Origin of the sequence: Burkholderia sp. F1 (assembly GCF_050813845.1) — a bacterium.
Classification (GTDB): domain Bacteria; phylum Pseudomonadota; class Gammaproteobacteria; order Burkholderiales; family Burkholderiaceae; genus Burkholderia; species Burkholderia ubonensis.
Window position 1 is genome coordinate 453,383 of the sequence record NZ_CP172422.1, and the last position, 57,671, is coordinate 511,053.

At 65.0% G+C, this 57,671-nt stretch carries 38 protein-coding genes and 3 pseudogenes (2 of these 41 running past the window's edge); 21 read left to right on the forward strand and 20 right to left on the reverse strand.

Annotated features, from left to right (window positions below):
* A protein-coding gene (locus tag ACFIMZ_RS21100; protein ID WP_431824271.1) for a TonB-dependent siderophore receptor crosses the window boundary here: on the reverse strand, positions 1-772 show its beginning. 1,412 nt of this gene lie to the left of the window's left edge; the window shows 772 of its 2,184 coding nt (coding positions 1-772); the start codon lies at positions 770-772; its stop codon lies beyond the left edge, outside the window.
* A 372-nt stretch (positions 773-1,144) separates the two neighbouring features.
* The gene (tssF, locus tag ACFIMZ_RS21105; RefSeq protein WP_431824272.1) at positions 1,145-3,019 is read right to left on the reverse strand and encodes a type VI secretion system baseplate subunit TssF; all 1,875 of its coding nucleotides are present in this window, start codon (positions 3,017-3,019) and stop codon (positions 1,145-1,147) included.
* 120 nt (positions 3,020-3,139) lie between these two features.
* On the opposite strand from tssF, the pseudogene ACFIMZ_RS21110 reads away from it, so the two are divergent.
* The 3 genes and pseudogenes from ACFIMZ_RS21110 to ACFIMZ_RS21120 all read left to right on the forward strand — a co-directional run.
* Positions 3,140-4,924 (forward strand): annotated as a pseudogene (locus tag ACFIMZ_RS21110) (type VI secretion system tip protein VgrG); the annotation flags it as partial.
* Positions 4,925-5,428: 504 nt separating this feature from the next.
* Positions 5,429-9,046, forward strand: a complete 3,618-nt coding sequence (locus ACFIMZ_RS21115; protein WP_431825325.1) for an RHS repeat-associated core domain-containing protein — start codon at positions 5,429-5,431, stop codon at positions 9,044-9,046.
* A 234-nt stretch (positions 9,047-9,280) separates the two neighbouring features.
* Positions 9,281-9,535, forward strand: coding sequence for a PAAR domain-containing protein (locus tag ACFIMZ_RS21120; protein WP_431824273.1), 255 nt, complete (start codon positions 9,281-9,283; stop codon positions 9,533-9,535).
* A gap of 80 nt (positions 9,536-9,615) precedes the next feature.
* Here the strand turns inward: ACFIMZ_RS21120 and ACFIMZ_RS21125 are convergent, their stop codons facing one another.
* Positions 9,616-10,338 (reverse strand): TetR/AcrR family transcriptional regulator, encoded by a 723-nt coding sequence (locus ACFIMZ_RS21125; RefSeq protein WP_431824274.1) that lies wholly within the window; start codon positions 10,336-10,338, stop codon positions 9,616-9,618.
* A 193-nt stretch (positions 10,339-10,531) separates the two neighbouring features.
* On the opposite strand from ACFIMZ_RS21125, the gene ACFIMZ_RS21130 reads away from it, so the two are divergent.
* Genes ACFIMZ_RS21130 through ACFIMZ_RS21145 form a run of 4 tightly spaced genes read left to right on the forward strand, consistent with a single transcriptional unit; the run spans position 10,532 to position 16,217 of the window.
* Positions 10,532-11,713 carry an isovaleryl-CoA dehydrogenase gene (locus ACFIMZ_RS21130; RefSeq protein WP_010096812.1) on the forward strand — a complete coding sequence of 394 codons (1,182 nt, stop codon included), beginning with the start codon at positions 10,532-10,534 and terminating at the stop codon, positions 11,711-11,713.
* A gap of 41 nt (positions 11,714-11,754) precedes the next feature.
* Positions 11,755-13,362, forward strand: coding sequence for a carboxyl transferase domain-containing protein (locus ACFIMZ_RS21135; RefSeq protein WP_431824275.1), 1,608 nt, complete (start codon positions 11,755-11,757; stop codon positions 13,360-13,362).
* A 16-nt stretch (positions 13,363-13,378) separates the two neighbouring features.
* On the forward strand, positions 13,379-14,164 hold the full coding sequence (locus ACFIMZ_RS21140; RefSeq protein WP_431824276.1) for an enoyl-CoA hydratase/isomerase family protein: 786 nt from the start codon (positions 13,379-13,381) through the stop codon (positions 14,162-14,164).
* Positions 14,165-14,213: 49 nt separating this feature from the next.
* Positions 14,214-16,217, forward strand: a complete 2,004-nt coding sequence (locus ACFIMZ_RS21145) for an acetyl/propionyl/methylcrotonyl-CoA carboxylase subunit alpha (protein ID WP_431824277.1) — start codon at positions 14,214-14,216, stop codon at positions 16,215-16,217.
* Positions 16,218-16,349: 132 nt separating this feature from the next.
* On the opposite strand, the gene ACFIMZ_RS21150 is transcribed toward ACFIMZ_RS21145, so the two are convergent.
* Positions 16,350-16,877, reverse strand: coding sequence for a hypothetical protein (locus ACFIMZ_RS21150; RefSeq protein WP_431825326.1), 528 nt, complete (start codon positions 16,875-16,877; stop codon positions 16,350-16,352).
* 332 nt (positions 16,878-17,209) lie between these two features.
* Between ACFIMZ_RS21150 and ACFIMZ_RS21155 the strand changes: the two genes are divergently transcribed.
* The 3 genes from ACFIMZ_RS21155 to ACFIMZ_RS21165 all read left to right on the forward strand — a co-directional run bounded on the left by ACFIMZ_RS21155 (position 17,210) and on the right by ACFIMZ_RS21165 (position 20,168).
* On the forward strand, positions 17,210-18,355 hold the full coding sequence (locus ACFIMZ_RS21155) for a DUF2827 domain-containing protein (RefSeq protein WP_431824278.1): 1,146 nt from the start codon (positions 17,210-17,212) through the stop codon (positions 18,353-18,355).
* Between the two features lie 545 nt (positions 18,356-18,900).
* Positions 18,901-19,701 (forward strand): EAL domain-containing protein, encoded by an 801-nt coding sequence (locus ACFIMZ_RS21160; protein WP_431824279.1) that lies wholly within the window; start codon positions 18,901-18,903, stop codon positions 19,699-19,701.
* Between the two features lie 86 nt (positions 19,702-19,787).
* Positions 19,788-20,168 carry a hypothetical protein gene (locus ACFIMZ_RS21165; protein ID WP_431824280.1) on the forward strand — a complete coding sequence of 127 codons (381 nt, stop codon included), beginning with the start codon at positions 19,788-19,790 and terminating at the stop codon, positions 20,166-20,168.
* Positions 20,169-20,187: 19 nt separating this feature from the next.
* On the opposite strand, the gene ACFIMZ_RS21170 is transcribed toward ACFIMZ_RS21165, so the two are convergent.
* The 12 genes and pseudogenes from ACFIMZ_RS21170 to ACFIMZ_RS21225 form a co-directional block, all read right to left on the reverse strand.
* Positions 20,188-21,324 carry a DUF2827 family protein gene (locus tag ACFIMZ_RS21170; protein ID WP_431824281.1) on the reverse strand — a complete coding sequence of 379 codons (1,137 nt, stop codon included), beginning with the start codon at positions 21,322-21,324 and terminating at the stop codon, positions 20,188-20,190.
* A gap of 23 nt (positions 21,325-21,347) precedes the next feature.
* The gene (locus ACFIMZ_RS21175; protein WP_431824282.1) at positions 21,348-22,502 is read right to left on the reverse strand and encodes a DUF2827 domain-containing protein; all 1,155 of its coding nucleotides are present in this window, start codon (positions 22,500-22,502) and stop codon (positions 21,348-21,350) included.
* A 14-nt stretch (positions 22,503-22,516) separates the two neighbouring features.
* Positions 22,517-23,662, reverse strand: a complete 1,146-nt coding sequence (locus ACFIMZ_RS21180; protein WP_431824283.1) for a DUF2827 domain-containing protein — start codon at positions 23,660-23,662, stop codon at positions 22,517-22,519.
* Positions 23,663-24,062: 400 nt separating this feature from the next.
* On the reverse strand, positions 24,063-24,737 hold the full coding sequence (locus ACFIMZ_RS21185; protein ID WP_431824284.1) for an OmpA family protein: 675 nt from the start codon (positions 24,735-24,737) through the stop codon (positions 24,063-24,065).
* A gap of 96 nt (positions 24,738-24,833) precedes the next feature.
* Positions 24,834-35,087, reverse strand: a complete 10,254-nt coding sequence (locus tag ACFIMZ_RS21190; RefSeq protein ID WP_431825327.1) for a YadA-like family protein — start codon at positions 35,085-35,087, stop codon at positions 24,834-24,836.
* 294 nt (positions 35,088-35,381) lie between these two features.
* A pseudogene (locus ACFIMZ_RS21195) lies at positions 35,382-35,453 on the reverse strand (ESPR domain-containing protein); the annotation flags it as partial.
* An 860-nt stretch (positions 35,454-36,313) separates the two neighbouring features.
* The gene (locus ACFIMZ_RS21200) at positions 36,314-37,213 is read right to left on the reverse strand and encodes a ferritin-like domain-containing protein (RefSeq protein ID WP_431824285.1); all 900 of its coding nucleotides are present in this window, start codon (positions 37,211-37,213) and stop codon (positions 36,314-36,316) included.
* A gap of 105 nt (positions 37,214-37,318) precedes the next feature.
* Positions 37,319-37,534 carry a transcriptional regulator gene (locus ACFIMZ_RS21205; protein ID WP_431824286.1) on the reverse strand — a complete coding sequence of 72 codons (216 nt, stop codon included), beginning with the start codon at positions 37,532-37,534 and terminating at the stop codon, positions 37,319-37,321.
* Between the two features lie 208 nt (positions 37,535-37,742).
* Positions 37,743-38,393, reverse strand: coding sequence for an NADPH-dependent FMN reductase (locus ACFIMZ_RS21210; RefSeq protein ID WP_431824287.1), 651 nt, complete (start codon positions 38,391-38,393; stop codon positions 37,743-37,745).
* 387 nt (positions 38,394-38,780) lie between these two features.
* A complete protein-coding gene (locus tag ACFIMZ_RS21215) occupies positions 38,781-39,755 on the reverse strand; it encodes an isoaspartyl peptidase/L-asparaginase family protein (RefSeq protein WP_431824288.1) in 975 nt (324 codons plus the stop codon).
* A 31-nt stretch (positions 39,756-39,786) separates the two neighbouring features.
* On the reverse strand, positions 39,787-41,346 hold the full coding sequence (locus ACFIMZ_RS21220) for a peptide MFS transporter (RefSeq protein WP_431824289.1): 1,560 nt from the start codon (positions 41,344-41,346) through the stop codon (positions 39,787-39,789).
* Between the two features lie 57 nt (positions 41,347-41,403).
* Positions 41,404-42,378, reverse strand: coding sequence for a MurR/RpiR family transcriptional regulator (locus ACFIMZ_RS21225; RefSeq protein WP_431824290.1), 975 nt, complete (start codon positions 42,376-42,378; stop codon positions 41,404-41,406).
* 295 nt (positions 42,379-42,673) lie between these two features.
* Here ACFIMZ_RS21225 and ACFIMZ_RS21230 point away from each other — a divergent pair, with 295 nt between their 5' ends.
* Together ACFIMZ_RS21230 and kdpB are read left to right on the forward strand one after the other, a co-directional pair.
* Positions 42,674-43,462 carry a GNAT family N-acetyltransferase gene (locus ACFIMZ_RS21230; protein WP_431824291.1) on the forward strand — a complete coding sequence of 263 codons (789 nt, stop codon included), beginning with the start codon at positions 42,674-42,676 and terminating at the stop codon, positions 43,460-43,462.
* 216 nt (positions 43,463-43,678) lie between these two features.
* Positions 43,679-45,736: a potassium-transporting ATPase subunit KdpB gene (kdpB, locus tag ACFIMZ_RS21235; RefSeq protein ID WP_431825328.1), complete on the forward strand. Its 2,058-nt coding sequence runs from the start codon at positions 43,679-43,681 to the stop codon at positions 45,734-45,736.
* 186 nt (positions 45,737-45,922) lie between these two features.
* Here kdpB and ACFIMZ_RS21240 read toward each other — a convergent pair whose 3' ends face one another.
* Entirely contained in the window at positions 45,923-46,555 is a 633-nt protein-coding gene (locus ACFIMZ_RS21240; RefSeq protein ID WP_431824292.1) for a lytic transglycosylase domain-containing protein, read from the reverse strand.
* Between the two features lie 267 nt (positions 46,556-46,822).
* On the opposite strand from ACFIMZ_RS21240, the pseudogene ACFIMZ_RS21245 reads away from it, so the two are divergent.
* The 8 genes and pseudogenes from ACFIMZ_RS21245 to ACFIMZ_RS21280 form a co-directional block, all read left to right on the forward strand.
* Positions 46,823-48,285 (forward strand): annotated as a pseudogene (locus ACFIMZ_RS21245) (quaternary amine ABC transporter ATP-binding protein); the annotation flags it as partial.
* Positions 48,278-49,174, forward strand: a complete 897-nt coding sequence (choW, locus tag ACFIMZ_RS21250; RefSeq protein ID WP_431824293.1) for a choline ABC transporter permease subunit — start codon at positions 48,278-48,280, stop codon at positions 49,172-49,174. The pseudogene ACFIMZ_RS21245 and the gene choW, both read left to right, overlap by 8 nt.
* A 122-nt stretch (positions 49,175-49,296) precedes the next feature.
* Complete coding sequence (locus ACFIMZ_RS21255) at positions 49,297-50,304, forward strand: GlxA family transcriptional regulator (protein ID WP_431824294.1); 1,008 nt, start codon at positions 49,297-49,299, stop codon at positions 50,302-50,304.
* 105 nt (positions 50,305-50,409) lie between these two features.
* A complete protein-coding gene (locus tag ACFIMZ_RS21260) occupies positions 50,410-51,360 on the forward strand; it encodes a choline ABC transporter substrate-binding protein (RefSeq protein ID WP_431824295.1) in 951 nt (316 codons plus the stop codon).
* 251 nt (positions 51,361-51,611) lie between these two features.
* Positions 51,612-52,418, forward strand: coding sequence for a PAAR domain-containing protein (locus tag ACFIMZ_RS21265; protein WP_431824296.1), 807 nt, complete (start codon positions 51,612-51,614; stop codon positions 52,416-52,418).
* Positions 52,415-52,963, forward strand: coding sequence for a hypothetical protein (locus tag ACFIMZ_RS21270; RefSeq protein ID WP_431824297.1), 549 nt, complete (start codon positions 52,415-52,417; stop codon positions 52,961-52,963). The genes ACFIMZ_RS21265 and ACFIMZ_RS21270 overlap by 4 nt, the downstream gene beginning before the upstream one ends.
* 403 nt (positions 52,964-53,366) lie before the next feature.
* Positions 53,367-53,753, forward strand: coding sequence for a M35 family metallo-endopeptidase (locus ACFIMZ_RS21275; protein ID WP_431824298.1), 387 nt, complete (start codon positions 53,367-53,369; stop codon positions 53,751-53,753).
* On the forward strand, positions 53,746-54,156 hold the full coding sequence (locus tag ACFIMZ_RS21280) for a hypothetical protein (RefSeq protein WP_431824299.1): 411 nt from the start codon (positions 53,746-53,748) through the stop codon (positions 54,154-54,156). Before ACFIMZ_RS21275 ends, ACFIMZ_RS21280 begins: the two co-directional genes overlap by 8 nt.
* An 80-nt stretch (positions 54,157-54,236) precedes the next feature.
* On the opposite strand, the gene ACFIMZ_RS21285 is transcribed toward ACFIMZ_RS21280, so the two are convergent.
* On the reverse strand, positions 54,237-54,662 hold the full coding sequence (locus tag ACFIMZ_RS21285; RefSeq protein ID WP_431824300.1) for a PACE efflux transporter: 426 nt from the start codon (positions 54,660-54,662) through the stop codon (positions 54,237-54,239).
* 148 nt (positions 54,663-54,810) lie between these two features.
* Between ACFIMZ_RS21285 and ACFIMZ_RS21290 the strand changes: the two genes are divergently transcribed.
* Positions 54,811-55,776 carry a LysR substrate-binding domain-containing protein gene (locus ACFIMZ_RS21290; protein ID WP_431824301.1) on the forward strand — a complete coding sequence of 322 codons (966 nt, stop codon included), beginning with the start codon at positions 54,811-54,813 and terminating at the stop codon, positions 55,774-55,776.
* Here ACFIMZ_RS21290 and ACFIMZ_RS21295 read toward each other — a convergent pair.
* The gene (locus ACFIMZ_RS21295) at positions 55,773-56,459 is read right to left on the reverse strand and encodes an aspartyl/asparaginyl beta-hydroxylase domain-containing protein (protein WP_431824302.1); all 687 of its coding nucleotides are present in this window, start codon (positions 56,457-56,459) and stop codon (positions 55,773-55,775) included. The two genes, ACFIMZ_RS21290 and ACFIMZ_RS21295, sit on opposite strands and share 4 nt — an antisense overlap.
* Positions 56,460-56,604: 145 nt before the next feature.
* On the reverse strand, positions 56,605-57,671 hold the 3' portion of the coding sequence (locus ACFIMZ_RS21300; RefSeq protein WP_431824303.1) for a c-type cytochrome. 1,012 nt of this gene lie beyond the right edge of the window; only the last 1,067 of its 2,079 coding nucleotides appear in the window; its start codon lies off the right edge, out of view — the gene reads right to left on this strand; it ends in the stop codon at positions 56,605-56,607.

Here is a 57,671-nt window from a genome sequence, read left to right on the forward strand (position 1 = left end):
CGCGGGTGCGGCCGAAGGTGCGCCAGTAGCGGCTCGTGTCGTATTCGCCGGTCAGGCGGAACGCGAGCGTGCCGCCCGCGACCTGGCCGGGCTTGCCGAGCGGGCCGGTGAGATCGAACGTCGCGCGTGCGCCGCCGTGGCTCGTGCGCGTCGCGGAGATCGAGCCGCCGAACGTGTCTTCGGGCTTGCGCGTGACGAGGTTGATCACGCCGCCCGGGTCCTGCATGCCATAAAGCAGCGACGCGGGGCCCTTCAGCACCTCGACGCGGTCGATCGTCGCGAGATAGCTGTGCAGCCCCGGCGTGCGCATGCCGTCGACGAGCACGGAGCCGTCGTTGTTCGAGCCGAAGCCGCGCTTGATGAACGCGTCGCGCGTGCCGCCGAGCGTGTTGGTCTGCGTGACGCCGCTGATGTTGCCGAGCACGTCGTCGAGCGAGCGGGCCTGCTGGTCCTGCATCACGCTGCTGCTGACGACGGCGACGGATTGCGGGATCTTCTCGAGCGGCGTGTCCTGCGCACCCGCGACGGACGTGCTGCGCGGCTGGTAGCCGATCGTCGGGTCGCCGACGGCCGACGCGTTGACGCTGATCGTCGGCAGGTCGTGGCCGACAGCCGACGCGGAGCGCGCCGTCGGCGATGCCGGCTCGGCTTCGGTGCGGTCGCCGGCGGCCGCATGCGCGTTGCTCGCGACGCAGAGGGTGATCAGGGTGTGCAGGCTCGCGCGCCATGGACGGAGCGTCTGGGCGCGGCGGGGCGTTCGGCGTGAATGCATGAATCGATGACCGATGGAGTGCTAAGGAATGCGCGGCCGGAAGCGGGGCTTCGGCGTGGACGGAGGTGGCATGGTATTGGCAATGAGAATCATTTGCAATAACGGCGGTGTGGCGGGTATAAGAGTCCGTCGCAATAGGGGGAAGTCAACGGCCAGGCATCGCGCGTCGTGTCGGGGATGTTCGACGAAACCGCGTTTCACGAGCATCGATACGCGCGACGGGCGCTGGATCCACCTGCGAACCGGAGCCACGAGATCGTGGATGACCGGCCATCGAATGCGGCCGATCGTGCAAGAGACGCGCAGTGTGTTGCCAATGTGCCGGAAGTGCGTTGGCGCGATTCCCGCCGTTCACCGGATATCCGTCGTGATTCAGATCAATGCACGTGTCCCGGGGCGAGGCGGGCAGCGAAGAAGGTTCGCGCCGGTCTGCGCGGAGCGGACGATCAACTGGATGTAGCTGTTCGCCGGCGCGTAAGGCGCGAAAAGCCTGTCGAGTACCTGTGCAAACGCACTGAGCGCGATATCGCGCAGGGTGTGTTCGTCCACGAACAGGACGATTTCGATGCCCCGCACGAACGATGGAAAATGACCGTCGATGCTCATCCATCTGACGGCAGGTTTGTGTTCCAGCCGTGAGATTGCGTCCACGTTGCGTCGTGCGATCGAAGTTGTGCGCGGCAAGTGCAATCCGAGAAATTCCTTCAGTGCGTGCAGGCCCGATTGCGTCAGATCGAGTGGTTGTGCCGTCATGGCGGCGAGCACACGCCACAAGATGTTCCGTCCGCGCGGCAGGGAGCTGGGAAGGGTCGGTCGTGTCAGCAGCGTGATCGGGCAGGCAAGTGCCGAGCCTTCGTGCACCAGGTCGCTGTCCGGCGCACCGATGGGTAACCGGGACGGCAGATCCCCGTTGGTTGCGGTGACGTCGACGTCAATTTGTGGATGATCTGGGCGGGCAATTTCTCCGTGTATGTCGATCAGCGATAACAGGAGCCCCCGACGACTCGCATGATCTTCCGGGTACGGCGTTCGCGAGGTTCTCCAGTAGACGGCCGGCGGCAGGGGCGGGCTGCCGTGACTGAAATCCGCGTACGGTTTCACTGCAAGGTCCGGATGACGTCCTGTCCCCGGCGAGAACGCCTCCTGACCGGACGGCGTTCGCTCGCCCAGGCGGACGGTGTCGATCGAGTACACGTCGAGCGAATGGGCCGTTGTCAGTGGCCGAGGGATGACGGGGTAACCCGTGGCATTGCCGGTCGTCCGGATGGGTAGCGCAGCGCGCTTGAACAAATTGATCACGGGGGTGCAGAACAATCTGAAAGCGGTAGCGTCCAGTTCGCTCAGCGCCTGTGTCGTGGCCGGTCGGTTTTGTTCGCCTCTTGTCGCGATGTGCAGCGTCAGCAACCTGGCATCGGTCGCACGCGCCGCACGCTGAATCCGCCCCAGGTCAATATCGAGGAACTGGAACTTCTCCGGGAATGCGAAGTACTCGATCAGACTTCGAAATGCGGCTGGCGCGGCGGCCGGCTCTTCCGGCAGCAGCGCATCCTTTCCGTCGAATCCGGCTGCTTTGATCGGCACCTTCGATAGTGTCGCCCACCGCCCATTTTCGTTGACCTCGACGTACGCGGCGCATGCGCGCAACAGTAACGCGTCGGTGAGCGCGGCGACCAGTGGCCGGTTGCCAGACAGGTAGATGCGTAGAGGCCCGGGCGAAATCGTTCCATCGAATGTGCCCGAAAGCGTGTCACTGCCGAAAGTGACCGAGATGATGTCGGTTGTGTCGACCGGCAACTCGGCGGACGCCGGTGCCGATGTCGCGGAGCCGACGCGTGCCGAATGAACCCGCAGCGGGCATAGCGTGACGTCATAGACGGTCCGGAACCGGCATGGTTCGGCGTTGGCGTCGAGCATCGTGCCGCGCGGTACCGCGATCGGTTCGGTCTGTTGGCCGAAGAGGGCGGCCGGGTCGAATTGGGCAATCGCACAGGCCGGAACCGTGCGCAGGTACTGCGGATATAGCGTTTCAAGCAGCGATTCGGTGAATTCGGAGTAATCGTCCTCGAGTTTTGCGTCGACACGCGCGGCAAGCAGAGCAAAGGCTTGAATGAGCCGCTCGGCATGGAGGTCGCCTCGAGCAGTCACACCGAGCCGCGCACCGATCTTGGGATGGCGCTCGGCAAATTCCGTCAGGCCACGTGAAAGCAGGCCGACCTCGTATTCATAGTGGGGCAGCAGTTCTTCCATTCACCATTCGAGCCGCGGAAATCGCCTTGTTTGTGCGCATGCGAAACGTTACAATCTGTCAAGTATATTACAAATACATAACGCAAACGCGTTTCCCTCTGCGGAGATTCCGAGGCTGCCATGCAAATGTCTGAAATCGCGAGCTTTTTTCAGCTTCAAAGCAACCGGCTTTTTACGATTCGGACGCCACTGGATGGGGCGTCCGATCTGGTGCTCGTTGATTTTGAGTGTTCGGAAGGCCTGTCCCAAAACTTCGAGATCCGTGCCCGTCTTGCATCCCGGGACCCGAACATCGAATTGAAACGGCTGATCGGACAGGCGGTAACGATTACGCTGCAATTGAGCGATGCGCTGGCGAGCTCGGAAGAGAGAGATTTCCACGGCTACGTCACGGCGTTTTCGCATCTCGACAACGACGGGGGGTTTGCGCTCTATCACGCCACGATTCAGCCGTGGCTGTGGATGCTCTCGCGCCGTCGCGATGTCAGGATCTTTCAGGAAGAGACCACGGAAGCCATTCTCTCGAGCGTCTTCAAGGAATACGGCCGCATCGCGTCATTCGAGTTTCGGCTGTCGAAGCCGACGAAGCATCGTAGTTACTGCACCCAGTACAGGGAAACCGATCTCGAGTTCGTCGAGCGCTTGATGAGGGAAGACGGCTTGTACTTCTTCTTCGAGCATGCAACAGACGGGCACACGTTGATCCTGGCAGACAATTCGGTGGCGGCAGAACCGATAGAGGGCCGCTATTCGCGATTGCAGTATTCGAAAGGCGAGGCGCTCGACGACCTGGCCGTCGTCACGTCGTTCCAGGCGAGTCGTCAGTTGGAATCCGGCAGCGTTGGACTGAAGACGTTCGACTATAAGGCACCCCATGCACGTCGTTTCGTGTCGGGAGGGACGGACGTGAATCAAGGGGAGGTGCCGGCGTATGAAATCTACGATTATCTCGGCGAATACGGTTTCCCTGACGGCGATCGCGGGGAAGAGCTCGTTCGATTCAGGACGGAGGCGCTGGCAGCGCACAGCAAGGTCTTCGTCGGGACGACGACCAGCCGGCGGTTGGCGCCTTGCAGATACTTCGAGTTGTTCGATCACTACGATTACGACAGCGCGAAGCCTGAGGATCGGCAGTTTCTGCTGACCACGGTCACGCACAGCGGGACGAACAACTATCAGGCCGGCGATGGCGCGGCGACGTATCACGGCAGCTTTACGTGCATTCGAAAGAAGATCCCATATCGTCCCGCGTTCACGATCGAGCGCCCACTCATCACCGGGCCTCAGACGGCGATCGTCGTCGGCCCGGACGGAGAGGAAATCTATACCGACAACCTTGGCCGCGTGAAGGTGCAATTCCACTGGGATCGCATCGGCAAGCGGAATCAAGGCAGTTCGTGCTGGGTTCGAGTCGGGCAGCCGTGGGCCGGGCGAGGGTTCGGGATGGTTCAGATACCGAGAATTGGCGACGAGGTGGTCGTCATTTTCCTGGATGGGGATCCGGACAGGCCGCTCATTATCTCGAGCGTCTACAACTCGGCAAATATGCCGCCTTGGGTGTTGCCGGCCAATTCGACGCAGAGCGGGATTCTCTCGCGGTCGACCAAGGGGGGCAACGTCCACACGGCCAATGCCATCCGGATCGAAGACAAGAGGGGCGAGGAGGAGATCTGGATTCATGCCGAAAAGGACCAGCGCATCGAGGTCGAGCACAACGAGTCACTGACCGTCGGCCACGATCGCAGCAAATCCGTCGGCAATGACGAGGACGACAGGATCGGGCGGAACTGGACCCTGAGTACCGGGGGCTACAAGTTCGAGACCGTGGCGCTTGCATCGGTCAACAATGTCGGCCTTGGCGCGATGCTCAATGTCGGCATGGCCTACAACGTCAATGTCGGTGGCCTGTATCTGCGCAATGTCGCGATGGAAATGGCGAGTACGGTCGGCCTGAATCGCACGGACAGAGTCGTGCAGAACTGGACGGCTGACGTCGGCCATACGTACACCGTGACGGTGCGCGGGAAAGCGGTCGGCGACGCGGTGAAGTCGGACCAACAGAATCCGATCGGGGCATCGCCGGATTTCGCTCCGCAACTGCCTGCGCCCGTATCGAGTTCGGACGCCAATCAATTGCGTCTCGCTGACAGCGGAGAAAGCAGCCTGTCCGGCGCGAAGCGGGCTCAACTCGCCGGTCCCGGCGGAACCGTCACGATCGATGAAGCGGGCATCCACCTGAAGGGCAGTGCAATCTTCCTCCAGGCGCCGACGATAAGCATGACAGACGGCGATGCCGGCAGCCTGGTGCCCGTGACCGAGGCAGACTGCGCGGAGTGCGCGCAGAAAACGACCAGTGCGAATCCGGTTGACGTGGCGACCGGGCAAAAAGTGCTGGCCCATCAGGATTTCATGCTGCCGGGGCGTCTGCCAATCAACTGGACGCGAAGCTACCGCAGCGCCGATCAGCGAACGGGTAGTCTCGGGGTCGCCTGGAAATTGCCGTATGCGACCGAGGTGCGCTCGATGGCAACGGGGTTGATCTACTTTGATGCCGATGGGCGCCAGTTGCAGTTTCCCGTTCTTGCGGCCGGTGACGAGCACTTTCATCCAATCGAGAAAATCGTCTTGTCCCAGCTCGAGGATGACGGTGCCGGGGCCGTCTACGTAGTGCGATTCACCGACGGCTACGAAGAACATTATGCGCGGCACCCGATTCTCGAAGATCGATGGCAGTTGCATCGCATTGCCACGCGCGACGGCCAGAGCCTGAAACTGGGATACACACCGCAAGGTTGGCTTTGCGAGGTCCGCAACGACCAGCATGCGGTGCGCTGCAATCTGGATGACGCGGGACGCATCGTTGCGGTGGTGAGCGTGCAGGACTCGGGCAGCACGGAACGTCGCTTGGCCGCTTACGTGTACAACGAGCACGGGGATATGGTGGAAGCGACCGATCGCTCGGATCTCACGTGGCGTTATGCCTACGAGCACCATCTGCTGACGATGTATCGCACGCCGTCGGGGGCGGTGCATGTTTCAGAGTGGGACAGTGACACGCCACAGTCCAGATGTTCGAGAACTTACGCCTATACGGAGGACTCGAACGGCCGCCAGCAAGTGACGCGCGACGTGCGCTTCTCGTATTCACCGTCATTGCGTACGACGCGCATGACGGACGGATTGGGCCACACAACCGAATACCACTATAACGGCCTATGGGCAGTTGACCGAATCGTTCATCCGGATGGCAGCGTTGAAGAGACTCACTTCGATGAGACGGGAAGTCTTGCCGGTTATACGGATGCGTTGGGGAGAAAAACGCGAATCGTCAACGATGCGCGCGGTAATCCGACTACGATTGTCGATCCCGCGGGGCAATTGACGCGACTCGTCTATGGCGCGTTGAATCAACCCGAGCAGATCATCGATCCGGCAGGTCAGATATGGCTACGCGCCTACGATGCGTCGGGGCATCTCCTGAGTGAGACCGATCCGCTCGGCAACGTGACGGCATATACCTATGAGAACGGCTTGCCGGTGACTCGCACGGATGCGCTCGGCAACGTAACGAAGCTGCAGTGGGACCCTGTCGGTCAGCTCGCGTCGCATACTGATTGCTCGGGGAACACAACCGGCTACACGTACGATCGATTCGGTCAGCTGACAGGGATTACCGACGCGCTCGGGAATGTGACCCGACTGACCCATAGCGAGGCTGCGCGGATCGCGGGCGTACAGCCCGCCGGTATGGGCTCCTGGAAAGCTCGCTACGATACGGCCGGGCGTATGGTCGCCCAGGTCGATCCGCTGGAACGCGTGACGCGCACCGAGTGGGATGCATACGACCAGTGTGTGAAGATTGTCGATCCGGCCAATGGGGAACGGCGGTTCGAATACGACGAATCCGGTCGGCTGACGAAGTTGACCAATGCGAATGGCGACGTCGCTACCTTCCTTTACGACAGCAGGTCGCGACTGATCGAGCAAGTCGGATTCGATGGTCGTCGGCAGAACTGCAAATACAACGCGGCGGGCGATCTTGTCGAACGGACGGACTACGGCCAGGACGGGCAGATCACGACAAGTATCATCCATGACGGTATCGGCCGCCCGATCGAACAGAAATCGAGCGATGGCAGTCATGCGCGCTATCGCTATGACGTGCGCGGACAGCTCACGCAAGCGCAAGCCGTTGCGTCGGGATGCTCGCCGATCCAGGTGACGTATGAATACGACGCGGCCGGTCGCTGCACGGCCGAAATACAGTCGCATCACGGCCGGGTATGGCGACTCAAGCATGACGTCGATGCGATCGGCAATCGGGTGTCGACGTACGTGCCGGACGCAGGCGCGCTTGTCTGGCAGCGCTATGGCTCGGGTCACGTCCATGGCGTCCTGCTGAATCAACAGCCGTTGGCCAGTTTCGAGCGCGATGCGTTGCACCGGGAAATTCGGCGCACGCAAGGCGCGGCGTCGCATGATTTCGCGTATGGGGACAACGGCTTGCTTGCGGCTCACCGGTGGCAGGGCCCGGGCGATTTGCCGCTGCCGCAGGAACATTCGCGTCCATGGCGGACCTGGCAATATGACCCTGCGGGTCAGTTGACAAGCCTGGATGATACGTTGCGCGGGAGGAAAGCCTACCAATACGACGCGTTGCTGCATCTGAAGAGCGTGATGTCGCCGAGCGATGCGGAGATCTTCCATTACGACCGCGCGGGAAATCTGCTGGGTGAGCCGGGCACGTCGTCGATCTCACCGGGGCATGCCAAGGGAGACCGTCTGAATGAATTCTGGTCGTCGGCATTTCCGGAGCGTCGTGCGGAATACACCTATGACGGTCACGGCAACAGAATGTCCAGAACGATGCTGCCCGCCGTTGCGCCCGGGCCGCGCGAAGGGTCGAGTAGCCCACGTAGATCGGCAAGCCTGATGCAGGCGCTGCGAGCGCTACGAGGCGAGCCGGACAGAACAGGAGTGGACGCGTCCGTGGTCTCCCCGGAGGTGACGCGCTATCGATACGACGGTAACCATCAGTTGGCTGCCGTCGAGCATGCCGACGGAGAAAGGACGGAATACGAGTATGACGCGCTGGGGCGGCGGGTGGCGAAGCACCGAAAGCAGTCGGACGGGTCGAGTCAAACGACGCTCTTCGTGTGGGACGGAGACTGGATGTTGCAGGAGATTTGCGCAGGGAGCACAAAACGCGAGGACAAGGTTGTAACGTACGTGCGGCACCCGGATCATTCGGGGCCGTTGTCGAGATTTGCGGAAGGTCGTACCTGGCATTACGTGACCGACCATCTCGGTACGCCGCAGGAGCTATACGACGATCGCAAGGAGATCGTGTGGGCGGCCGACTTGAGTGCTTACGGGCGCATGCGACGGGAGTTCGCGAGTTCGGTGGACAACCCGATTCGTTTCCCCGGCCAGTACTACGATGCGGAGTCGGGCCTGCATTACAACCGCTTCAGATACTACGACCCGGAGACGGGGCGCTATGTCAACCAGGATCCGATCGGATTCCTGGGAGGGTACAACAAGTATGCCTACGCATTGAATGTCCCTAATCAGGCATATGATCCGAAGGGGTTGTTCATTCCGTTGATTGTTCTGGCCGGACTGGGGGCGAGAGCATTGCTTGGCGGGGCAATCGAACTGGGAATGCAGAGTGGAAAACAGGTCTTGGGACAAGTGAAGGAGAACTGGGACGAAGGGCGTCCTCTCACCGACATCAATCTGGACTGTGTGAAAATCGACTGGGCCGACGTTGGCGTGTCGGCGGCGGTCGGAACGGTCGCGCCTGGTCTGTTTGGCACGGCGAAAAATATCTACAAATCCTCCAAGGCGTTGAAAGTGCTTTCCAGGCAGACCGGCAGGACTGCAAATCGTACCGCCAAGTTGCAGGCGAGAGTGAGTGCGAAGAAGTCCGCTATCGGCAAGGAGCTGGCGGTTCAGGGGGCGTGGCAGGGTGTCAAACAAGGAGGGAAATGCGTGCTTGGCGAGGAGAGAAAATGCGAAGAGTAAGCAAGACTTGGTTATATATCGTTTTTTTTGCGCCCCTGGCATTTTTCTATGAACCCGTGAAAAGATACCTTGGGGGAGGTTGGCTGTTTTTCGTATGCGCGGTCGGTTATCTATGCGTGTGTTCGCTGTTGGCAAATTATTTTGGAAAGCCCGACAGAAAATAGAAGGCAGATTGCCGGTGGCGATTTGTCGATGCCTTGCAAGAAAGGGACCGTTGTGTTGAGGAATACCTGAATGCCAGCACCAGTTGCAACCATCGGTACGGAGACCACGCATGGCGGGGTGGTGACGTCGGCTAACGCGGGCGTCGTTGTCGACGGTCGTCCGGTCGCGTGCGTCGGAGATACGGTATCGTGTCCGTTACACGGGCAAGGGGTCATCACCGACGGCGGTTTGGCGGCAGTGAGCGGGCGCCGAATCGCCCGCCACGGCAGCAGCACGAGCTGCGGTGCGACGCTCGTTGTTTCCGGGGGAGGCCCCACCGTCTGACCGATTCGCCACTGACAGGCATGAAATTGAAAGCACGCTGAAGCTCACGCACTGCCGGCTGGCCGAATGAAGGGGCGCGCTCACGCGCGCTTGCCGTTCTCCTCCAGCCTCCGCACCGCCTCCGCCACCTCGTTCCTGAACCGCACGAGCGCCGCCTGTTCCGGCGCCGGCGGCTGCACGGCCGCCCACAGCATGTCGACCAGGTGCGCGGCCGTCGTTTCCGTATCGAGCTTCCGGTGCCCGAGAATCGCGTCCCACAGCACGTGCTCCATCGGCCCGAACACCATCGAGCGCAGCAGGCTCAGCGGCATGTCGGTGCGCACCTGGCCGGCCGCCTGCCCGCGCGCGAGCACGTCCATCAGCGGCGCCGTGTAGCGCCGCTGCAGCGCGGTCAGCTCGTCGCTCAGCGCATGCTGCTTCGCGCGCCCCTCCGACAGCACGAGCGCGCACAGCCCGGTGCCGTTCACGAGCATCAGCCGCAGGTGGGTGCGCACGATGAACGCGAACTGCTGCTGCACCGGGGCATCCTGCGGCATCCCCAGCTCGAACGCCGCGATGATTTCGTCATACCAGTCGGCGATCACCCGCGCGCACAGCTCGCGCTTGCCGCGGAAGTAGCTGAACACGGTCGCCTCGGACACGCCGACGCGCTGCGCGATCTCGGCGGCGGTCGCGTGCTCGTAGCCCTTTTCGGCGAACACGTCACGTCCGGCGCGCAGGATGTCCTGCACGCGCTGCTGCGATTTTCGGCCGGCGGGCGCGCGGGGCGCGTCGGCACGTTCGGCCTTGACGGTGTCGGTCATGATGTCGGATACACGGCTGTCATCCGGCCATGATATCTGAGTGTCACTCAAAAAACTATTGACGACGTCCCCCGCGAAGCGCGAAACTACGCAAAATTTCCGCAGTATTGGCTAACGAATCGGCGCAACATCCGGTTTTGAGCAAAACTCAGAAATCGGTGCGCGCAACGCACTTTCTGGAGACGGAGGAGACATGATCAACTTGCCCGGCGTGCAATTCATGCTCGGTGAAGACATCGAGATGCTGCGCGACGCCGTCGCGAACTTCGCGGCGAAGGAAATCGCGCCGCGCGCGGCGGAAGTCGATCGCACCGACCAGTTCCCGATGGATCTGTGGAAGAAGTTCGGCGACCTGGGCGTGCTCGGGATGACCGTCTCGGAAGAATACGGCGGCGCGAACATGGGCTATACCGCGCACATGGTCGCGATGGAGGAGATCTCGCGCGCGTCCGCGTCGATCGGCCTGTCGTACGGCGCGCACTCGAACCTGTGCGTGAACCAGATCCACCGCAACGGCACCGAAGCGCAGAAACGGAAATACCTGCCGAAGCTCGTGTCCGGCGAGCACATCGGCGCGCTCGCGATGAGCGAGCCGAACGCCGGCTCCGACGTCGTCAGCATGAAGCTGCGCGCGGACAAGCGCGGCGACCGCTACGTGCTGAACGGCACGAAGATGTGGATCACCAACGGCCCCGACTGCGACACGCTCGTCGTCTACGCGAAGACCGACATCGAAGCCGGCCCGCGCGGCATCACCGCGTTCATCGTCGAGAAGGGGATGAAGGGCTTCTCGGTCGCGCAGAAGCTCGACAAGCTCGGGATGCGCGGCTCGCACACGGGCGAGCTCGTGTTCGAGGACGTCGAGGTGCCGGAAGAGAACATCCTCGGCCAGCTCAACGGCGGCGTGAAGGTGCTGATGAGCGGCCTCGACTACGAGCGCGCGGTGCTGTCGGGCGGCCCGACGGGCATCATGGCCGCGTGTCTCGACGCGGTCGTGCCGTACATCCACGACCGCAAGCAGTTCGGCCAGGCGATCGGCGAATTCCAGCTGATCCAGGGCAAGGTCGCCGACATGTACACGACGTTCCAGGCGTGCCGCGCGTACCTGTACGCGGTCGGCCGCCATCTCGACTCGGCCGGCAGCGACCACATTCGCCAGGTGCGCAAGGACTGCGCGGGCGTGATCCTCTACACGGCCGAGAAGGCGACGTGGATGGCGGGCGAGGCGATCCAGATCCTCGGCGGCAACGGCTACATCAACGAATACCCGGTCGGCCGCCTGTGGCGCGATGCGAAGCTCTACGAAATCGGCGCCGGCACGAGCGAGATCCGCCGGATGCTGATCGGCCGCGAGCTGTTCGCTGAAACGCTGTAACGCCCACGTCAAGCCCACGCCACGCGAACGGAGCCCCGTCGATGCCGATCATCGAATCCAAGCTGAACCCGCGCTCGGAGGAATTCCGCGCGAATGCCGCGGCGCTCGAGGCGGTCGTCGCCGCCCTGCGCGCGAAGATCGAACAGCTCGCGCAGGGCGGCGGCCCGGCCGCGCGCGACAAGCACCTGTCGCGCGGCAAGCTGCTGCCGCGCGACCGCATCGCGCAGCTGCTCGATCCGGGCACGCCGTTCCTCGAGCTGTCGCAGCTCGCCGCGAACGGCATGTACAACGACGACGCGCCGGGCGCGGGGATCATCACCGGCATCGGCCGGATCGCGGGCCGCGAGTGCGTGATCGTCTGCAACGACGCGACGGTCAAGGGCGGCACCTACTACCCGGTCACGGTGAAGAAGCACGTGCGCGCGCAGGAGATCGCCGCGGAAAACCGCCTGCCGTGCGTGTATCTCGTCGATTCGGGCGGCGCGAACCTGCCGAACCAGGACGACGTGTTCCCCGACCGCGACCACTTCGGCCGCATCTTCTACAACCAGGCGACGATGTCGGCGGCGGGCATCGCGCAGATCGCGGTCGTGATGGGCTCGTGCACCGCGGGCGGCGCATACGTGCCGGCGATGAGCGACGAGTCGATCATCGTGAAGAACCAGGGGACGATTTTCCTCGGCGGCCCGCCGCTCGTGAAGGCGGCCACCGGCGAGGAAGTGAGCGCCGAGGATCTCGGCGGCGGCGACGTGCACACGCGCCTGTCGGGCGTGGCCGACCATCTCGCGCAGAACGACACGCATGCGCTGTCGATCGCGCGCAACATCGTCGACCACCTCGCGCCGAAGCTCGCGTCGCCGGTGACGCTGCGCGAGCCGAGGCCGCCGCGCTACGACGCGCAGAGCCTGTACGGCGTGATCCCTGTCGACACGCGCAAGCCGTTCGACGTGCGCGAGGTGATCGCGCGCGTCGTCGACGATTCCGAATTCGACGAGTTCAAGGCGCGCTACGGCACGACGCTCGTCACGGGCTTCGCGCACATCTGGGGCCATCCGGTCGGGATCGTCGCGAACAACGGCATCCTGTTTTCCGAATCGGCGGTGAAGGGCGCGCATTTCATCGAGCTGTGCTGCCAGCGCAAGATCCCGCTCGTGTTCCTGCAGAACATCACGGGCTTCATGGTCGGCCGCAAGTACGAGAACGAAGGCATCGCGCGCCACGGCGCGAAGATGGTGACGGCCGTGTCGAACGCGAAGGTGCCGAAGTTCACGGTGATCATCGGCGGCTCGTTCGGCGCGGGCAATTACGGGATGTGCGGTCGCGCGTTCGGCCCGCGTTTCCTGTGGATGTGGCCGAACGCGCGGATCTCGGTGATGGGCGGCGAGCAGGCCGCGTCGGTGCTCGCGACCGTGCGCCGCGACGGCATCGAGGCGAAGGGCGGTTCGTGGTCCACCGATGACGAAGAGGCGTTCAAGCAGCCGATTCGCGACCAGTACGAGCGCCAGGGGCATCCGTACTACGCGAGCGCGCGGCTGTGGGACGACGGCGTGATCGACCCCGCGCAGACGCGCGACGTGCTCGGCCTCGGGCTGGCAGCGTCGATGAACGCGCCGATCGACGACACGCGTTTCGGCGTGTTCCGGATGTAACGAGCAAGGAGCGACGATGCGATACGAAACCATCAAGGTGGCCGAAGCAAACCGCGTCGCCACCGTCACGCTGGCGCGCCCCGACGTGCGCAACGCGTTCAACGAGACGATGATCGCCGAGCTGACGACCGCGTTCGAATGGCTCGACGCGCACGCCGGCGTGCGCGCGGTGGTGCTCGCGGCGGAAGGCCCCGCGTTCTGCGCGGGCGCGGACCTGAACTGGATGAAGAAGATGGCCGGCTACTCGGACGACGAGAACCGCGCCGACGCGCGCAAGCTCGCGCGGATGCTCGAGGCGATCCACCGCTGCGGCAAGCCGGTGATCGCGCGCGTGCATGGCGATGCGTATGCGGGCGGCGTCGGCCTCGTTGCCGCCGCCGACATCGCGATCGCGGCGGACGGCGCGAAGTTCTGCCTGTCCGAAGCGCGGCTCGGGCTGATCCCGGCGACGATCGCGCCGTATGTGGTGCGCGCGATGGGCGAGCGCGCGGCGCGGCGCTATTTCACGACGGCGGAAGTGTTCGACAGCGCGCGCGCGGCGGCGCTCGGCTTCGTGCACGAAGCGGTGCCGGTCGATGCGCTCGACGAGACGGTCGAAAAGCTCGCGGCGACGCTGGTCGCGAACGGGCCCGATGCGGTGTGCGCATGCAAGCGGCTCGTGGCCGACGTCGCGGGCCGTCCGCTCGACGCGGCGCTGATCGAGCAGACCGCCGAATGGATTGCGCGGACCCGCGCGGGCGCGGAAGCGCGCGAGGGCATCGCCGCGTTCCTGGAGAAGCGCACGCCGTCATGGCGGGCGTGACGGCAGCGCGAAGCGCGAACCCCATCCCTTACCGGACGACATCGAAGCCATGTTCGACAAGATTCTGATCGCCAACCGCGGCGAAATCGCCTGCCGGGTCGCCGCGACGTGCCGACGTCTCGGCATCGCGAGCGTCGCCGTCTATTCCGACGCGGACGCGCATGCGAAGCACGTCGCCGCGTGCGACGAGGCCGTGCATATCGGCGGCGCGGCGGTTGCCGACAGCTACCTGCGCATCGAGCGCATCATCGAAGCCGCGCGCGCGACCGGCGCGCAGGCGATCCATCCCGGCTACGGGTTCCTGTCCGAGAACGAGGACTTCGCGCATGCGTGCGAGAAGGCCGGCATCGTGTTCATCGGGCCGCCGGTCGACGCGATCGCCGCGATGGGTTCGAAGGCCGCCGCGAAGGCGCTGATGCATGCGGCCGCGGTGCCGCTCGTGCCCGGCTATCACGGCGACGAGCAGGACGCGGCGCTGCTGCATCGCGAGGCCGATGCGATCGGCTACCCGGTGCTGCTGAAGGCGAGCGCGGGCGGCGGCGGCAAGGGGATGCGCGTCGTCGAGCGCTCCGGCGATTTCCCGGCGGCGCTCGCGTCGTGCCAGCGCGAGGCGGCGAGCAGCTTCGGCAACGACCGCGTGCTGATCGAGAAATATCTGCAGCGCCCGCGTCACGTCGAAGTGCAGGTGTTCGGCGACAAGCACGGCAACACCGTCTACCTGTTCGACCGCGACTGCTCGGTGCAGCGCCGTCACCAGAAGGTGCTCGAGGAAGCGCCGGCGCCGGGCCTGCCGGATGAAGTGCGCCGCGCGATGGGCGAGGCGGCGGTCGCGGCCGCGCGCGCGGTCGGCTATGTCGGCGCGGGCACGGTCGAATTCATCATGACGGGCGACGCGTTCTACTTCATGGAGATGAACACGCGCCTGCAGGTCGAGCATCCGGTCACCGAGATGGTGACGGGCCTCGACCTCGTCGAATGGCAGTTGCGCGTCGCCGCCGGCGAGCCGCTGCCGCTGCGGCAGGACCAGCTTCACGTGCAGGGTCACGCGATCGAGGCGCGCCTGTATGCGGAGAACCCGGCGCGCGGCTTCCTGCCGTCGACCGGCACGCTGAAGCATCTGCGTCTGCCGGACGGCGTCGAGTTCGACATCGGCGCGCCGGTGCGCATCGACAGCGGCGTGCGCGAAGGCGATGCGATCACGCCGTTCTACGACCCGATGATCGCGAAGCTGATCGTCCACGGCGCGGACCGCGCGGAAGCGCTCGGGCGGATGGCGCGCGCGTTGCGCGAATGCGAGGTCGTCGGACTCTACACGAACGCGGCGTTCCTGCAGCGGATCGTCGCGTGCCGGCCGTTTGCCGAAGCCGATCTCGATACGGGCCTGATCGAGCGCAGTCACGACGCGCTGTTTGCGCCGCAACAGCCGCCGCGCGCGGCGCTGGCGCTTGCCTGCGCGGCATTGCGCGCGCGCGAGCGCGACGCGCTGACGGACGGCGGCTCGCCGTGGGCGGCGCTGTCGAACTGGCGGTTGAACGCGGGCTTTCGCCGCACGATCGAATGGCATGCGATCGAGCGCGACACGCGCGTGACCGTCACGGTCGACGACGACGCGGCCGGCAAGCGGCTCACGATCGGCGATGCGCCGGCGCAACCGTTCTCATGGACGCGCGGCGCGAGCCTGCTCGACTTCGACGTGACGCTCGACGGCGTGCGCAGCAGCGGCCGCGTGTATGCGGACGGCGACACGTTCCACGTGTTCACGCAGGGCGCGGCCGAAGCGTTCGAATGGCGGAACCTGCTCGCGCACGCGGGCGATGCCGAGCATGGCGGCGGCCGCCTGACCGCGCCGATGCCGGGCAAGGTCATCGCGGTGCTGGTCGAGGCCGGCCAGGCAGTCGAAGCGGGCACGCCGCTGATCGTGATGGAAGCGATGAAGATGGAGCACACGATCGGCGCGCCGAGCGCGGGCGTGGTCGCCGAAGTGCTGTACGGCGTCGGCGACCAGGTCGCCGATGGCGCGCAGCTCCTCGTGATGAGCGAGGACGCTTCATGACGAGCATGAGCGTGGAGAAGACAGCGTAGTCGGGATGCCTGATCGTCCAGGGATTCGGTATTTCGATGGATGGGCCAGGCGGCGCAGAGCCGATCTCGTCGTCGCCTGGCGGTAACCGGACGGAAAGCTGGCCTAATGCCGGCGCATTCCGCCGAACCCGTGCATGCCGCCGGATCCATGCATGCCGTCGAATCCCCTCACACCACCGAAGCCGCCATGCATGCCGCCGCCGGGGAACGTGCCGTGATGAAAGCCCGCTCCGATCGGCGCGCCGAAATGGCCGTGATTGATCGGATGGAAATGATTGAAGTGGTGAAAGTGATGAAACCGATGAAACCGGTCGACAAAGACCAGGCTTGCGCCCGCGCCGATGAATAACGGGGGGCCCCACCACCAGGGGTCGGGATAGGGGTAGGCCGCGACCGGATACCACAGCACGCTGCCATCCGGGCTTTGCACGATCTGCCAGGTGCCGTCGCTTTGCAGGCACGCGCGTCCGACGATCTGCTGCATTGTCCCGTCGATCTCCGCCTGCCCGACCACGGCACGGCAATTCGTGCCGTCGGCCAGCACGGGTGACTCGTCATATGGTTGCGCGAGCGCCGGCGCAGCAAGGCCGACGCAGGCGAGCAACGCCCCGAAACGAAGCAGGTTGTCCATGATGTAGGGCCGCATGAATCTCCCGACGTTTTCGACGTCGCGTCATCGGCGTCACCCAGCACATCGGTGTGCTTGCGCAAATTCACGCCGCCGAACTGGCTGTGACAGCGGCCCGCTCGGGGCGTGGTTGCCCAATCGGTAAACGTTGGCGCACGCCCGCTTATTCCAACGCCAAGGCATTGCGACGAGGGGGCGGGATGGCGCGCTCGCTAACGATAAGTGACAGTCTGGCGGCCCGCGATCCGCTAGACTGTCGCGGCGCGCGGGCCGCTTGACGCGAGCGGCGCAGCGCGCGCTACACTGCGACAACCCATCATTCCTCTTCGCTGACGATGACGTCACCTGTTGACCTGAACGGCCTGCGCATCGGCATCACGATTGGCCTGCGCGCCCCCGACGAAAGCCTGTGGATCAACGGCATCAAGCAGAACGCGCTGTTTCTCGCGAAGCTGTTGATGGCGTCGCCGCGCGGCTACCGCGTGACGCTCGTCAACACCACCGACGTGCCGCTGACCGATGCGCTGCCGTGGGATCGCGCGGCGTACGACACGCGCGCGTTCGCGGACGCGAAGGATACGCTCGACGTGCTGATCGAGCTCGGCGGGCAGATCGACGCCGCGCAGACCGCATACCTGAAGGCGCGCGGCGCGAAGATCGTCAGCTATTGCTGCGGCGTCGAGTACATCAACGCGATGGAGTCGATGCTGTTCGGCCGCCGGCTGTGGGATTCCCTCTTCATCAACCGCGGCTTCGACGAGGTGTGGGCGATCCCGCAGATCGCGCCGTCGTCGCTGCCGTTCCTGCAGTCGCTGCGCCGCTGCCCGGGGCGCGTCGTGCCGTTCGTCTGGGATCCGATGTTCCTGGCCGAGCGCGCCAGCACGCTGCCCGGGCACGGCGAATACCGGCCGAGCGGCACGCCCGCGAAGCGGCTCACGGTGATGGAGCCGAACCACAACGTCGTGAAGTTCTGCGTATATCCGCTGCTGATCATCGACGAGGCGTTTCGCCGCGAGCCGGACGCGATCGCGTTCACGCACGTGACGAACGCGGACCGTCTCGCGCGCGAGAGCCAGGAGTTCGTGATGCTGATGAACCATCTGGAGGTCGTGCGGGCCGGCAAGGCAAGCTTCGTCGGCCGCTTCGACACGCCGGTGTTCCTGTCCGAGCTGACCGACATCGTCGTGTCGCATCAGTGGGAGAACCCGCTCAACTACTTCTACTTCGACGTGTGCTGGCAGGGCTATCCGCTCGTGCACAACGCGAGCCTCGCGCCCGATCTCGGCTACTACTATCCGGACAACGACGTGCGGCAGGGCGCTGACGCGCTGCTGCGCGCGCTGCGCACGCACGACGACGACTGGGAAGGGTATGCGTTGCGCCAGCGCGAGATCCTGCGGCGCTATACGTCCGCGAACCCGGCGCTCGTCGCCGAGTACGACGCGCTGCTCGCACAGTTGATCGGCGCGACGGCGGCGTAGCAGCGTCGCGGGAGACGAAAAAAAACCACCGAAGGCGGGGGCTTCGGCGGTTTGCAAGGCACAAAGATGACGGATCCGGGGTTGGTCCGTCGGAATTGATTTTAATGTTAACTATCTTGTAAGACTGTTAAAGACAGTCATTTATAATTGCCGGTGTGTGATAGTTGATAATCCGTAAAATCAGCCTTCATTGAAAATCATAATGAACGAATGGTTGATGGTCCGGGCCTGGCGATCGAGCGGGGTCGCGCCTGGACAGCCGGGCGGCGCGCGTGATTTTCATTCTTATTTTCATATGAATAAAGCGCGGTCCGACAGGCGGAATAATAAGGTATCCATGCTTTCATTCATGTAATTTCAATATCGTTAACAGTATTCGATTTTGCTTGAATCTAGAATGGCTTCCGGTTGTTTCAACGAAGGCCGGATTTGCGATTCGGTCGATTTTCGTTGGCAAGGTGCGGGAGGGTTTTTTTTTCGTTCTCCGGCGTTTATTGTGAGGAATGGGCCGGTTCGCGCGGCTCGACGCTTTCCGGAGCGCCGGAATGAATGCGGTCGACGCTTGCCTTGAGGCGCAGATGCAAATGAATCATGACGACGCCGGCCAGCTGTTCGATCCGACCGCCGCACATCCGGACCCCGTCGCGGTATGCCGCTTCATCGAGCGCCGGCTCGCGTTTGCGCGCGAGCCCGTCTGCAGGACCGACCTGTCGGGCGGCGTGCTCTACCGCGAATGCCTCGCGCGCCTCGTAAGCGGCGAGCGCGATCTGCTGCGGCCCGTTGCGTTCCTGCCGCGTCTCGTGTCGATGGGGCTGATGCGCTGGTTCGACCAGCTCGTGGTGAGCCGGACGATCGACAGCCTGCGCGCCGATGCGAAAGCCGTCTACGGCTGCAACGTGTCGGCGTCGAGCGCGACGGAAGACGCGCAGTGGCAGACGATCTTCGATCGGCTTCACGTCGAGCCGGCGGTCGCGCAGCGGCTCGTGCTCGAGATCACGGAAACCGCGCCGCTGGACCCGGTATCCGGCCGTTCATTCGTCCAGCGGGTGCGGCAGACCGGATGCCGGATCGCGATCGACGATTTCGGCGCGGGCTTCAGCGCGCAGAACCATCTCGTGGTCGGCCGTCCGGACATCGTGAAGCTCGACCGCTCGATGCTGGCGATGATCCGGGACAACGCGGTCGGCCGGTATCAGGTGCGCCGGCTGGTGGCGCTGACGCACGAGAACGCCGGGCACGTCGTCGTGGAAGGCGTGGAGACCGAGCTGGACCGGCAGATGGCGATCGACGCCGGCGTCCGATGGGCGCAGGGCGATCATTTTTCCCGGCGTTCGGATGCCACGTGACGAGACCCGTTCGGCGCCATGAAGCCGGGTGGTCTGACGTAGTCTTGAGAGGTGGGGCGGTCGTGGAAGCACACAGCAGGATGGCGATGAGTCGCGAGCCGGCGGCGATCCGGGAGGTGGCGGCCATTCTCGTTCGCCTGGGCGCCGGATCGGCCGACCGGCAGGTCGACCTGATCCGCTACTTCGACGGCCTGGAGGCGGTCGCGCGCCGCATCGCGGCGGCGCGCCTTCCGGACCCGGCCAGCCGCGAACTGGCAGCCCGCTATTACTGCGCGGGGATTCTGACGAGCGTGTACGGGCGCGAATCGGCCATTGCGCACGGCATAGCCGGCAGTCTCGAGCAACAGGTGAACGGCGGCGCCCGGTACGGCCGCGCGTCGCGGCGCATCTTCGCGTTGCTGATGCGCGCGGGGCGCAAGCAGGGGCAGGCGTTCATGGACGCGTGCGGGCATCTCGTTCGCGGGTAGCGCGTCCCGCGTTCCCGCGTCAGCCGATCGCGCGGTCGCCGAACAACTGCAGGATCCGCTCCGAATGCGCGCGGACGTTGCGCTCCGCGAGCGCATCGACGCCGGCCAGATACTGCCGGGCCGCCCGCGCGTACTCGTCGAGCCGCGCATCGTGGGTCTGCGCGGCGGTGGCGATCGCCCGCGCCGCGTCGAAGACGTCGAAGTCCGCGTAGTAGTAGCCGACGTCGCGCAGGAACGGCGAGTTGTGGACCAGCGGGTAGTTGCCGTACAGCGCGTCGTAGAGCAGGTAGTTCAGGCCGTTTTCCCAGTGGTGCGACACGACGATGTCGGTGTGATGCGCGGCCCACGCGACGAACGGCGCGCGCACGTCCGCCGTCGCCTTGCCGTCGCGCACCATCTCGAGTCCGAGCGCGAGATGCTTGAAGGCGACGTTTTCCTTCTTGTCGAACGTGTTGGTCATGTAGACGTGCTCGACCAGCTCCGGATGGGCGACGTAGCACGCGTTCGCCGCGAGCATCGGCACGACCGCGCTCTTGACGACGTTGAGGTTCGGCTCGAAGAACGCGATGCGCTTGGCCGGGCCGTGGTTCCGGTAGCCGAAACGCGCCTTCAGCTCGGGATCGGCGTCGAGGCCGCGCTCGATGAAGTACGGCGACCAGATGTGCGGCAGCACGAACACGGGCGCGCGGTAGACCGCCTGGAAATAGGCCGCGCAGGTGTGCGCATGCTGCGGGTTGGTCCAGATCTCGTCGAACTGCACGCGATGCGGGTTGGGCCGCCAGTCGTTCTTCCCGAAGTTGATCGTTTCGACCGCGATCACGTAGTCGTTCCCGAAACGGTACGACACGCACTTGCCGCCGCGCTGCCGGACCGCGTCCGCATGGCTCGGATGAATGAACGCGTTCATCTCGATCAGCAGGTCGGTCTGGTGGACGATCGCCGACAGCGGGCGCAGCGCGTCGCGGAATTCGCTCATCATCAGCGCTTCCGGATAGTCCGCGATGCCGTCGTCGTGCGCGAGCCAGACGTCGCCGACGAGCGGCGACTGCTTCATCAGCATGTACAGGTACACGCAGTGCTGGTTCGCGCCGTTGTACCAGATCGATTGCGCCGCGTCGCGCTGCACGTTGATCGTTATCGCGACGTTGATCGTCATGTCGGTTCTCCGTCGGCGGCGCGTCAGGCGTCGCGATAGAGCGCCGCGAGCGCGTCGGTATACGCGGCGACGTTGTCCGGGTTGTAGATGCTGACCGAATCGAGCACGCGCTTCGACCGCTCGCGGTACGCGTCCAGGTTCGCGTCGTGCTCCGCGAACGCCTTCAGCAGCGCGCGGCCGCCGGCCTGGCAGTCGAAGTCCGGATAGAAATACCCGGCGTCGCCGAGGAACGGCGAGTTGTGGATCAGCGGATAGTCGCCGTACAGCAGTTCGTAGTACAGGTAGTTCTGCGCGTTTTCCCACGTGTGCGACACCACCGCGTCGCCGAATGCCGCCATGAACTCGTACACCGCGTAGCGGCTCTCGAACGTCGTGATGCCGTGCTCGACGATGTCGAGGCGCTTCGCGAAGTGGACGAACGTCGTGTGGTCCTTCAGGTGCAGCGTGTTGCACACGTGCACGATCTCCAGGAAATCCGGCTTCGCGCGATACGCTTCCTCGGTCACGAGCATCGGGATGATGCTCGTCTTCACCATGCAGATGTTCGGCTCGAACATCGTCACGCGCCAGCGCGGTTTGCCGGGCTGGTAGCCGAACGACAGGCCGGGCCCGAGCGTCGCGCGCGCCTTGTCGAACAGCATCGGATGCCAGATGTGCGGGACGATCGTCACCGGCGCGCGCAGGCCCGTCTGATAATAGTGCAGGCACGAACGCTCGAATTCGGGGATCGTCCACACGCTGTCGTACGGCGCGCCGGAGAACAGGAAGCCCGACGGCTTGTTGAACATCGCGCGCTCGATGTCGATCACGTAGTCGTTGCCGACCCGCATCGTCACGACCTTGCCGCCGCGGTCGCGGAATGCGCGAAGGTAGTCCGCGTTGAACTGCGCGCTCATCTCGATCAGCACGTCGCAGCGCTGCAGCGCTTCGTCCGTCGACAAGAGCGGCACGTTCCATTCGCCGAGCATCATCTGCGGATCGGCGACCTGCTCGCCGCCGTTCACCATCACCGCTTCCGCGACGAGCGGCGACTGCCGCAGCAGCAGGATCAGCAGCAGGCAGTTCTGGAAGATGCCGTTTTCCCACAGCGACTGGCCGGCGCCGCGGACGAACAGCGATACGCCGACGACGAGACGCTTGCCCTCGCCGGGCGCTTGACGGGCATTGGTGTCCGACATGCGGTTGCTCCGGTTCAGGCGACCAGACGCGCGACGAACGCGTCGAGGTTCGCGGGGTTGTCGATCGAGACCGACTTCAGCAGCCGGTCGGCCTTCGCGCGGTAGTCGTCGAGCCGCGCGTCGTGATGCTGCCACGCGTCGAGCAGCGCACGGCCGCCCGCCTCGGAATCGAAGTCCGGGTAGTAGTAGCCGGCGTCGCCGAGCAGCGTCGAGTTGTGGATCAGCGGATAGCCGCCGTACAGCACGTCGTAGTACAGATAGTTCTGCGGGTTTTCCCAGTGATGGGACACGACCGCGTCCGCATGGCGCGCCATGAAGCCGGGCAGGTCGATGCGCGGCTCGAAGGTCGCCTTGTGCTCGCGGACGAGGTCGAGGCTGTTCGCGAAGTGCAGGAAGGTCGGGTGCTCCTTCAGGTGCATCGAATTGACGACGAACAGGTGCTCGACCGCTTCCGGCCGCGCGCGATAGAGCTCCTCGCACGCGAGCATCGGGTAATGGCAGGTCTTCACGACCGAGATGTTCGGCTCGAGCGTCGCGAGCCGCCAGGCCGCGCGGCCCGGCTGGTAGCCGAACGTCGCGCCTTCGCTCGCGAGCGCGGCGATGCGCCGGTCGAGGAAGTACGGCGACCAGATGTGCGGGATCGTGTAGACCGGCGCGCGCGTGAGCGTGCGCAGCAGCGGCACGTCGATCGTTTGCGATTTCGCGAGCACCCACACTTCGTCGAACGGCGCGCCGTTGAAGATGTGCCCGGACGGCTTCTCGAAGATCGGCGTTTCGGCGAGGCCGCTGTAGGTATGGCCGACGAAGCACGCGATGCGCTTCTTGCCGAGCGCCTTCATGTGCTTGAGCCATTCGACCGGCAACTGCGCGCCCATCTCGATCACGACGTCGAGTTCGTGCGTGACGTCGTTCGGCTGCACGAGCGGCACGTCGAGGCCGTCGAGGTCGAGCCCGGCGGGCAGCGCGCGCGCGTCGCCGCCGTTCAGGAAGTAGACGGGGCCGACGCGGTCCGAGCGCTTCAGCATCATCGCGAGGTACGCGATGTTCTGGTGGATGCCGTTTTCCCAGATCGCCTGGCCGTCTCGCGCGAACAGCGAGATGCCGACGGCAGTCCGTTCGTTGCGGGCGCCGCACGAGGCGGCTTGATTGATGTCCGTCACCAGCAAAATCCCTGTGCGGCGCCGCCGGTCCGGCGGCGTCGAACGCCGACGCGCGGACCCGGCAGGCCGTTGGTTGTCACGTGTGCGCCTGCGGCGGCGCGGCCCGCGGAAACGGGCCGGGCGGCGCGGATGGCGACATGGGCGGCCGAAGCCGGTTCGACGCGTCGCCGCGCGCTGCCGGGCCGGCTGCCAGCGGCGATTGTGGCACGGAAACCGCCGGTTTGTGGAGTCGGGGCGGCCCCGACGGGGCCGGCGCAGGCCGACGCGCTGCCGGCTGCTGCCAACCGGCATGACGGCCGGCCGGATCCGCGCGGCATGCCGCGATCGGGTCGGGTTCCGTCGTGCGTATTCCGAAACGTCGGCCGAAACGTCGGCACGGATGGTGCGCGACGCAGCGGGGTCAGCGTTCCAGCGAGATCTCGACGCGCCGGTTGCTCGCGCGTCCTTCCGCCGTCGCGTTGGAGGCGACCGGATCGGCGCTGCCGCGACCCGTCACGGCGACGGTGCGGGCGTTCAGGCCATGCGACTTCAGATAGCCGGCGACGGCTTGCGCGCGCCGCTGCGACAGTGCGAGATTGGACGCGTCGCCGCCGACCGAATCCGTGTAGCCCGTGACCGACACGCGCGCAAAGGCCGCATTGCCTTGCCTGGCCAGCAGCGCGTCGAGCGTCGCGCGGGCGGTCGGCGTGAGCGTCGCCAGCGCGGTGGCGAACAGCGCGTCGCCCGCGAGATTCACCTGTTCGACGGGGGCCGGCGCCGCTGCCTCGGGTGACGATGCCGGCGCCGGCGTCGCGGCTTCCGGCGCGCCGCACTGGAACACCAGCGTGGCCGGGTCGGCGTTGTCGCGCAGCGCTTTCGCGGCATCGACCGTGCGCACCGGCTGGTCGCCGCAGAGGTGTTGTGCGGCCTTCATGCAGGTGTTCGGGCCGGAGAAGATCCCGTGGCAGTCGACCTGGTACGTGCGCACGCCGTCGCGCGGCTGCAGCTCGGATGCGCTGAACGTCGGGCCGGATGCGCTGGAGCAGGCGGCGAGGGTTATCGCGGAGAGCGCAAGCGCGAAAGAGAGTTTGTTCACGGTGATGTCCTGAATGCGATCGTTGACGGAAGCCCGCTGCGTCGATCGGGCGGCGGGCCGGGCGCTGGCAACTGCGCCCGGCCCGCGCGGCGCGGGTTATTTCCACTGGTACAGCATGCCGGCGCCGATCACGCGCTGGCTGCCGCTGAAGCCGCCGTTGATCGACGCCTTCAGGTTCTCGGTGATCCGCGCCTGCATGTTGACCGCCATCGCCTTCTGGCCGAGGAACGTCGATGCGCCGACACCCATCCCGAAGTTGGCGTCGCGGTCGAGCTGCGGGATCGACGCCATCGCGCCGACGGCCGCGATACCCTGCTTCGCCATCTGGTCGGTTTGCTGCAGTTGCGAACCGAGGTTGTTGATCTGCGCCTGCTGGCCCGACAGCGCCGTCGACATCGTCGACGACACCGCGTTGAGCTGGTTGACGTTGACCGCATCGGTGCCTTGCGTACCCGGCGCGACGTTGACGATCTGGCGCTGCTGCGTGTCGTTGCCGACCGAGACCACGTTCGAGCGACCGCCGTCGGTCGACGCCGCGCCGATCGCCACCGAGTTCGAGCCGGCGGTGACGGTCGGACGATCCGCGCCGGTGCCGTTCATGTCGGCCGAGATGCCGTTCGTGTTTACCGTGCGCGTCGTGTTGTTGTTCAGCGTCGTCGACAGCTGGTTCAGCGTGTTGTTGATGGTCGTCACGCCGGTCGACAGCGACGCCACCGTGCTGTTCGTCGAGCTGAGGCCCGTCGACAGCGAGCCGATGCCGGTCGAGGTCGACGTCGACAGCGACGTGAGGTTGCTGTTGGTCGACGACAGGCCGGTCGACAGCGAGCTGATGCTGGTCGAGGTCGACGTGGACAGCGACGCAACCGTGCTGTTGGTCGAGCTCAGGCCGGTGGACAGCGAGCTGATTCCGGTCGACAGCGAGCCGATGCTCGTCGAGGTTGCCGTGGACAGGCTGTTGACGGCCAGGTTCGTCGCGTTGAGCTGGCTGCCGTTGATCGCGTCCGTGCTGGTGGCCGACACGCGGCCCGCGGCGACGTTGGTGATCTGGCGTTCCGCGCCCGGCGCGCCGACGCTCACGACGCTCGTCGGCGAGCTGCCCGCGAAGAAGTACGTGACGCCGCCGATCGTCGTGCTCGACGTCGGGTTCGCGGCAGCCGTGACGGAGCCCGTGCCGAGCGCGACGTCGTTGAGGTTGTTCGCGACCGCGTTCGAGCCGAATGCCAGCGACCCGGCGCCGGCGGCCGTCGCCGTGTTGCCGAGGGCGAGCGAGCCGTTGCCCGTCGCCGTGTTGGCGTTGCCGATCGCCAGCGCGCCGTTGCCCGTCGCCGTGTTGTTCGCGCCGAGCGCGACCGCGCCGGTGCCGGTGGCCACGTTCGGATCGCCGATCGCGACCGCGCCGTCGCCGCTCGCCGTGTTCGCGACGCCGATCGACACGGCCTTGCCGCCCGTCGCCGACGCATTCTGGCCGATGGCGACCGCGCCGTTCGACGATGCGTTCGCGCCGTCGCCGACCGCGACGCTGCTCGCGCCCGAGGCGCTTGCGTTCACGCCTGCCGCGATGGCGTTGACGCCGGTTGCGCCGTCGTTGTTGTAGTTGGCCTGCTGCGTGCCGTTGTCGTTGACGCTGTAGTAGTGCGTCTTCGCGGCCTGGATCGCGGTCGAGGTCGACGTCGACAGCGACGTGAGGTTGCTGTTGGTCGACGACAGGCCGGTGGACAGGGAGCCGATGCCGGTCGAGGTCGAGGTCGACAGCGATGCGACGGTGCTGTTGGTCGAGCTCAGTCCGGTCGACAGCGAGCCGATGCCGGTCGAGGTCGACGTGGACAGCGACGCGACGGTGCTGTTGGTCGAGCTCAGGCCGGTGGACAGCGAGCCGATGCCGGTCGAGGTCGACGTGGACAGCGACGCGACCGTGCTGTTGGTCGAGCTCAGGCCGGTGGACAGCGAGTTGATGCCGGTCGAGGTCGACGTGGACAGTGACGCGACGGTGCTGTTGGTCGAGCTCAGTCCGGTGGACAGCGAGTTGATGCCGGTCGAGGTCGACGTGGACAGTGACGCGACGGTGCTGTTGGTCGAGCTCAGTCCGGTGGACAGCGAGCCGATGCCGGTCGAGGTCGACGTGGAGAGCGAGGCGACGGTGCTGTTGGTCGAGCTCAGTCCGGTGGACAGGGAGCCGATGCCGGTCGAAGTCGACGTGGACAGCGATGCGATCGAGCTGGTTGCCGTCGAGATGCCCGTCGACGTGGAGGTCGACAGCGAGGCGACCGAGCTGTCGGTCGAGCTGAGGCCGGTCGACAGCGAGTTGATGCCCGTCGAGGTCGACGTGGACAGCGACACGATCGAGCTGGCTGCCGTCGAGATGCCGGTCGACGTGGACGTCGACAGCGACGCGACGGAACTGTCGGTTGAGCTCAGGCCAGTCGACAGCGAGTTGATGCCGGTCGAGGTCGACGTGGAGAGCGACGCGATCGAGCTGGTTGCCGACGAAATGCCGGTCGACGTGGAGGTCGACAGCGAGGCGACGGAGCTGTTGGTCGTGCTCAGGCCGGTGGACAGCGAGTTGATACCGGTCGACGTGGACGTGGACAGCGAAGCAACGGAGCTGTTGGTCGTGCTCAGGCCGGTGGACAGCGAGTTGATACCGGTCGACGTGGACGTGGACAGCGAAGCAACGGAGCTGTTGGTCGAGCTCAGGCCGGTCGACAGCGAGTTGACGCCGCTTTGCGCAGTGCTGATGCCGGTGGAGGTCGACGTCGAGAGCGACGCGATCGAGCTGGTTGCCGACGAAATGCCGGTCGACGTGGAGGTCGACAGCGAGGCGACGGAGCTATCGGTCGAGCTGAGGCCGGTCGACAGCGAGCTGATGCCGGTCGAGGTCGAGGTGGACAGCGAAGCGACGGAGCTATTGGTCGAGCTCAGGCCGGTGGACAGCGAATTGACGCCGCTTTGTGCGGTGCTGATGCCGGTCGACGTAGAGGTCGACAGCGAAGCAACGGAGCTATCGGTCGAGCTGAGGCCGGTCGACAGCGAGCTGATACCGGTCGAGGTCGACGTGGACAGCGAAGCGACGGAGCTATTGGTCGAGCTCAGGCCGGTGGACAGCGAATTGACGCCGCTTTGTGCGGTGCTGATGCCGGTTGACGTAGAGGTCGACAGCGAAGCGACAGAGCTGTTGGTCGAGCTCAGGCCGGTGGACAGCGAATTGACGCCGCTTTGCGCGGTGCTGATGCCGGTCGACGTGGAGGTCGACAGCGAAGCAACGGAGCTATCGGTCGAGCTGAGGCCAGTCGACAGCGAGCTGATACCGGTCGAGGTGGACGTGGACAGCGAGGCGACGGAGCTATTGGTCGAGCTCAGGCCGGTGGACAGCGAATTGACGCCGCTTTGCGCGGTGCTGATGCCGGTTGACGTAGAGGTCGACAGCGAAGCGACAGAGCTGTTGGTCGAGCTCAGGCCGGTGGACAGCGAATTGACGCCGCTTTGCGCGGTGCTGATGCCGGTCGACGTGGAGGTCGACAGCGAAGCAACGGAGCTATCGGTCGAGCTGAGGCCGGTCGACAGCGAGCTGATACCGGTCGAGGTCGACGTGGACAGCGAAGCGACGGAGCTATTGGTCGAGCTCAGGCCGGTGGACAGCGAATTGACGCCGCTTTGCGCAGTGCTGATGCCGGTCGACGTGGAGGTCGACAGCGAGGCAACGGAGCTATCGGTCGAGCTGAGGCCAGTCGACAGCGAGCTGATACCGGTCGAGGTGGACGTGGACAGCGAAGCGATCGAACTGGTGGCCGTCGAAATGCCGGTCGACGTAGAGGTCGACAGCGAAGCAACGGAACTGTTGGTAGAGCTCAAGCCTGTCGACAGCGAGTTGACGCCGCTTTGTGCGGTGCTGATACCGGTCGAAGTCGAAGTCGACAGCGAAGCGACAGAGCTGTTGGTCGTGCTCAGGCCCGTCGACAGCGAGTTGACGCCGCTTTGTGCAGTGCTGATACCGGTCGAAGTCGAAGTCGACAGCGAAGCAACGGAGCTGTTGGTCGAACTCAGGCCCGTCGACAGCGAGTTGACACCGCTTTGTGCAGTGCTGATGCCGGTCGACGTGGAGGTCGACAGCGAAGCAACGGAGCTGTTGGTCGAGCTCAGGCCGGTCGACAGCGAGTTGACCCCACTTTGTGCAGTGCTGATGCCGGTCGACAGCGAGCTGATACCGGTCGAGGTCGACGTGGACAGCGAAGCGATCGAACTGGTTGCCGACGAAATGCCGGTCGACGTAGAGGTCGAAAGCGAAGCAACGGAGCTATTGGTCGAGCTCAGGCCGGTCGACAGCGAGTTGACGCCGCTTTGTGCAGTGCTGATGCCGGTCGAGGTCGACGTGGACAGCGATGCGACGGAGCTGTTGGTCGTGCTCAGTCCGGTGGACAGGGAGCCGATGCCGGTCGAAGTCGACGTGGACAGCGATGCGATCGAACTGGTTGCCGTCGAGATGCCGGTCGACGTGGAGGTCGACAGTGAGGCGACCGAGCTGTCGGTCGAGCTAAGGCCAGTCGACAGGGAGCTGATACCGGTCGAGGTGGACGTGGACAGCGAAGCGATCGAGCTGTTGGCCGAGGAAATACCGGTCGACGTGGAGGTCGAGAGCGAAGCGACAGAGCTATTGGTCGAGCTCAGGCCGGTCGACAGCGAATTGACGCCGCTTTGTGCGGTGCTGATGCCGGTCGAAGTCGACGTGGAGAGCGATGCGATCGAGCTGTTAGCCGACGAAATGCCCGTCGACGTGGACGTCGACAGCGAGCTGATGCCGGTCGAGGTCGACGTGGACAGCGAAGCGATCGAGCTGTTGGCCGACGAGATGCCGGTCGACGTCGAAGTCGACAGAGACGCGACGGAACTGTTGGTCGAGCTCAGGCCAGTCGACAGCGAACCGATGCCGGTCGAGAGCGACGAGATTGCGGTAGATGAAGACGATACCGTCGTCGACAGCGAATCGAGCGCGGTATTGGTCGCATAGAGCTGCGAGCCGTTGATCGCGTCCGTGCTGGTGGCCGAGATGCGGCCTGCCGCGACGTTCGTGACCTGACGCTCGGCGCCGGCAGCGCCGACGCTGACGACGCTGGTCGGATTCGTGCCGGCGAACGCGTAGCTCGTGCCGCCGATGGTGGCGCTGGCAGTCGGGTTCGCGGCCGAGGTGACGGAGCCGTTGCCGAGCGCGACATCGCCGGCGTTGTTCGCAACCGCGTTCGGGCCGATCGCGACCGAGTTGGTACCGAGGGCCTGGCTGTCCGGCGCGGTGGAATTCGCGTGGAAGTACTTGATGCCCTGGCTGTTGATGTTGTTGATCGCCGAGCCGACGTCATTGGCGGTGGTCGTCGTGCCGTTCGCGTTGTACGTGGTGTACGACGGGGCCGAGATCGTGCCGGTCGCCGGGTTGTAGGTGGCGCCGCCGCCGAGTGCCGCGGCGGTGCTGTTGCCGAGGTTGTTGGTGGTGGTGGTCACCGAGCTCAGGCCGGTGGACAGGGAGCTGATGCCGGTCGAAGTCGACGTGGAGAGCGATGCGACGGAACTATTGGTCGAGCTGAGGCCAGTCGACAGTGAGCTGATGCCGGTCGACGTGGACGTGGACAGCGAAGCAACGGAACTGTTGGTCGAGCTCAGGCCCGTCGACAGCGAGTTGACGCCGCTCTGTGCGGTGCTGATGCCGGTCGACGTGGAGGTCGACAGCGAAGTGACCGTGCTGTTGGTCGAGCTCAGGCCGGTCGACAGCGAGTTGACACCGCTTTGTGCGGTGCTGATGCCGGTCGACGTGGAGGTCGACAGCGAAGTGACCGTGCTGTTGGTCGAGCTCAGGCCGGTCGACAGCGAGTCGACGCCGCTTTGCGCGGTGCTGATGCCGGTCGACGTGGACGTGGACAGCGAGGCAACGGAGCTGTTGGTCGAGCTCAGGCCGGTCGACAGCGAGTTGACGCCGCTTTGTGCGGTGCTGATGCCGGTCGACGTGGAGGTCGACAGCGAAGCAACAGAACTGTTGGTCGAACTCAGACCGGTCGAGAGCGAGCCGATGCCGGTCGAAGTCGACGTGGAGAGCGAAGCGATCGAGCTATTGGCCGACGAAATGCCCGTCGACGTGGACGTGGACAGTGATGCAACGGAGCTGTTGGTCGAGCTCAAGCCCGTCGACAGCGAGTTGACGCCGCTTTGCGCGGTGCTGATGCCGGTCGACGTGGAGGTCGACAGCGAAGCAACGGAACTGTTGGTCGAACTCAGACCGGTCGAGAGCGAACCGATGCCGGTCGAACTCGACGTGGAGAGAGAAGCGATCGAGCTATTGGCCGACGAAATGCCAGTCGACGTGGACGTCGACAGCGAAGTGACGGAACTGTTGGTCGAGCTCAGGCCGGTCGACAGCGAGTCGACGCCGCTTTGCGCGGTGCTGATGCCGGTCGACGTGGACGTGGACAGCGAAGCAACGGAGCTGTTGGTCGAGCTCAGGCCGGTCGACAGCGAGTTGACGCCGCTTTGCGCGGTGCTGATGCCGGTCGACGCGGAGGTCGACAGCGAAGTGACGGAACTGTTGGTCGAACTCAGACCGGTCGAGAGCGAGCCGATGCCGGTCGAAGTCGACGTGGAGAGCGAAGCGATCGAGCTATTGGCCGACGAAATGCCCGTCGACGTGGACGTGGACAGCGATGCAACGGAGCTGTTGGTCGAGCTCAGGCCGGTCGACAGCGAGTTGACGCCGCTTTGCGCGGTGCTGATGCCGGTCGACGTGGAGGTCGACAGCGAAGCAACAGAACTGTTGGTCGAACTCAGACCGGTCGAGAGCGAGCCGATGCCGGTCGAAGTCGAGGTGGAGAGAGAAGCGATCGAGCTATTGGCCGACGAAATGCCCGTCGACGTGGACGTCGACAGTGATGCAACGGAGCTGTTGGTCGAGCTCAGGCCCGTCGACAGCGAGTTGACACCGCTTTGTGCCGTGCTGATACCGGTCGACGTGGAGGTCGACAGCGAAGCGACGGAGCTGTTGGTCGTGCTCAAGCCGGTAGACAGCGAGTTGACGCCACTTTGTGCGGTGCTGATGCCGGTCGACGCGGAGGTCGACAGCGAAGTGACCGTGCTGTTGGTGGTCGACAAGCCGGTCGACAGCGAATTGACGCCGCTTTGTGCGGTGCTGATACCGGTCGAAGTCGAAGTCGACAGCGAAGCGACGGAGCTGTTGGTCGTGCTTAGGCCAGTCGACAGGGAGCTGATACCGGTCGACGTGGAGGTCGACAGCGAAGCAACGGAGCTGTTGGTCGAACTCAGGCCGGTCGACAGCGAGTTGACACCGCTTTGTGCGGTGCTGATGCCGGTCGACGCGGAGGTCGACAGCGAAGTGACCGTGCTGTTGGTGGTCGACAAGCCGGTCGACAGCGAATTGACGCCGCTTTGCGCGGTGCTGATACCAGTCGAAGTCGACGTGGAGAGCGAAGCGATCGAGCTATTGGCCGACGAAATACCCGTCGAAGTCGAGGTGGACAGCGAAGCGACGGAGCTGTTGGTCGAACTCAGGCCCGTCGACAGCGAGTTGACGCCGCTCTGCGCGGTGCTGATGCCGGTCGAAGTCGAGGTGGACAGCGAAGCGACGGAGCTGTTGGTCGAACTCAAGCCCGTCGACAGCGAGCTGACGCCCGTCGAGAGCGATGAAATCGTGGACGCGTTCGAGCTCAGTCCGGTCGACAGCGAACTGACGGCCGTCGAGGTCGACGTCGACAGCGTGTTGATCGCGGTGTTGGTCGCATAGAGCTGCGAACCATTGATCGCGTCCGTGCTGGTGGCCGAGATGCGACCTGCCGCGACGTTCGTGACCTGACGCTCGGCGCCGGCTGCGCCGACGCTGACGACGCTGGTCGGGGTTGCACCGGCAAATGAATAGCTGGTGCCGCCGATGGTGGCGCTAGCGGTCGGATTTGCTGCCGAGGTGACGGAGCCGTTGCCGAGCGCGACATCGCCGGCGTTGTTCGCAACCGCGTTCGGGCCGATCGCGACCGAGTTGGTACCGAGGGCCTGACTGTCCGGCGCGGTGGAATTCGCGTGGAAGTACTTGATGCCCTGGCTGTTGATGTTGTTGATCGCCGAGCCCACGCTGTTGGCGGTGGTCGTCGTGCCGTTCGAGTTGTACGTGGTGTACGACGGGGCCGAGATCGTGCCGGTCGCCGGGTTGTAGGTGGCGCCGCCGCCAAGCGCCGCGGCGGTGCTGTTGCCGAGGTTGTTGGTGGTGGTCGTCACCGAGCTCAGGCCGGTGGACAGCGAGCTGATGCCGGTCGAGGTCGACGTGGAGAGCGAGACGATCGAGCTGTTGGCCGACGAGATGCCGGTCGACGTCGAGGTCGACAGGGAGGCGACGGAGCTGTTGGTCGAGCTCAAGCCCGTCGACAGCGAGTTGACGCCACTTTGTGCCGTGCTGATGCCGGTCGACGCGGAGGTCGACAGCGAAGTGACCGTGCTGTTGGTGGTCGACAGGCCAGTAGACAGCGAGTTGACGCCGCTTTGCGCCGTGCTGATACCGGTCGACGTGGAGGTCGACAGCGACGTCACCGTGCTGTTCGTCGTGCTCAGACCCGTTGAAAGCGAGCTGACGCCGGTCGAAGTCGACGTGGAGAGCGAAGCAATCGAGCTATTGGCCGACGAGATGCCCGTCGAAGCCGAGGTCGACAGCGATGTGACGGAGCTGTTGGTCGAGCTCAGACCGGTGGACAGCGAGTTGACGCCGCTTTGCGCCGTGCTGATACCCGTCGAAGCGGAAGTCGACAACGACGTGACCGTGCTGTTGGTGGTCGACAGACCGGTCGACAGCGAGTTGACGCCGCTTTGCGCCGTGCTGATGCCGGTCGAAGCGGAGGTCGACAGCGACGTGACCGTGCTGTTGGTGGTCGACAGGCCGGTCGACAGCGAGTTGACGCCGCTTTGCGCCGTGCTGATGCCGGTCGAAGCGGAAGTCGACAACGAAGTGACCGTGCTGTTAGTGGTCGACAGACCGGTGGACAGCGAGTTGACGCCGCTTTGCGCCGTGCTGATACCGGTCGAAGCGGAAGTCGACAACGAAGTGACCGTGCTGTTAGTGGTCGACAGACCGGTGGACAGCGAGTTGACGCCGCTTTGCGCCGTGCTGATGCCGGTCGAAGCGGAAGTCGACAGCGAAGTAATCGAGCTGTTGGCCGACGAAATACCCGTCGACGCTGACGTGGACAAACTGGCGATGCTCGACGTCGTCGTGCTGGCGACCGCGTAAAGCTGGCTGCCGTTGATCGCATCCGTGCTGGCCGCACCGACGAGGCCGGCGGCGACGTTCTGGATGCGGCGTTCCGTGCCGGGCGCGCCGACACTGACCACACCGTTCGCCGCGCTCGCGCCGGCGTAGGTGCCGAACGTCTGAGTGCCGATCGTGGTGCTGCTGACCGTCCCGGTGCCGCCGGTTGCCGTCGTCGCGGTGGCGCTCGTCACCGAGCCGTTGCCGAGGGCAACCGAGTTCGCTACGTTTGCCGTCGAGCTGACACCGAGCGCCAGCGCATTGGTGGCCGTTGCGCTGGACCCTTGCGCAATCGCGACGGATCCGGTGCCGGACGCGTTAGAGTTTGCGCCCAATGCGGTCGCGTACGAATTCGTGGCCACACTGCTCGAACCCAGGGCGACCGAACCTGCCGTCCCGCTCGCGGTCGAGCCGTTGCCGAGCGCCAATGCATCCGAGCCGGAGGCGATGGCCTTGGCACCGAAGCTCCCGCTGTTGCCGATCGCGATCGATCCGGTGCCGGTTGACGTCACCGAGTTGCCGATTGCAACCGAGCCATTCGTGCCCGTGGCGGTGGCCGAACTGCCGATCGCCACCGCGCTGCTGGTCGCCACGCTGGTGTTGCCCAGCGCAACGGAACCCGTCCCGGTCGACGTATTGGAGTTGCCGAGCGCAATGGCGCCTTGTCCGTTCGCCGTATTGTTCGCGCCGACCGCAATGGCGCCGGTGCCGGTCGCGATGTTCGGATCGCCGATTGCGACCGCGCCGTTGCCGCTGGCCGACTGCTGATTACCGATCGCGACCGCGCCGATGCCGGTGCTCGCCGTCGACTGATAGCCGATTGCCGTCGCCCCGAGGCCGGCGGTGGCCGACACCTGATTGCTGTCGCCGATTGAAACGGTCGACGCCGAACGCGCATTCGTAAAGTGCCCGATCGCGACGGCGTTCGCCGCCGTTGCCGACGCGCCGTTCCCGAGCGCATAGCTCGACGTGCCGGACGACAGCGCGTTGAAGCCGAACGCAGCCGAGAACGCGCCCGACGCGGTCGCCTGGTGACCGACCGCCGTGCCGAACTGGGTCGCATAGGCCCCCATGCCGACCGCGGTGGCGGCTTGGCCGGTGGCCGTCGTATAGCTGCCGAACAACGTGACGCCAAGGAAGTTGCCGCCGTTGGCGTTACATCCCGCCACGCTCGACCAGGTACCGCTTCCGTCGATGGGGCCGGTTGAGGCGGCGTAATTCGTGACCCCGTCCGGCCCGATTCCCGCGCCCGAGTTGCATATCTGTGATCCCGAGTACGTCGCGGCGTTCGCCAGCGGAACGCCTGCCAGGAGCAACAGGCTGACAAGCAGCCTGACCGAAGCCGAGCGCTTGCTCTTGCCTCGTGCCGATGCCAATTCCGATACGGCGACCCAGGTGCCGAGAGATTCGTTCCAGATCGAGCGGTATGCGCGGTTCATGTCAGGCTGCCTCAAAAAAATCACGCGACACACCGGGTCTTTATGTAAGACAAATACGCCGTGCGCTCGTGAGAGTCTCAAATTGATGCGCGGAGTTTATGTGAGTGATGTTTTTGAGATTGATAAACAGTGACAAATTGGGCTGCTGGAAAGTTGAAATTTTGTTAATGTCGATTCATATCTCGCCTTCGGTTTTAATGGTTTATTAAGTACGATGAATTGCAAGTGAAAGAATTGTGTGGCGTTGGGTGGATGGCTCGAATCGACCGTCTATCAAGGGGTTTGCGTGTTGTTGATGGGTTCTGTAGCCCGCTTGGCAGTGTAATTGTAAGACAAATGAAATGGCAAACGTTTGCGGATGTCGGCTGTCTTTCGTGTATGTAATGTTTAAATGTGGATAATCTTGCGACGAGGTTGGGTGAGTGGTTTATGTATTAAGTTGAGACACTTTGTTTATTTGTGTTTTGATTATTCGTATCGATATGTTTGGGATTTGATTGGAATGGCGGCGTAATTTTATGTGCTGATTTGCGCATCGTGACGGCCGTCGAGCGGCCAGTGACGACGCTTGCTCCGGCCGCCTCCCGCCGCGACGTGCGGGGCGCAACGGACCATGAACAGCGTGCCGCGCCATCGAACGTCAACAAATTCCGCGGCAATTGGTTTTTGAAATAATCGTCGAGAATCAGGATGAAATTGCAATTCTGATCCGTGCGCCGACCTGGGGACCGGCAGCATCCGGCAGACCGACGTCACTGGGGACGCAGGGCCAGCCGGCAGGCGACGAGGCGGGATGTGACGACCGGGCCCGATGTCAGGTCGTCGCGAGACGCCGCAGGCGGCGGCGTCGGGCGGGGAATTTACTTCCTGATGAACCGCAGCGCGACGCGCGCCATCCGCGGGACGAACATCGGCCGCAGCAGGCGTTTGTCGTAGCCGGTCATCCGCCGGTCGTTCTCGGCGAGGCAAAGTTCGATCAGCTCGCGCGGATCGAGCGCGTCGCCGACCGCCGCGTGGCCGGTCGCCGAAAAGTTCGCGTCGTGCACGACGCCGTCAGCGTCGATCCCGCGCGCGATGCCGATCCGTTCCCAGATCAGGAACGCCCACACGGCGGCGACTTTCGCGAAGAGCGCGGGCCGGCGCCACCACGCCATGTTGCGCCAGTACCAGGCGTACCAGTTCACGAAGAACAGGATGTGCCGGCCTTCCTCCTGGATCACCGGCTCGAAGGTCTCGACGAGCGCCTCGGGGAAATAGCCGGAACGCTGCGCGGAGCGGAACAGGCCGAACGCGAAGAAGCTGTCGATGCATTCGCTGAAGCCCGTCACCATCCACGCCCATTCGGCGTCCGTGGGCGCGGGGTAGGCCGGCTCGGGGGCAAGCCTGATGCCATACGCGTCGACCAGCTTCGACAGCACGACCTTGTGGCGCGCTTCCTCGCCGCCGTCCATGTCGAGCGCCTGCTTCAGCAGCGGGTCGCGGATGGTCGACGCGAACGTCGCGACGCGAATTGACGCGTGGCCTTCCGTCTGCACGGCGATGTCCCAGATCGGCAGCGACGTGAGCCGCTCGAGCTCCTCGGGCTTGAGCGGCGGCCAGTCGATCACGGCCGGCTTGTACGGGTTGTGTGTGTCGAGCAGCATGCGGCAAAACATCTGCTTGTGCGCATCGGAACCGGTCTTTACCGAACCCTGCCTCTCGAAGGTCCAGTTGCGCATTGCGTGATCTGCTGCCTGCTCTTTCCGCAGCGTGTCAGTCATGGCTTTTGTTATCGCGATTACGGTGTGAAAGATTCTCCCACTGCTTCCGTTTTCGCGTATTTTCGTGCGGCCATGCGCACGGCTGCGTGACTCAGATCAAGCAGGTCAAGCGTGCGCGTCCACCCACAGGCGGCCCCAGCGGGACGCGTAGGCGAGCGCGTGTTCTTCCTCGAAGAAAAAATCGATTGCGTCGAACGTGACGGCGCGCGTTGGGCCGCCGCTCGCTTTTTCGATCGTCAGGTTGGCGGCGAACAGGCCGTTCGGCAGCCGCGCGGCGGCGGGTGCGACTTCGTAGCCCTTGTAGCGGATCGTGCGGATCATGGCGCGCTCGAAGAGGGTTCGGGCTTTCAGCGTACGAAAACCCGCGACCGGCGTGAACCAATCTTTCGGCCAATGCAAATCACGCGGCGGGCTGAAACGTTATTGACGGTGGACAGCCGGGCGTACTGCGGCCGGCGGCGCCGGATGCGCGCCGCCCGCGCGCGGGCGAGGCGCCCGGCGCGGGCGGCGGAACGGGGAAAGCGGCGGGTTACTGGTTGGCGATCTTCAGCACCGGCGCGAGCGCGTCGCCCGATGCCGCATGCGACGCCGCGCGATGCGACGCGAACGCGAGGGCGAATTCGGCGGCCTGCGTGCCGACCGTCTCGAGCTGCGCGACGACTTTCGGATCCGAGCAGCTGTCGGCGCTCTCGAAGCGCGTTTCGAGCGTGTTCACGGTTGCGCCGAACGGCGTCGGCCAGCCGCGCAGCGCATGGACGATCGAGCGCAGCGACGTCAGCACGGTGCCGGCGGCCTGCCAGCCATACGCGGTGACGATCAGGCCGACCGCGCGGCCGTCGAGATAGGGCCGTTGGTCGGCGCGCAGTTCCTCGAGCGTGTCGAGCGCGTTCTTGACGAGGCCGGACACGCCGCCGTGATAGCCGGGCGTCGCGATGATGATCGCGTCGGCTTCGCGCACCGTGTCGATCAGCTCGCGCTGCGCGTCGGTCAGCGCGTGGTGTTCGGGCGCGTAGTGCGGCAGCGTGTGCAGGAACGGACCGTCGAACAGGCGGGTGCGGGCGCCGGCCGCCTGCGCGCCGCGCAGCGCGAACGCGAGCGCGCGTTCGGTGGACGAGGCCGCGCGGGTGGTGCCGCCGATGCCGACGACGAACGGCCGGCGGTGTTGATCGAATGCAGTCAAGGGGCGCTCCTCGGGGATCGGTTGCCCGGCTGCTCGGCACAGCCTTAAATGCGGGCTTAAAAACAGCATGGTAACGACCCTGCCGCCAGTCTGAAAACGACTTTTCGTTCTATCGATATGCCGCGCGGGCCGGTGAATCGTGAGCGCGGCGGCGCAGATCGATAGCAGAAATGCTTGGTTGGGTGCGCGGCGGGCCGTCGATATGATGGCTCCGTCTCCTCCATGATGTCTCTACTGACATGGGTTGGCCCCGCCGGCACGGATGCAGGCGGGGCTTTTTTTCATCGCGGATTGCCGGGGAACAACGCCGCGCGGATTTCGACGAAGCAGCATCCGTCGTCGCGGCATGCATGAGCCCGCCGCTCGATTGACGCGCAACGTCGCCATCTACCGATAGATGTCGACATACCGCTTGCCGTCCGCCTGAATGACGCCGCGATACATGCCTTCGGTGTTGAACGGCATCGACACGCGCCCGTCGGCATCGACGGCGATGAGTCCTCCGCTGCCGCCCTGGCTCGGAATCACCTCGTTGACGACCGTGCGCGCGGCCTCGTCGACCATCGCATGACCGTACTTCATCCGTGCGGCGACGTCATGGGCCGCGACAGCGCGGATGAATGCTTCTCCCGTTCCCGTCGCGGACACGGCCACGCGTGTGTCGGCAAAGGTGCCGCATCCGATGAGCGGCGAATCGCCGATGCGTCCGTGGCGCTTGTTCGTCAAGCCGCCCGTGGAGGTCGCGGCGGCGAGATGACCGTTCGCATCGAGCGCGACGGCGCCGACCGTGCCGAACTTGTGCTCGCCGTTGATGAGCCGGCTCGAATCGGAAGGCGCCTGTTGGCGAAGCAGCGCCGCACCGTCGTGATCGAGCAATGCGCGTCCGGTGTCGCGCACGGCAACCAGCTGCTGCCAGCGGAAATCGGTGTAGAAGTACTCGAGGGGCTCCAACGCAAGGCCTTCGTCGATGGCGAATTGCTCGGCCCCCGCACCCGACAGCAGCACGTGCGTGGATCGCCCCATCACGCGCCGTGCCGCTTCGACGGGATTCCTGATGCGAGACACGCCGGCCACCGCGCCTGCGTGCCCGGTGTGTCCTTCCATGACGGCCGCATCCATTTCGTGGGTGCCGGCATGCGTGAACACCGAGCCGCGCCCCGCGTTGAACAGCGGGCAATTCTCCAATGCGACGACGGCGGCGACGACGGCGTCGACGCTCGACCCGCCGGCTTTCAGAACCAGATGGCCCGCCACGAGCGCTGCTTCGAGCGCGGCGCGATGAGCGGCTTCCTGTTCCGGCGTCATGACGCCGCGCTGCAGTGTCCCGGCGCCGCCGTGGACTGCGAGGATGTATTTCTCCATTTCACGTTTCCTGCGGTATTCGATTCGAACGTCAATGCGTGTGCGTCGCGGCCTTCGCGGATTCGTCCCCGACGAGCTTTCTCATCATCGGCATCATCAGGAACAGCAGGGCCGCGACGGCGAAGAGCCCTGCGGCGATGCCGCCGTAGAGCACCGTCAGCCGCTCCGGTTCGGGCACGTAAAAGCCCGCGAAGTAGCCAGCAAGCTTGTAGCCGAACGAACTGCCGAAGAACCAGAGCCCCATCATCAAACCGACCAGCTTGACGGGCGCGAGCTTCGTGACGAGGTTCAGGCCGACCGGGCTCAGGCACAGCTCGCCGAACACTTCGAACAGGAACAGGCCGGCAAGCCAGAGCGGATTGATCTTCACGCCGACCTGAAGTGACGAGCACAGGATCGCGAACGCGGCATAGCCGAAGCCGATCAGCAGCGGCGCGATCGCGAGCTTCGCGAGGCTCGACGGTTGACGGCGGCCGAGCCGTATCCAGAGCGCCGCGAACACCGGCGCGAGCAGGATCACGTACAGCGCGGTCAGCGACTGGAACCAGGCGGCGGGCACGACGAAGCTGCCGATGTTCCGCTGCACCATTTCCTTCGCGAAGAGGCTCAGGCTCGAGCCCTTCTGCTCATAAGCGGACCAGAACGCAATCGTCACGACGAAATAAATGCCCATCACGGCGAGGCGCTTCCACTCGGCGCCGGTCAGTTGTTCGCGGATGCCCATCATGATGACGAGCACGAGCGCATCGAACGCCAGCAGGAACGGAAGCACGTTCTGCCAGTTGCTTCCCGCGAGCCCCGTGCCGACGACGGTGAACACGCCGAGCGCGACGTAGACCGCCGTCTGCCGCGCACCGCCTTGCCGTTTCTGCGTCGACGGCGCGGGCTTCGCCGCGCGCCGATCGCCGACGTGCTCGAGGCGGCCGCGTTGCATCCAGAAGACGGCGAGCCCGATCAGCATGCCGACGCCCGCCGCTGCAAAACCGAAGTGCCAGCTATTGACCGGATCGATGCCGACCGAGCGCAGCACGTTCTTGAAAGGCTCGGCTTCCGCGAGAAAGCCGCAGACGAGCGGCGCGAGGAATGCGCCGATGTTGATGCCCATGTAGAAAAGCGAGAACCCGCTGTCGCGGCGGGTGTCGTCTTGCGAGTAGAGGCCGCCCACGAGCGCGCTCACGTTCGGCTTGAGCAGGCCTGTGCCGCATGCGACGAGCACGAGCCCCGCGAAGAACGTCGGGACCGCGGGAATGGCCATGGTGAAGTGGCCGGCCGCGATAACGATGCCGCCGATCAATACCGAGCGACGCGTGCCGAGCCACTGGTCGGCGATGATGCCGCCCGGCAGCGACAGCAGGAATGCGGCCATCGAATACGTGCCGTAGATCGCCGTCGCGTGGGGCGTGTCGTAGCCGAGCCCGCCGAGATTCGGAGCGGCGACCATGTACAGCACGAGAATGGCTCTCATCCCGTAGAAGCTGAACCGCTCCCACATCTCGGTAAAGAACAGCGTGGTGAGACCGCGCGGATGTCCCGCGAGCCCCGCCGTATCCTCGAGCGGCCGGATCGCGGCGCGATCGGAGGTAATGGTCATGTTGAATCTCCTCGATTATTCGAACTGCTGAAAGGAACGACGGCGCCGCTCGCAAGGTCACGACGGGTTGCGTGTCTTGCGAGGTGCGCCCTGAGCGGCTGCGCCGCGCGTGCGGCCGGCGTCTTGGGTCTGGTTGTCGCGAGTCCTGCTGGTTTTGGCTTTCGCCGGCGTCGAAGCCGCGGTGTCGAAGGCGAGATACGGCAACACGGTTTGCGACAACGCGGCCGCGACGGCTGGCGTCTGCGGTGTCGCTTTCAGCACTTCCGATGCCAGCGTTTCGACGAGCGCCACCATGGCCACCGAACTCGACGACAGCACGCGATGCTCGGCTGGCGCCAGCAGGACGGCGTCGGCCGCGGCGGCGAGCGGCGCGGTCGGGTTGTCGGTCAGGGCGACGACGAAAGCGCCGCGTTCGCGAGCAAAGCGCGCAAGCTCGACCGTGTCGCGCGAATAGCGGGGCAGCGAGATCGCGATCAGCGTGTCGCCGGCGCCGACGTGCGTCATGTGTCGGGCGGCTTGCTCGCTGCCGCCTCCCGCGGCGGCCCACACGACCCGCCGGTGATACGGCATCAACGTGTCCGCAAGCAAGCCGGTCAGATAGGAGCTCAAGCCAAGCCCGAGGCAATACACGGCGTTGCTCGCGACGATGCGCGTCACCACCTGGGCCAGCCGCTCCCTTTGAAGCGACGAATCCATCGCTGCAAGGTTGCGCTGGTGATCCGCGAGCCAGGCGCCAATCCCTTCCTGCGCCGACGATGCCGCCAGTTTTTCCACTGGTTGCAGCGCTTGCCGCACGACCGCGGCAAGGTCCGCCTTCAGCTCCGAGAACCCGCGATATCCGGCGTGCTTCGCGAACCGGTTGACGCTGGCGACGGAGCCGCCACACGCTTCGGCGACTTCCTCGATCGTGAGCGTCGCAGCGTCGAGCGAATGGGACGCCAGCCATCGCGCGACGGGCTTCAGCGCGTCGGACGCCGTCGCGGATGCGTGGTGAATGCGCTCGATCGCGCCGGGCAGATCGGCGTTGCTCACGGGGAGGGATGGCTAGCCTGGGTAACGGGACGGGCGAAGTATGGTCGAGCGAACATTCATTTTCAAGTTAGTGAAAACGTGAAAACGTGTGTTCAATCGTCTGGATAATTCAAAGTGGGGGCCTGGTTCGTCTGCCTGCCCGGCTTGTGAATACCGGTCCGAGGGCGCCGGCAACGCGTGCGATCGACGCGAACAGGCGACGACCACGCGCGACGCAACTTTTACGACATTTTTTCTTGCGAGGGAAAAGCCGGCGCTCATAGACTTCGGGCAACCGAAGCGAAGGAGCCAAGCCATGTCGACACCCTCGGACGAAGTCATCGAACGCCTGCACGTCACGCTGCCGGCGCCACGCGCCGAGCGCGTCGTCGTGCGGCGTTTCGATCCTGCGTTCGACGGCTATGCGCCGCTCACCGACTTGCTGCACCGTGCATTCGCGCGACTCGGCGCAATGGGATTGAACTGCACCTGCGTCGACCAGACCGACGACGTCACGCGGCGGCGCGCGGAGGCGGGCGAGTGCTTCGTCGCGGTCAGCGGCGGCCGCGTGATCGGCACGATGACGCTGTATGCGACCGATCCGGCGTCGGCCTGCTCGCTGTATCGCCACGACACTGTCGCGAGCGTGCGGCAGGTCGCGGTCGATCCCGGCTGGCAGGGCCGCGGCGTCGGCGCGATGCTGCTGTCGTTCGCCGAGCAATGGGCCGCGACGCGCGGCTATACGCTGCTTGCGCTCGACACGCCGCAGCCGGCGTCGCACCTGGTCGCGTTCTATCGCTCGCAGGGGTTCGAGATCGTCGACGTCGTGCGGTTCGCCGGCAAGCGCTACGACAGCGCGATTCTGTGCAAGCGGCCGATCTCGATGCTGGCGCGGCGGGTGTCGCCCGCGTCGCGGATGGCGGTGCGCGTGGCGGCCGTGCGGCGCATCGCCCACGTGCCGTCGTCGCGCGTCGCCGCGATGGCCCGGGACGGCATGCGGGCCCGCCCGTGCGCGCGGATGGCGGCGCGCCGCGCCGCGGGTGCGGCCAGCTGGCGTTCGTCGCCGTGGCGCGCGCGGCTGCATGGGCGCATCGCGTTGAAGTGAGCGCCGGCGCGCGTCCGCCAGCATCCGCATTTACGCGATCTTTACGTTTCGGGTGACGCCTTTACCGCGATTTTCACGCGGGCCTGTCTAGGATGGTTGATGTGGAATCGGATGCCGCGCGCTTTGTCGCGGCACGAGGAGATCGCCATGTCCCTTGCTCCAACGACCGGTCATCGTCCCGACAATCTCGGCCAGGCGCGCACCGCCGCGCGCTCGATGCTCGATCCCGCGATCGTGCGGCCCGCACTCGCCGATGCGTTCCGCAAGCTCACGCCGCGCACGCAGTTCCGCAACCCGGTGATGTTCTGCGTGTACGCCGGCAGCATCCTGACGACGATCCTCGGGTTCGCCGCGCTGTTCGGCCAGGCCGAGGCGCCGGCCGGCTTCATCGTCGCGATCGCGCTGTGGCTGTGGTTCACGGTGCTGTTCGCGAACTTCGCGGAAGCGCTCGCCGAAGGCCGCTCGAAGGCGCAGGCCGCGTCGCTGCGCAGCGTCAAGCACAACGTCGTCGCGAAGAAGCTCGCGGCGCCGCGCGCGACGGCCGCCGTCGAGGTGATGGGTTCCAGCGACCTGCGTCGCGGCGATTTCGTGCTCGTCGAGACCGGCGACACGATTCCGGCCGACGGCGAGGTGATCGAAGGCGTCGCGTCGGTCGACGAATCGGCGATCACCGGCGAATCGGCGCCGGTGATCCGCGAGTCGGGCGGCGACTTCTCGTCGGTGACGGGCGGCACGCGCGTGCTGTCCGACTGGATCGTCGTCGAGGTCACCGCGAACCCGGGCGAGGCGTTCCTCGACCGGATGATCGCGATGGTCGAAGGCGCGAAGCGCCAGAAGACGCCGAACGAGATCGCGCTGACGATCCTGCTGGTCGCGCTGACGATCGTGATGCTGCTTGCGACCGCGACGCTGCTGCCGTTCTCGATGTTCTCGGTGGAGGCGCTGAAGGCGGGGCACGTCGTGACGATCACTGCGCTGGTCGCGCTGCTCGTGTGCCTGATCCCGACGACGATCGGCGGCCTGCTGTCCGCGATCGGCGTGGCGGGCATGAGCCGGATGATGCAGGCGAACGTGATCGCGACGTCGGGCCGCGCGGTGGAAGCGGCCGGCGACGTCGACGTGCTGCTGCTCGACAAGACCGGCACGATCACGCTCGGCAACCGCCAGGCGTCGGCGTTCCTGCCCGGACCGGGCGTGACGGAGGAAGCGCTCGCGGATGCCGCCCAGCTGTCGTCGCTCGCCGACGAGACGCCGGAAGGCCGCAGCATCGTCGTGCTGGCGAAGCAGCGCTTCAACCTGCGCGAGCGCGACATGCAGGCGCTCCATGCGGTGTTCCTGTCGTTCAGCGCGCAGACGCGGATGAGCGGCGTCGACCTCCCGGGCCGCGAGATCCGCAAGGGCGCGGCCGACGCGGTCAGGCATTACGTGGAGACCCACGGCGGGCGCGTCGCGCATGAAGTGGATAGGCTCGTGACCGACGTCGCGCGGCGCGGCAGCACGCCCCTCGTGGTCGCGGAGCTGCGCAACGGCGCGGCGCGCGTGCTCGGCGTGATCGAGCTGAAGGACATCGTGAAGGGCGGCATCAGGGAGCGCTTCGCGGAGTTGCGCAAGATGGGCATCAAGACCGTGATGGTGACGGGCGACAACCGGCTGACCGCGGCGGCGATCGCGGCGGAGGCCGGCGTCGACGACTTCCTCGCGGAAGCGACGCCGGAGGCCAAGCTGACGACGATTCGCGAGCACCAGGCGGCGGGCCGCCTGGTCGCGATGACGGGCGACGGCACCAACGACGCGCCGGCGCTCGCGCAGGCGGACGTCGCGGTCGCGATGAACAGCGGCACGCAGGCGGCGAAGGAAGCCGGCAACATGGTCGACCTCGATTCGAACCCGACGAAACTGATCGAGATCGTCGAGATCGGCAAGCAGATGCTGATGACGCGCGGCTCGCTGACGACGTTCTCGATCGCGAATGACATCGCGAAGTATTTCGCGATCATCCCGGCCGCGTTCGCGACGACCTATCCGCAGCTGCGCGTGCTCGACGTGATGCATCTGGCGTCGCCGGCGTCGGCGATCCTGTCGGCGGTGATCTTCAATGCGCTGATCATCGTCGCGCTGATCCCGCTCGCGCTGAAGGGTGTGCGCTACCGGCCGCTCGGCGCCGCGCCGCTCCTGCGCCGCAACCTGCTGGTCTACGGCCTCGGCGGCGTGCTGCTGCCGTTCCCGTTCATCAAGCTGATCGACATGGTGCTGGTTGCGTGCGGATGGGCATGAGCGAGCCGGCCGTCGTGGTCGTCGTCGCGGACGACGACCGGTTCATCCGGCATTTCGCGCAGGCGCGCGGCAGGCCGAGCACATGCACGTGTGCGAGGCCGTGACGGGCGCGCAAGTCGTCGCGGACACGAACATGCCCGATGTCGGCGGCGTCGAGCTGATCCGCGCGTTGCGCGGACAATCCGTTCACGGCTCGCCGGCCGTCCGGCGCAACTGCGCGTCGAACTGCTGCACGCGCAGCACGACGCGCCGCGCGTAGCGTTTCGTGCCGCCGTTGTAGCGCACGAGCGCGGCTTCGACGTCGCCGTCTTCATCGTCGAGATATCCGCGGAAGATCGCCGCGCCGATCCGCACGTTGGTTGCCGGATCGGACAGGTCCTTCACGTGCGCGACGAGATCGCGGTGCGACGCGGGCAGCACCTGCATGAGCCCGCGCGCGCCCGCGCCGCTGACCGCATGGCGGTCGAAGCTCGATTCGACCGCGATGATCGCGAGCAGCAGCGCCGGCGCGAGTCCGTTACGCTCCGATTCGGTCTGCACCGCATGCGCGATGGTGTGCGCCTCGGCGTATGCAACGTGAAAACGGTCGCGCAGCGTCGCGGCGATCGCGTCGAGCGCCGGGATGAACGGCGCGTCCGGCGCACTGCCGGCGACGGGGGCGGCCGGAGCGACGAGCGGGACAGGCGCCGCGTTGTCGGCGCTGGCGGGCAATGCGACGGCCGATAGCGAAAGGGCGGCCGCGACGACAAGGGCATTCAGTGGCGAAACCGCGCGCTTGCGCGCGACCGGTCGCTTGCCCGGCGGGTTGGTTTCCTGCATGTCTGCGCATCGTTGTTCCGATGTCGTCGACTGTACGCAGTCGCGCATTGCGAGCGTCGAAAGAATGGCGCGCGCCGGATAAAGACGTCGTAAAGATGCGTGTCCAGGCCGGAAGGAACCCGAAGCATGTTGGCGGGCGAGCCGGTTTCCGCACGGGCATTCGCTTTTCAGACAATCGCGTCCCCACGGCTGTCGTCTCGCCGTCACGCACCGGCGCGGTGCGGCACGAACCGAATCGATCCGATCGGACGCGGATTTGTCCGAAAGCGACGCGCCACGGATGCGATTTCGCGCCCGCCGTCGCCGAATTCGCGGCACGTTGCTCCGCACAAGTTCTACCCGCGATGTCCGCCAGTCAGGGCGATACGCGTTTTGCGCCGCCGCAAACCGGCCGCGCCGGCCGCACGGACCCGCCCGGCGCGGCCGGACGCCGCCTTTCCCCCGTGTCGTATTTGCGCAAGCGTTTGTCGTAATTCGTCGGCAGGCCGGGGTTTTTTCTGGCAACTATGTAGGCACGCTGTGACACGCGTGAGTCCCCGCTACACGAGGAGAAGGTTTCGATGGATGCCCCCAAGGTCGTGGTCGAAGGTCTGTGCAAGGTATTTGGAAGCAATCCGCAGCAGGCGCTCGACATGCTCGCCGCTGGTGCGACGAAGGACGAAGTACTCAAGCGCACGGGCCAGGTCGTCGGTGTGCACAACGTGTCGTTCGACGTGCAGGAAGGCGAGATTTTCGTGCTGATGGGCCTGTCCGGCTCCGGCAAATCCACGCTGATCCGCCTCGTGAACCGGCTGGTCGACCCGAGCGCCGGCAAGGTGATGATCGACGGCCTCGACGTCGCGTCGGCGCGCCGCTCGGCGCTCACCGCGCTGCGCCGCAAGGACATGAGCATGGTGTTCCAGTCGTTCGCGCTGATGCCGCATCGCAACGTGGTGTCGAATGCCGCGTTCGGCCTCGAGGTCGCGGGCGTCGGCAAGAAGGAGCGCGAACGGCGCGCGATGGAGGTGCTCGAGCAGGTTGGCCTCGCACCGTTTTCGCACAAGCTGCCGTCGGAGCTGTCGGGCGGCATGCAGCAGCGCGTCGGCCTCGCGCGCGCGCTCGCCGTGAACCCGTCGCTGATGATCATGGACGAGGCGTTCTCCGCGCTCGATCCGCTCAAGCGCAGGGAAATGCAGGATGTGCTGCTGCAACTGCAGAAGGAGCAGCGCCGCACGATCATGTTCGTGTCGCACGATCTGGAGGAAGCGCTGCGCATCGGCAACCGGATCGCGATCATGGAGGGCGGGCGCCTCGTGCAGGTCGGCACGCCGCAGGACATCATCGCGAACCCGGCCGACGACTACGTGCGCGCGTTCTTCGACGGCATCGACACGAGCCGCTACCTGACTGCCGGCGACCTGATGCAGACGGGCGCCGTGCCGGTCGTGTCGAAGTTCGATGCCGCGAACGTCGCGGCGACGCTGAACGGCAGCGCCGAATACGCGTTCGTGCTCGACGCCGAACGCAAGATCCGCGGCTTCGTCACGCGCGACGCGATCGGTCAGGCCGCGCCGTCCGTGCGGCCGATCGAGAGCATCCGGCGCGACGCGTCGCTCGAACATGTCGTCGCGCGCGTGGTCGCGAGCCCGAATGCATTGCCCGTCGTCGACGACGACGGCTGCTACTGCGGCTCGGTCGATCGTGCGCTCATCCTGAAGGCCATCACGCGTTCGCGAGGCTCCCATGTCTGAAATGATTCCGCTCGGCAGTTGGGTCGACCAGTCCGTTCACTACCTGCTCGACCACGACGCGAAGACGTTCGACGCGATCGGTCAAGCGATCGAGGGTCTCGCGGCATTCGTCGAGCACAGCCTGCAGGCAATCCCGATGTGGCTGATGATGGCGATCTTCATCGGCGTCGGACTGTGGCGCGTGGGCTGGCGTTTCGCGCTGTTCACCACCGCGTCGCTGCTCCTGATTTTCGCGACGGGCTTCTGGGACCAGACCGTGATCACGCTCGGCCTCACGCTGTCGTCGACGATCATCAGCCTCGTGCTCGGCATCCCGCTCGGCATCTGGGCCGCGAAGAGCAAGTGGGTCGCCGCGATCGTGCGTCCGATCCTCGACCTGATGCAGACGATGCCGGCCTTCGTCTACCTGATTCCAGCCGCGATGCTGTTCGGTCTCGGCCGCGTGCCGGGGATCCTGTCGACGGTGATCTTCGCGATGCCGCCGGCCGTGCGCCTCACGAGCCTCGGCATCCGCCACGTGAACCGCGAGATCGTCGAAGCCGGCCAGGCGTTCGGCTGCACGCCGTGGCAGCTGCTGTACAAGGTGCAGTTCCCGAACGCGCTGCCGTCGATCATGCAGGGCGTGAACCAGACGATCATGATGGCGCTGTCGATGGTGATCATCGCGTCGATGGTCGGCGCGGGCGGCCTCGGCAACGACGTGCTCGCCAGCATCCAGCGTCTCGACATCGGCCTGGGCTTCGAAAGCGGCCTGTCGGTCGTGCTGCTCGCGATCATCCTCGACCGCATCACCGAGAGCTTCGGCCGCGCGCCCGGCACCGTGAAGGCGCCGCTGTTCGCGGGCCTCAAGCAGTTGTTCCGCGTCAAGGCCACACCCGCGCAGGCCTGATCGACCGGCGGCCGGCGCGTTGTCCTCGACATTCCCGGCCGCCTTCTCCGTGTTTCGCATCGGCTGCCGTGGCGCGCGCCACGGGGGCTGATCTCGTGCAACCTGCCCGTTAGGAGAGCGATGTGACGTCCGCCGCCGCCGCTGCCGCCTTTGCGCCCGCCGCCTGCGTTTCACCGGTTTCGTCCCTCGCGCATTTCGGCTTTCTGACGCTGCCGAATTTCTCGATGATCGCGTTCTCGAGCGCGGTCGAAGTCCTGCGCATGGCGAACTACGTCGGGCGCGCCGATCACTACCGGTGGTCGATCTATTCGCTCGACGGTGCGCCGGTGCACGCGAGCAACGGCATCGCGGTGCGGCCGACGCAGGCGCTCGATCCGCAGCAGCTGCCCGACGTGATGATCGTCTGCGGCGGCATCCGCATCCGCGACGTGGTCGACGAGGACGCGCGCGATACGCTCGCATGGCTCGCCGAGCGCGGCCTGCCGCTCGGCGGCATCTGCACCGGCGCGTACGCGCTGATGTCGAGCGGGCTGCTCGACGGCTACCGCTGCACCGTCCATTGGGAAAACCTGTCGTCGCTGCATGCGGAGTTCCCGCAGGTGCGTTTCGCCGACGAGCTGTTCGTCGTCGACCGCGACCGCCTGACCTGCACCGGCGGCACCGCGCCGCTCGACCTGATGCTGAACCTCGTCGGCGCGCGCTTCGGGCAGCAGCTCGCCGCGCAGGTGTCCGAGCAGTTCATCCTCGAGCGCATCCGCAGCGCGACCGATCCGCAGCCGATTCCGGTCGACGCGCGCGTCGGCTTCTCGCGCGCCGAGCTGATCGAGGTCGTGCGGCTGATGGAGGCGAACATCGAGGAGCCGCTGTCGCTCGACGAGCTCGCGCGGCTCGTGCGGCTGTCGCAGCGGCATCTGCAGCGGATGTTCAAGGTCTACCTGAACGTATCGCCGACCCACTACTACCTGACGCTGCGCCTGAAGCGCGCGCGCGACCTGCTGCGCACGACCGATGCATCGATCGCGCGCGTGACGACGGTCTGCGGGTTCCATTCGCCGTGCCATTTCAGCAAGGCGTACCGCGCGCAGTTCGGGCATGCGCCGAGTGTCGAGCGGCGGCTGCCGGGACGCTGAACGGCGCTGAACCATACGGCCCGTGTGCCGCCGGGATCGCGGCGCACGGCTTCCATCGACGATCCCGAATTCAATGCGAACGACAACACTTTGAGGAGAGGAAAGATGAAGCGACTACTGATCGCAGCGGCATGTGGCGTCGGAATCGCAGCCGCGCCGGCAACGGCCGTGTATGCGGCCGATCCGCCGGTATGCAAGACCGTGCGTTTCGCGGACGTCGGCTGGTCCGACATCGCGGCGACGACCGGCCTCGCATCGACGATGCTGCAGGGCCTCGGCTACACGCCGACGAAGACGATCGCGTCGGTGCCGATCACGTTCGCGGGGATCAAGAGCAAGCAGATCGACGTGTTCCTCGGCTACTGGTCGCCGACGATGGACCCGATCATCCAGCCGTTCACGAAGGCCGGCACGATCAAGGTGCTCGCGACGCCGAACCTGACCGGCGCGAAATACACGCTCGCGGTGCCCGACTACGTGTACCAGGGCGGGCTGAAATCGTTCGCGGACATCCAGAAGTTCGCGGACAAGCTGAACGGCAAGGTCTACGGGATCGAGCCCGGCAACGACGGCAACGCGCTGATCAAGAAGATGATCGACGGCAACCAGTTCGGGCTCGGCAAGTTCAAGCTGGTCGAGTCGAGCGAGGCGGGGATGCTGGTCGAGGTGAACCGCGCGATCCGCGACAAGCAGTGGATCGTGTTCCTCGGCTGGGAGCCGCATCCGATGAACGTGCAGATGAAGATCGACTACCTGACCGGCGGCGACGACGTGTTCGGCCCGAACTACGGCGAGGCGAAGGTGCTGACGGCGACGCCGCCCGACTATGCGCAGCGCTGCCCGAACGTCGCGAAGTTCGTGTCGAACCTGCAATTCACGACGACGATCGAGAACCACGTGATGGTGCCGATCATGAACAAGGAGGAGCCGAACAAGGCCGCGGCCGCATGGCTGAAGGCGAACCCGCAGTCGCTCGACAAGTGGCTCGCGGGGGTGACGACGATCGACGGGAAGCCTGGGCTGCCGGCGGTGAAGGCGTATCTCGGGATTCACTGACGTAACGCGCTGTGCGCGCGGTCGACGCGCGCACGGGGGGACGGCCTTCTCGCTCGAGGCGGGAAGGCCGTTTTGCTTTTTTTGGGGATCTTGGCGCGATTTTCATTCGCAAATTGCGCACGCTGGTTCGGTAGTCGGAATCCTGCATCGTCCTGAACGTTTCGCTTCCTTTTAGGCGCGACCACGACGTTGCCGGACAAAGACTCTACGGCCGCTAGCATCTCGCAGCTCACGCGTAAGACCAGGATCGCATGCCGGCTGAAAAGGTCATTGAAAACGAGTGTTGCGAATTTCGTATCCGTCAGATTGATTCTTCTTTCTCGTTCGCGCAAATTTTGTGCGGAGCAATCCTCATCAATTCGTCGAGAAAGGAAATCCGGATGAAGAACGAGCAGACGGCACCGACGTACCTTTTCGCCACCATCGGCGCACTCACAGAACGCGGCGGTCGAGTGACCAAGGCAACCGGTAGCCTGGCTATCGCCGGGCTTGCCGTTGCCCGCGTTGGCGATGTCGTGACCTACGACGATGGCAGCGAGGCCGTCATTACGGACGGTGCGGGCAATTGCGCGGTTTCCGGCAACAAGCCGTTTGCACTAGTGGGCAGCCGATTGACCAACGGCGACCGTATCGTCGAAACGCTTCAGCAGTTATGGGGAATTCCTGTTCAGGCAGCCGAAGCAGTCGAGGGATTGTTCGACGCGACTTATGTGCCGCCACCTTCGCCGCCACGATATCGGCTGGCGGTACGAGGGGCAACGACTGCGCGCGGTGGCGTACTACGCGAGGCTACCGGCAAGTGGGATACAGGTATTCGGTTCGGCAAGGCTGGCGTCGTGGGTAATCAGGTTCACTATGCAGACGGCTCAACCGCACGAATCGTAAGCGGCCTTGGGCTGGCGGATAACGGAGACTTCGAGCCACTGGCTTTCGTCGGTAGCGAGTTGGACAACGGCGACACCGTTACCGACAGCCCGGAGCGCGAAGGTCTTGTATCCGCCTGCACCTTTACGGTGGTGAAGCGTTCGACTGTTGTGCGCCAAGGGGAGGGCTCATGATCCGCTATTTCCTTGCGAGGGGCGATCGGGGCGGCAGCGCGACGATCACGGAAGGATTGGAGCACGTCACTTGTTCCAATCCGCCGCCGCGCGTGCATATTGCGACGCTCTACATGAAAACCTACTGCACGGCCTGCAAACAGGAAGGGTTCATCGCGCCAAAGGGGCCGCGCCGGCCCGGTACAGGCCCAAATGGCAAACCTTGGGCGCTGAGCGGCGACATCAACGTTTGTGGCTGCAATCCGTCGCCGGTCTTCTATGCCGAACGTGGCATGAGCATGTCCTTCACGACCGAGCAGGCTGCGGGGCTGACGGGCCAAAGGAAAAGCGAGTTCCGTTCGGCGTCGGCAAATAGCGTCGAATACGGCGAACGATATTTCCTGAGTGATGCCGATAGGGGGCAACCATTATCCGGCATCCGATATCGCATACGGACTGCGTCGGGGCGAATTTTCAGCGGCGTCACAGACTCATCAGGTCACACACAACGTGTGGCGACAAGCAGTGCGGAAACGCTACAAATCGAGATATCGCCGGAAACGTAATTGTTCGGGTCGTGCAGCTATTGGTGATTTCGCGCTAAAAATGGCGATGTAGTGAATTGGCGATGCGGCCTTGTTGGCGCGGTTATGCCTTTGAGGGTTTGTAACGCCGAGGAATTGGATAGATGAAAAAATTGATGTCAACGATGGTAGGGAATGGTTTCTTGTTCATTCTGGTGCTGTGACTAATACAAATCCAGGTTCGGTGGTGAGTGTGGGGATTAATGCTGAACGGATATGAGAAAATATGACGAATATGGAATTCAGGGCGATGGTTCTGAAAATGCGAGATAAAGCTGTCTCGCTTGTCGAAATAAGACTCGAAGATTTGCGTCGATGGTGTGCTCGTGATAAGAACCGAGTGCAGCAGTAGTTTGGTAGAAGTGACGAAGCTACGCGAATCAAGTTGATTCATGGTCTAACTGCGATTGCTGGTGTGTTGAAGGAGTTGACGGGATTCAACTTCACCCGCTGGGACAGTGAGCGATACGCCTACATTGGTTGCGTTCCAAATCCCAACAAATCAGGCGTTGTGGCATCTGTTTGTGCCCCCGATACTGAGACTCATACGATTGCAATCCATCCGGATTTTTGTACAATGCGCGATTTTTCGTGGGAAAAGGATTCGATTGTTTCGACGTTGATTCATGAGGTCAGTCATTTTCATGACACCATGGGCGCGAAGGATCATCGATACTATATGGACGAGTGTGTAAATTTCGGATCGGAAGATCCCGATCTTGCTATTAATAACGTAGATAGTATATCTGGGTATGTTATCTATAATGAATAAGATAATTTCTATCCTGTGCCTCCTTGGTTCTGGCTCCTCGTTTGCGTGCACTGCGAGTGAGAATTTTGATATTTATTTTTCGAGAAATAGTGCAGGCGTACCAAGTGAGGAAATCATTCGGCTTGCGAATTGGGTGATTGATAAAAATATTGCTTACGCCAATCATAAGACCAAGGAAGTGACGCTGGTCAGCGGCCACGCCGAAGAAGACGAGCGTCTTCCACAGGAGCTCGCCAAGTTGCGTCTGGAGGCGGGAAAGGCACTGCTTGAGCAGTTCAGGTTTCTACGTGGAAATGTGAAAACGAGTGTGCGTGTCTATACGCATCGAGACGTTGATAATGGACGGCGTGTCGAGATTTCATTCGAACCGGATTGCCCGAACAAGTGTTGTACCGGCGAATAGTCTTGGCGGTAAGCCACTGCAACCCGATTTATGACCATATACGAGCACGCAAGGCAAGCCCGCGCACAACCGTGCTCGTCTCACGGCTGCTTCGTCGCCGCCGGCACGTCGAACACGCGGTCGAACGCCCACTGGAACACGAACGCATAGCAGAAGAAGAACGCGAACAACCCAAGGTCGACGAGGAAGGCGTCGAGCCACGAGATGTCGAGCCACCACGCGACGACCGGCACCAGGATGAAGATCAGTCCGCCTTCGAATCCGCACGCATGGATGACGCGGCGCCCGAGCGTCCGGGCGCGCTGCACGCGCGTCGCTTCCCACCGCTCGAACAGCGTGTTGTAGACCATGTTCCACAGCAGCGCGATTGCGGACATCGTTGCCGACAGCGCACCCGAGTAAACGAGACCTTCCCCGAAGAGCGCGGCAATCGCGGGCGAGATGCAGGCGATCGCGATCGCCTCGTAGAGGATTGCCTGCGTGATCTTGCGGGGTAGGCCTTGCACGGTGCGTCTCCGTTCCGACGAAAAGGTGGCGCGGCGCGATGCCGCGACGCCTCGCCAGACTAGGCGCGTTGCGCGCCGGGTTCAATTCACCTAATCTCAACCGGATTGAATCGAACTCAACCCGGATCGCGTCCGGCTTGCCCAGCCCGTGTTCTCGAAAATTCCCCTGACCGCGTTGCGTGTATTCGAATCGTCGGCGCGCCTCGGCACGTTCAAGGCCGCCGCGCAGGAGCTGTCGGTGACGCCCGCCGCGGTGTCGCACCAGATCAAGTCGCTGGAAAGCCGGCTCGGCGTGCTGCTGTTCGAGCGCGACCCGGGCGGCGTGCGGCTGACCGGCGACGGCGAGCGCCTGTTCCGCGCGTGCCACGACGCGCTGCTCGCGCTGAGCCGCGGGCTCGACGCGGTGCGGCCCGAGCCGGCCGAGCGCACGCTCGTGCTGACCACGACACCTGCGTTTGCGTCGATGTGGCTGATTCCGCGTCTCGGCCGCTTCCAGCAGGCCGATCCGCCCCTGCACATCAAGGTCGAAACCGGCAACGCGCTCATCGATCTCGAACGCGACGCGCGCGTGGACCTCGCGATCCGCGCGACCGCGCGCGACTTCCCGGCGCTGTTCCAGCACGAACTGATCGACGAGTACTTCGGCGCGTATGCGGCGCCCGGCTTCGACGCGAACCGCCCCGACGGGCGGCTGGACCTGATCGAGATCGCTTGGGAGAGCGCCGTGCCGCTGCCGGTCGACTGGCCTTCGTGGTGTCGGGCGGCCGGCAGGACCGAGTGGCTGCAGCGCGCGGTGTTCCGGCATTACGACGACGAACACTACGCGTTGCAGGCCGTGCTGCACGGGCAGGGTGTCGTGCTCGCCAGTTCGGTGCTGGTGGCCGAGCACGTCGAACGGGGCGCGCTAACGCCGATCGAGCCGTCGGTGCGGCTCGCGGGCACGCGCTATGTCGCGCTGTGCCGGCCGGGGCGCGAGCGGCAGCCGCAGGTCAGGCGGTTTCTCGACTGGCTGGACGACGAGCTCGCGCAGACGCGCACAGCGATCGGGCGGATGACGCGAGGCGGTTCGCCGGCACATGGCGCGCGAAGCACCGATGCGTGTTGCCGCCGCTAGACCGGAATCGATCGGCCCCGGATTCGGATCCCCAGCCGCACGACGCCGATCACCGCATTCGACAGCCACGTCAGCGCGCGCGGCATCCCGCGCCGGCGGATGTCGAGCAGCAGCACGATCCGCACTTCGCCGCTGTCGTTCCACACCTCGTGCTCGAACGTGTCGTCCCACAGCAGGAAGCGGCCTTCTTCGAGCCGGTATTCGCGGCCATCGATCTTCAGCACCGCGGCGGGCGAGCCGTCCGCGCGCCTGGGCATCGACAGCACGAGATAGCCGCGCAGGATGCCGCGAAACGGGCCGCGATGCGGCGGGATGTGCTTGCCCGGCGCGAGGAACGACAGCGACGCGGACAGCACGTCCGGCGACGCGGCGACCAGCGACGCGACCGTCGGGCAGCGCGACAGGTTGCGCGGAAACGGCTGCCCGTATGCCTGCATGATGAACATCCGCCAGTCGCGCGCGTCGTTCGCGGAGATGTCGCGCTGTTCGCGCATGATCTCGTGAAAGCGCGGGATGCGCGGCAGGTCGCGCGCGACCGCGAGCGCTTCCGCGCGGATGGCCGGCCACGCGCGGACGAAGCGCTCGGCGTCCGGAAAGGCGGCCGCGTCGAGCACCGCGCCGCCGTCGATGTGGCGGTCGTAGAGCGTGCGGAGCAGGCCGGCAGCGTACTCGTAGGCGGGCATGGTCGATCGGGCGGCAGACGGGGCGATGGACTGCGGACAGTCTGCCTGAACCCTCCCCCGGGTTGGATTACGTCAGGTTACACCCGCTGACGAAAAGGTGACGGAAGCAATTAAGCGCCCTCCGGCCCGCCGCCGTCCACACCGGTCAATATCGCGCATCCTTGGGCTTGCCGCCCTTCGGCCAGTCGTGGATCTTGTCCGGGAAATCCGGGCGCGGCTGCGTCGTGAACCACGCGGCAACGTCGACCGCGTCCTGATCGCTCAAGCCGCCTTGCCCGAGCGGGAAGCGATTGTGCGAGCCGATCGACATGTTGTGCTTCACGAACGCCGCGGCGGTGTAAAGGCGCGCCATGCCGGCCCCGATGTTGAACGACTGGTCGCCCCACAGCGGCGGATAGATCGGCGTGCCGTCGGCGCGCCGCGTGCCGGCGCCGTCCGCGCCGTGGCAGGACGCACATTGCGCGGCGTACACCGCCTTGCCGTGCGTCAGGTCAGGCTTCAGCGCGGTGTCGATCTTGCCGACCCCGCGCCCCGGAAGCTTGTCCTTCGGGTGCGCGCCGTTCTGCATCCAGTCGAAGTACGCGACCATCGCCTTCATGTCGTCCGAATCGACCGGCAGCGGCGTGCCGTTCATCGACCGCCGGAAGCAGCCGTTGATGCGGTCCGCCAGCGACAGCACCTTGCCGGCTCGCGGCGCATAGCTCGGGAACTGCCCGGACAGGCCGAGGTACGGCGACGCGAGCGCGACGGTGCCGCTGTTCAGGTGGCAGCTCGCGCAGTTGAGCGACGCGCCGACGTTCCCCGGCAGCAGCGCCTTCGTGTCGAGATTCAGGCGCATCCCCCTGATCAGTTGCGCGGCATTCGGCTGGTCGGGCAGCGTCGCGAAGCGCGGGGTTGGGAACGAGGACGCATCGCCGTTGCCGATGGCCAGCGTCCGGCGCATCCTCGCGACGTCCGACGCCAGGATCGGATCGTTGCGGCCGCCCCACGCGGAACGGACGAACGTCAGGATCTCGGCCAGCTCCTGGTTGGAGAGCAGGTTGAACGCCGGCATCGTGTAGACGCGCGGATGGGCGCCGGTTCGCGGCGACGTCCACCCGGTCAGGACGACGTGAATCAGCGAAGCCGGATCCTTCGACAGCACGGCGGGATTGCGGGACAACGGCGGAAACACCGGCGAGAACCCGCCGCCGTCGGCCTGATGGCAGCCGA

What these genes read in the sequence shown, in the direction of transcription:
- tssF (WP_431824272.1), bottom strand. Translation starts at nt 3,019, where the DNA reads ATGGAAGAACTGCTGCCCCACTATGAATACGAGGTCGGCCTGCTTTCA.
- ACFIMZ_RS21115 (WP_431825325.1), top strand. Translation starts at nt 5,429, where the DNA reads ATGCTGCCGGGGCGTCTGCCAATCAACTGGACGCGAAGCTACCGCAGC.
- ACFIMZ_RS21120 (WP_431824273.1), top strand. Translation starts at nt 9,281, where the DNA reads ATGCCAGCACCAGTTGCAACCATCGGTACGGAGACCACGCATGGCGGG.
- ACFIMZ_RS21125 (WP_431824274.1), bottom strand. Translation starts at nt 10,338, where the DNA reads ATGACCGACACCGTCAAGGCCGAACGTGCCGACGCGCCCCGCGCGCCC.
- ACFIMZ_RS21130 (WP_010096812.1), top strand. Translation starts at nt 10,532, where the DNA reads ATGATCAACTTGCCCGGCGTGCAATTCATGCTCGGTGAAGACATCGAG.
- ACFIMZ_RS21135 (WP_431824275.1), top strand. Translation starts at nt 11,755, where the DNA reads ATGCCGATCATCGAATCCAAGCTGAACCCGCGCTCGGAGGAATTCCGC.
- ACFIMZ_RS21140 (WP_431824276.1), top strand. Translation starts at nt 13,379, where the DNA reads ATGCGATACGAAACCATCAAGGTGGCCGAAGCAAACCGCGTCGCCACC.
- ACFIMZ_RS21145 (WP_431824277.1), top strand. Translation starts at nt 14,214, where the DNA reads ATGTTCGACAAGATTCTGATCGCCAACCGCGGCGAAATCGCCTGCCGG.
- ACFIMZ_RS21150 (WP_431825326.1), bottom strand. Translation starts at nt 16,877, where the DNA reads ATGGACAACCTGCTTCGTTTCGGGGCGTTGCTCGCCTGCGTCGGCCTT.
- ACFIMZ_RS21155 (WP_431824278.1), top strand. Translation starts at nt 17,210, where the DNA reads ATGACGTCACCTGTTGACCTGAACGGCCTGCGCATCGGCATCACGATT.
- ACFIMZ_RS21160 (WP_431824279.1), top strand. Translation starts at nt 18,901, where the DNA reads ATGAATGCGGTCGACGCTTGCCTTGAGGCGCAGATGCAAATGAATCAT.
- ACFIMZ_RS21165 (WP_431824280.1), top strand. Translation starts at nt 19,788, where the DNA reads ATGAGTCGCGAGCCGGCGGCGATCCGGGAGGTGGCGGCCATTCTCGTT.
- ACFIMZ_RS21170 (WP_431824281.1), bottom strand. Translation starts at nt 21,324, where the DNA reads ATGACGATCAACGTCGCGATAACGATCAACGTGCAGCGCGACGCGGCG.
- ACFIMZ_RS21175 (WP_431824282.1), bottom strand. Translation starts at nt 22,502, where the DNA reads ATGTCGGACACCAATGCCCGTCAAGCGCCCGGCGAGGGCAAGCGTCTC.
- ACFIMZ_RS21190 (WP_431825327.1), bottom strand. Translation starts at nt 35,087, where the DNA reads ATGGGGGCCTATGCGACCCAGTTCGGCACGGCGGTCGGTCACCAGGCG.
- ACFIMZ_RS21200 (WP_431824285.1), bottom strand. Translation starts at nt 37,213, where the DNA reads ATGACTGACACGCTGCGGAAAGAGCAGGCAGCAGATCACGCAATGCGC.
- ACFIMZ_RS21205 (WP_431824286.1), bottom strand. Translation starts at nt 37,534, where the DNA reads ATGATCCGCACGATCCGCTACAAGGGCTACGAAGTCGCACCCGCCGCC.
- ACFIMZ_RS21215 (WP_431824288.1), bottom strand. Translation starts at nt 39,755, where the DNA reads ATGGAGAAATACATCCTCGCAGTCCACGGCGGCGCCGGGACACTGCAG.
- ACFIMZ_RS21220 (WP_431824289.1), bottom strand. Translation starts at nt 41,346, where the DNA reads ATGACCATTACCTCCGATCGCGCCGCGATCCGGCCGCTCGAGGATACG.
- ACFIMZ_RS21230 (WP_431824291.1), top strand. Translation starts at nt 42,674, where the DNA reads ATGTCGACACCCTCGGACGAAGTCATCGAACGCCTGCACGTCACGCTG.
- kdpB (WP_431825328.1), top strand. Translation starts at nt 43,679, where the DNA reads ATGCTCGATCCCGCGATCGTGCGGCCCGCACTCGCCGATGCGTTCCGC.
- ACFIMZ_RS21240 (WP_431824292.1), bottom strand. Translation starts at nt 46,555, where the DNA reads ATGCAGGAAACCAACCCGCCGGGCAAGCGACCGGTCGCGCGCAAGCGC.
- choW (WP_431824293.1), top strand. Translation starts at nt 48,278, where the DNA reads ATGTCTGAAATGATTCCGCTCGGCAGTTGGGTCGACCAGTCCGTTCAC.
- ACFIMZ_RS21260 (WP_431824295.1), top strand. Translation starts at nt 50,410, where the DNA reads ATGAAGCGACTACTGATCGCAGCGGCATGTGGCGTCGGAATCGCAGCC.
- ACFIMZ_RS21265 (WP_431824296.1), top strand. Translation starts at nt 51,612, where the DNA reads ATGCCGGCTGAAAAGGTCATTGAAAACGAGTGTTGCGAATTTCGTATC.
- ACFIMZ_RS21270 (WP_431824297.1), top strand. Translation starts at nt 52,415, where the DNA reads ATGATCCGCTATTTCCTTGCGAGGGGCGATCGGGGCGGCAGCGCGACG.
- ACFIMZ_RS21280 (WP_431824299.1), top strand. Translation starts at nt 53,746, where the DNA reads ATGAATAAGATAATTTCTATCCTGTGCCTCCTTGGTTCTGGCTCCTCG.
- ACFIMZ_RS21295 (WP_431824302.1), bottom strand. Translation starts at nt 56,459, where the DNA reads ATGCCCGCCTACGAGTACGCTGCCGGCCTGCTCCGCACGCTCTACGAC.